Genomic DNA, 56,451 nt, shown 5'->3' on the forward strand with positions numbered 1-56,451 from the left:
GTTTTAAAATTATTCATTTTTTATTTATCAGCCCTAAAAATAGTGAACCCAAAAAATTCGGTTGGTAAGATAACGTTCAAATTATCTTATCAACCGAATTTTATTATAGAACCTTTTTATAGATTAAATGAAGAAACCAGCAATTGCTGCAGAAATGAATGATACAAGTGTAGCGCCAAATAATAATTTTAAACCAAAACGGGCTACCATATCACCTTTTTTATCATTAAGTGATTTAATTGCACCAGAGATGATACCGATAGAACTGAAGTTTGCAAAAGATACTAAAAATACAGATGTAACACCTTTAGCATGTTCAGTAATACCATCTAATTTGCCAAGTGCCTGCATAGCAACAAATTCATTAGAAAGTAATTTAGTAGCCATGACAGATCCTGCTTGTACAGCTTCGTTCCATGGAACACCAACTAAAAATGCAAATGGAGCAAAGACAAAACCAATTAATGTTTGGAAATCCCAAGAAATTTGACCACCAGATGCTAGGCTAAATATACCACTAACGATTCCGTTTAATAATGCAATAATAGCAATATAACCAATTAACATGGCACCAACAATCACTGCAACTTTAAATCCATCTAAAATATATTCTCCCAACATTTCGAAGAAGGATTGATTTTTAGTTTCTCCTTCATCTACTAACAACTTATCATCTTCTTCATTAACTCTATATGGATTGATAATTGAAGCGACGACAAAACCACCAAATAAGTTAAGTACGACTGCAGTTACAACATATTTGGGTTCAATTAAAGTGAAATAAGCACCAATAATTGAAGCAGATACTGTAGACATAGCAGAAGCAGTTAATGTGTATAAACGTTGCTTAGGTATGTATGGTAATTGTTTTTTTAATGAAATAAATACTTCTGATTGACCTAAAATAGCTGCGGCTACAGCATTATATGATTCTAAACGGCCCATACCATTTATTTTAGAAATTAAAAATCCTAATACATTAATTATCAATGGTAGAATTCTTGTATATTGCAAAATACCTATAATTGCCGAAATAAATACAATTGGCATTAGAACACTTAAGAAAAACGGAGGTTGATCTGCTTTGACAAATTTAAATCCACCAAAAACAAAATTAACACCATCTGCAGCTTTTAATAACAAGTAATTAAACCCGCTAGAAATACCACCAATAACCGAAATACCAATAGTAGTCTTCAATAATAAAAAGGCAAAAACAAGTTGTATAACTAGTAAAATACCAACATATTGCCAGCGAATATTCTTTTTATCTGAGCTAAATAAAAACGCAAGTGCTAAAAAGAAAATAATCCCTATAATTCCAATTAGAATATGCATATAATCCCCATTCCTTTAATTTTTTCTACAATCTATCATACAATAAATTGTAAAGGCTAACACCATAAATTTTTGAAAATATATAAACAAATTGGTTGAAAAAGGTCAAAGTAGGTCATATAATATAGTCAAAGAAGGTCAAAAAGGGGTGATATACATGCACAATATGTCGGACATCATAGAACAATACATCAAACACTTATTTGAAGAGTCAAATGAAGATGTCGTTGAGATTCAAAGAGCGCATATTGCTCAACGGTTCGATTGTGTCCCTTCACAATTAAACTATGTCATTAAAACGAGATTTACGAATGAACATGGTTATGAGATAGAAAGTAAACGTGGTGGCGGTGGATATATTCGAATCACAAAAATTGAAAATAAAGATGCAACAGGTTATATTAATCATTTATTACAATTAATAGGACCTTCTATATCACAGCAACAATCATACTATATAATAGATGGTTTATTGGATAAAGCTTTAATTAATGAACGAGAAGCTAAAATGATTCAAGCCGTTATTGATCGCGAAACATTAGCGATGGATATGGTTTCAAGAGATATTATTAGAGCAAATATTTTAAAAAGATTACTGCCAGTAATTAATTATTATTAATATTTATATAAATGAGGTGTTTATGTGCTTTGTGAAAATTGCCAACTGAATGAAGCGGAAATTAAATTAAAAGTAACAAGTAAACACGGCACCGAAGAAAAATGGGTTTGTCAAACATGTGCACAGGGTAATCATCCTTGGAATTCATCTCAAGATCATTCATTAGATCAAGAACACCAAGATGATATTGAAGAAGCATTTGTTGTAAAACAAATTTTGCAACATTTAGCTACAAAACACGGCATTGATTTTCAAGAAATAGCGTTTAGAGAAGAAAAGCGGTGTCCAAGTTGCCAAATGACATTGAAAGATATTGCACATGTAGGTAAATTTGGTTGTTCAGAGTGCTTTACAACTTTTAAAGATGATATTTATGATATTGTACGTAGAGTTCAAGGTGGTCAATTTGAGCACGTTGGAAAAACACCACAATCATCATATAAAAAATTAGCATTGAAAAGAAAAATAGAAGAAAAAAATCAATATTTATCAACATTGATTGAAGAACAAAACTTTGAGGAAGCAGCGATTGTAAGAGATGAAATTAAAGCCCTTAAAGATGAGAGTGAGGTTTAACTAGATGGCTAATGATATTCATGAAAATATTAGTGAATGGATGAAAAGTAACCAAGAAAATCCCATCATTATGTCATCAAGAATACGACTAGCACGAAATTTAGATAATCATGTACATCCACTAATGTATAAAAATGAACAGGATGGCTTTAGAGTAATAAACGAAGTTCAAGATGCTTTGCCAAAATTTGATTTACTACGTTTAGATCAACTTGATCAACAAAGTAAAATGAAAATGGTAGCTAAACATCTTGTTAGTCCTGAATTGATTAAACAGCCAGCTGCTGCAGTATTAGTGAACAACGATGAATCTTTAAGTGTCATGTTAAATGAAGAAGACCATATTCGTATTCAATCAATGGGAACAGATATTGCGTTACAAGAGCTTTATAAAAAAGCATCAGAGATAGATGATGAATTAGATAAACAACTTGACATAAGTTTTGATGAACAATTAGGCTACTTAACGACATGTCCTACAAATATTGGTACAGGTATGAGAGCTAGTGTGATGCTACACTTACCTGGATTATCAATAATGAAAAGAATGTCTAGAATAGCACAAACCATTAACCGTTTTGGTTATACAATTAGAGGTATATATGGTGAAGGGTCTCAAGTATATGGCCATATGTATCAAGTTTCAAATCAACTTACACTTGGTAAATCTGAAACTGAAATTATTGAAACACTTACTGAAATTGTTAATCAAATTATTCAAGAAGAAAAGCAAATTCGTCAAAGATTAGATATATATAATAAACTAGAAACAGAAGATAGAGTACATCGTTCTTTAGGAATTTTACAAAATTGTAGAATGATATCGATGGAAGAAGCTTCATATAGATTAAGTGAAGTTAAATTAGGTATAGATTTAAGTTATATCAAATTACAAAATTTCAAATTTAATGAATTAATGGTTGGCATTCAATCTCCATTTTTATTAGATGAAGAAGAAGAAATAGATATAAAAGTTAAAAGAGCAGAATTATTGAGAAAACATATAAAATAGGAGGTTTTTATATATGCTATTTGGTAGATTAACAGAGCGTGCACAGCGTGTATTAGCACACGCACAAGAAGAAGCAATCCGCTTGAATCATTCTAATATAGGAACAGAACATTTATTGTTAGGTTTAATGAAAGAACCAGAAGGTATAGCTGCTAAAGTATTAGAAAGTTTTGATATTACAGAAGATAAAGTAATCGAAGAAGTTGAAAAATTAATTGGTCATGGTCAAGATCATGTGGGTACATTACATTATACACCTAGAGCTAAAAAAGTGATTGAATTATCAATGGATGAAGCAAGAAAATTACATCACAATTTTGTAGGAACAGAGCATATCTTGCTTGGTTTAATTCGTGAAAATGAAGGTGTTGCAGCAAGAGTATTTGCTAATCTTGATTTAAATATTACCAAAGCACGTGCACAAGTAGTTAAAGCACTAGGTAATCCAGAAATGAATAACAAAAATGCCCAAACTAGCAAAGCTAATAATACGCCGACATTAGATAGTTTAGCACGAGACTTAACAGTTATTGCAAAAGATGGAACACTGGATCCTGTTATTGGAAGAGATAAAGAAATTACTAGAGTAATTGAAGTATTAAGTCGTCGTACTAAAAACAACCCAGTATTAATTGGTGAACCGGGAGTAGGTAAAACTGCAATAGCAGAAGGTCTTGCTCAGGCAATAGTCAAAAATGAAGTTCCAGAAACTTTAAAAGATAAACGTGTCATGTCACTAGATATGGGAACTGTAGTTGCAGGTACTAAATATCGTGGTGAATTTGAAGAACGTTTGAAAAAGGTTATGGAAGAAATTCAACAAGCAGGTAATGTCATTTTATTCATCGATGAATTACACACACTTGTTGGTGCAGGTGGTGCAGAAGGTGCAATAGATGCATCTAACATCTTAAAACCAGCATTGGCTCGTGGAGAGCTACAATGTATAGGTGCAACAACATTAGATGAATATCGTAAAAATATTGAAAAAGATGCTGCACTAGAAAGACGTTTCCAACCAGTTCAAGTTGATGAACCAACAGTTGAAGATACAGTAGAAATACTTAAAGGATTACGTGATAGATACGAAGCGCATCATCGTATTAATATTTCTGATGAAGCATTAGAAGCGGCAGTAAGATTAAGTAATCGATATGTTTCAGACAGATTTTTACCAGACAAAGCAATTGATTTAATCGATGAAGCATCTTCAAAAGTAAGATTGAAAAGTCATACTACACCAACTAATTTAAAAGAAATAGAACAAGAAATTGAAAAAGTTAAAAACGAAAAAGATGCAGCAGTACATGCACAAGAATTTGAAAATGCTGCAAACTTACGTGATAAACAAACTAAACTTGAAAAGCAATATGAAGAAGCAAAAAATGAATGGAAAAATACTCAGAATGGTATGAGTACTTCATTATCAGAAGAAGATATAGCTGAAGTTATTGCTGGATGGACAGGTATTCCATTAACTAAAATTAATGAAACAGAATCCGAAAAATTACTAGGATTAGAAGATACGTTACACGAAAGAGTTATTGGCCAAAAAGATGCCGTTAATTCAATCAGTAAAGCAGTAAGACGTGCCCGTGCCGGATTAAAAGATCCTAAACGTCCAATTGGTAGCTTTATTTTCTTAGGACCAACAGGGGTAGGTAAAACTGAATTAGCACGTGCATTAGCGGAATCAATGTTTGGCGATGATGATGCAATGATTCGTGTTGATATGAGTGAATTTATGGAGAAACATGCAGTGAGTAGATTAGTTGGAGCACCTCCAGGATATGTTGGTCATGACGATGGTGGTCAACTTACTGAAAAAGTAAGACGTAAACCATATTCAGTGATTCTATTTGATGAAATTGAAAAAGCGCATCCTGATGTCTTTAATATTCTTTTACAAGTATTAGATGATGGACATTTAACTGATACAAAAGGGCGTACAGTAGATTTCAGAAATACAATCATTATTATGACTTCAAATGTCGGTGCTCAAGAATTACAAGATCAACGTTTTGCAGGATTTGGTGGTGCAAGTGAAGGTCAAGATTATGAAACAATCCGTAAAACAATGATGAAAGAATTGAAAAATGCATTCCGTCCAGAATTCTTGAACCGTGTAGATGATATTATTGTCTTCCATAAACTTTCTAAAGATGAATTAAAAGAAATAGTTACAATGATGGTTAAAAAATTAACTGATAGATTATCTGAACAAAATATTAATATTAAAGTAACAGATAAAGCGAAAGATAAAATTGCTGAAGAAGGATACGATCCAGAATATGGTGCAAGACCATTAATTAGAGCAATTCAAAAAACAATTGAAGATAATCTAAGTGAATTAATATTAGATGGTAATAAAATAGAAGGTAAAGAAGTTACTGTTGATCATGATGGTAAAGAATTCAAATATGATATTCAAGAACCATCAATGAAAGAAGAAGTAACAGAATAGAAATAAGGCATAAATTAATACACACATGCTCAATATAAATAATGTTGACACCTTTCCACGGAGGAAAGGTGTTTTTTTACGAATTTTTACTAATAATTAAAAAAGGAGAATTGTAATAACATAAGTAACTATTAGTAAAAATGAATGATTGATGAATACAACAAAATGTAGGGGCTTTTTGTATTCATTGATAAACAACACAAACATTTAATCAGATAAAGTTGCATTTTTATTATATGGTTGTGATTATCAAAAATATAAAGATAATTAATAAGTGAACTAACTATTAATATTACAATTGAGCGATATCGTTTTAAAAATTTTTAATCAAGAATAAAGATATTAGATTTGTCAGAATGACATTGTACGTATAAAATAGATGTGTTCAAAAGAAAGTGGAGGTGCAATATTGGCCAAGAAAAAAGTGATTTTCGAATGTATGGCTTGCGGATACCAATCACCAAAATGGATGGGTAAATGTCCAAACTGTGGTGGTTGGAATCAAATGGAAGAAATTGTTGAAAAAGCATCTAGTCCAAAACACGGTGTGAAAACAAAAGAAGTTGCAAGTAAAGTACAAAAGTTAAATAGCATTCATCATGAATCAACACCTAGAATATTAACTGAATCAGCAGAATTCAATCGCGTGCTAGGTGGAGGAATTGTTAATGGTTCTCTAGTTTTAATCGGAGGAGATCCTGGTATTGGGAAATCAACCCTATTACTTCAAATTTGTGCATCATTATCACAAAAGAAAAAAGTGTTATATATAACAGGTGAAGAATCATTAAATCAAACTAAATTACGGGCTGATCGTTTAGATGAAGATTCAAGTGAATTGCAAGTTTTAGCTGAAACAGACTTAGAAGTTATTTATCAAACAGTGAAAGAAGAACAACCAGATTTATTAGTTGTAGACTCTATTCAAACTATTTATCATCCGGAAATATCATCAGCGCCTGGTTCAGTTTCACAAGTGAGAGAGAGTACACAAAGTTTAATGAATATTGCAAAACAAATGAATATTGCAACATTCATTGTTGGTCATGTTACGAAAGAAGGACAAATTGCTGGTCCGCGTTTATTAGAACATATGGTTGATACTGTTTTATATTTTGAAGGTGATGAACATCATGCGTATAGAATTCTACGAGCAGTAAAAAATCGTTTTGGTTCAACGAATGAAATGGGTATTTTTGAAATGAAACAAAGTGGTTTGAAAGGTGTCAATAACCCATCTGAGATGTTTTTAGAAGAACGTTCAGCTAATGTACCAGGATCTACAATAGTAGCAACAATGGAAGGTACAAGACCATTACTTATTGAAGTTCAAGCTTTAGTTACACCAACGACTTTTAATAATCCGAGAAGAATGGCAACAGGAATAGATCATAATAGGCTTAGCTTATTAATGGCAGTACTTGAAAAAAAGGAAAACTACTTATTACAACAACAAGACGCTTATATTAAAGTTGCCGGTGGAGTTAAATTGACAGAACCTGCTGTTGACTTAAGTGTAATTGTTGCGACAGCATCTAGTTTTAAAGATAAAGCTGTAGATGGTTTAGACTGTTATATAGGAGAAGTTGGTTTGACTGGAGAAGTTAGAAGAGTTTCACGTATAGAACAACGTGTACAAGAAGCAGCGAAGCTTGGATTTAAGAGAGTAATTATACCTAAAAATAATATCGGAGGCTGGTCATTTCCAGAAGGTATACAGGTTATTGGTGTAACATCGGTTCATGAAGCATTATCATTTGCCCTACATTCATAGTACAACTGGAAAGGAGTTTCTGACGTGAATTTTATACGCTTGATGGTCATTGCGATTTATATCGTAATCGGTAGTACTTTAGGAATTATTATTATACCAGGCATAGTTAAAGATATTGGTTTATCTGGCATGCATATTTTTAAAAATCACTACATTGATGGCATGATAGGTATCATTATCATGTTCTTACTATTTGGACTCTTTATTAAACGTATCGCTGGTGCTATTAAAGAACTAGAACAATTTATCTTACGTAGAAGTGCAGTTGAAATACTTTTTGCGACAGTAGGTCTTATTTTCGGATTATTAATATCGGTAATGGTATCATTTATTTTTGAGTTAATTGGTGATTCAATTTTTAATCACTTTGTACCAATTATCATTACTTTTATACTTTGTTATTTAGGTTTTCAATTTGGCTTGAAAAAAAGAGACGAAATGTTAATGTTCTTGCCGGAAAACATCGCACAATCCATGTCACAACATACTAGAAGCGCTAGTCCCAAAATTATAGATACCAGTGCTATTATCGATGGGAGAATTTTAGATGTACTAAAATGTGGCTTTATGGATGGAACTATTTTAATTCCACAAGGTGTTATAAATGAATTACAAATTGTTGCCGATTCTACAGACAGTGTTAAAAGAGAAAAAGGACAAAGAGGCTTAGATATTTTAAATCAATTATATGATTTAGAACATCCGTCAAAGGTTGTTAATCCAACAAAGTCACACAGTGATATTGATACAATGTTAATCAAATTAGCTAAAAATTATCATGCAAGTATCATTACAACGGATTTTAATTTAAATAAAGTTTGTCATGTCAACGGAATTACGGCATTAAATGTTAACGATTTATCGGAAGCAATTAAACCAAATGTCCATCAAGGTGATCAACTCCATTTATTACTAACAAAAATGGGTAAGGAAGCGGGACAAGCTGTAGGCTATTTAGATGATGGAACAATGGTAGTTGTCGATCATGCAAAAGAATTAATTGGTCAACATGTACAATTAGAAGTTGTTAGTCTATTACAAACATCCTCAGGAAGAATTGTCTTTGCTAAAAGAACTGATTAGAAATGACAATGTTAATCATTAAGAAATAAAGTAACTTATTACTATTAGCAACATAAACACATGACTTATCAAACATAAAATATAGTGCTAAAATATATTTTAGTTATGTTAATAAAAAAGGGATTAAGTAAAGACAAAATTTGTATTTAAAAAATAAATAATTCTAGAAAATTTTGATCTTTATTGATAAATAGTGAATGATTGGCATCACTTAACAAAAGTTAATTAAATTATTTGAGATAGCAATCAAGTAATTATGTTATGATAAATCAATGTAATTAATAAAAGTGGCGTCATTTTTGATGAATGTTGTCGATGCAATTGGCATACAAAAATGGTAGTATACACAACTTAAAATTAATATTAGATAAGAAGAATTTAGGAGTGAACATGATGAGCGAACGAATTAGAGTAAGATATGCACCTAGCCCAACTGGATATTTGCATATTGGTAACGCGAGAACAGCTTTATTCAATTATTTATTTGCTAAACATTATAATGGCGATTTTGTTATCCGTATTGAAGATACAGATAAGAAACGAAATTTAACAGATGGTGAGTCTTCACAATTTGATAATTTAAAATGGTTAGGCCTAGATTGGGATGAATCAATGGATAAAGATAAAGGTTATGGTCCTTATCGCCAATCTGAACGTCAACATATTTATGAACCATTAATTGAACAATTATTAGCTGAAGATAAGGCTTATAAGTGTTATATGACTGAAGAAGAGTTAGAAGAAGAACGTGAAGCTCAAATTGCACGTGGTGAAATGCCACGTTATGGTGGACAACATGCTCATTTAACTGAAGAGCAACGTCAACAATTTGAAGAAGAAGGGCGTCAGCCAGCAATTCGTTTCCGCGTACCTCAAAATAAAACGTATAGTTTTAATGATATGGTTAAAGGAGAAATATCATTCGATTCAAACGGTATTGGTGATTGGGTTATTGTAAAAAAAGATGGTGTACCTACTTATAATTTTGCTGTAGCTATCGATGACCATTTTATGGAAATTAGTGATGTAATTCGCGGAGATGATCATATATCTAATACACCTAAACAATTAATGATTTATGAAGCATTCGGCTGGGAAGCACCACGTTTTGGACATATGTCACTTATTGTCAATGAAGAACGTAAAAAGTTAAGTAAACGTGATGGTCAAATTTTACAATTTATTGAGCAATATCGTGATTTAGGATATTTACCAGAAGCGTTATTTAACTTCATTGCATTATTAGGTTGGTCACCAGAAGGTGAAGAAGAACTGTTCAGTAAAGAAGAATTTATAAAGATTTTTGATGAAAAACGTCTATCAAAATCACCAGCATTCTTCGATAAACAAAAATTAGAATGGGTTAACAATCAATATATGAAACAAAAAGACCCAGAAACAGTATTCCAAATGGCGTTACCACATCTTATTAAAGCAAATTTAATTCCTGAAAATCCATCTGAAGAGGATTTAGCTTGGGGACGTAAATTAATTGCACTTTATCAAAAAGAAATGAGTTATGCGGGCGAAATCGTTCCATTATCAGAAATTTTCTTCCAAGAAATGCCAGAACTTGGTGAAGAAGAACAACAAGTGATGAACGGGGAACAAGTACCAGAACTAATGTCTCATTTATATGGTAAATTAGAAGTTTTAGAACCTTTTGAAGCGGCTGATATTAAGAAAACAATTAAAGAAGTTCAAAAGGAAACTGGTATTAAAGGTAAACAATTGTTTATGCCAATTCGTGTAGCAGTAACTGGTCAAATGCATGGGCCAGAATTACCTAATACGATTGAAGTGTTAGGCAAAGAAAAAGTATTGCAACGATTAAAAAAATACGTATAATTAAAGAACATATAAATTGGGAGTGGGACAGAAATAATTATGTCAAAACAAATTATTTCGTAGATGCCCGTCTTGCACATTAATGTAAAATCCACACATGGATTTTTGATGACGGGTCCCTTCCACCCCGGCAAAACTGACTAGGTTTGTAAAATGTTGATAAATCAACATTTTACAAATTAGACAGTTACTGCCAAATGCTTAATATTAAGTATAAATGCTTTATGTCCCAGGCTCTTGAAAAAATGAAAGTAACAAATTAAGATGAAATTGTGTAATTTAAGTCGTCTTTGTAAAAGTAATATAAATCAAAGGATTAGTAATTAATCATGTATGTTTCAGAGAATGTACGGTTGCTGCGAGTACAACTTACTGATTAATGAATGCACCTTTGAAATAACATTTTAATACTTAAAAATGAGAATAAAAGAAGATACTGTGTATAATATAGAATTGTTAATCATGATAAGTGTGTGGCTAATTCTAGTATAAGCATGTAATTTTTCTTTTATTGAATTCAGAGTGGAACCGTGCGGAAGCGCCTCTAACATTAATTTAATATGTTAGAGGCGTTTTTGTCATAGTAAAAACTTTAGGTTCTCTCCCAAATTGGACTGATACATAATTATTTTTTAAGCCTCGCTATGCCCAACCTGCATTGCATGATAAAACTGGATAACCAGTTTTTCTGTGTTGGGTCCCTTCCTAGGGTGCTGTCTCAGCCTGTAGTCTTCGACTAGCACTGCTCCCTCAGGAGTCTCGGCTTCAAAACAGTTTATATATTAAATTATTCATTTTTTTATTTATCAGTCCTGAAAAATAGAGAACCAAACTTTATGACTGTTCAATATGAGTTTAACGAAATATAAAGAGTTAGCACTACTATGACACGAGATGAGCAATGTTTTAAGTATTTTAAAGTAGTTTAAGTATTATTAATAGAAATTATGACTTATCAAGGTTTAAAAGTAACAAGATATATGTTTGAAGACTAACATCATAAATTAACTAAACAGGTCAATTGATAGTATGTCGGGGGAGGTAAACATCTTGCTAAAAAGAATGAGAGACGATATTAAAATGGTGTTTGAACAAGACCCAGCAGCACGTTCAACATTAGAAGTTATAACTACATATGCTGGTTTACATGCAGTTTGGAGTCACCTAATTGCGCATAAACTTTACAATAAAAAGAAATATGTAACAGCACGATTGATTTCCCAGATTTCACGATTTTTTACAGGAATTGAAATACACCCAGGTGCTAAAATTGGTAAACGTCTGTTTATTGATCATGGTATGGGCGTAGTTATAGGAGAGACATGTACAATAGGTGATAACGTGACAATCTATCAAGGTGTCACATTAGGTGGAACAGGAAAAGAAAAAGGTAAACGTCATCCAGATATTGGTGACAATGTCTTAATTGCAGCAGGATCTAAAGTGCTAGGTAACATAAAAATTCATTCAAATGTTAACATTGGTGCAAATTCAGTTGTATTGCAGTCTGTGCCTAGTTATTCCACAGTTGTTGGTATACCAGGACATATAGTCAAACAAGATGGCATACGTATTGGTAAAACGTTTGATCATCGTAATTTACCAGATCCTATTTATGAACAAATTAAACATTTAGAACGACAACTTGAAAAAACGAAGAACGGAGAGATTCAAGATGATTACATTATATAATACATTGACACGTCAAAAAGAAGTATTTAAACCGATAGAACCAGGGAAAGTTAAAATGTATGTTTGTGGACCTACAGTATATAATTATATTCATATTGGAAATGCAAGACCAGCAATCAATTATGATGTTGTAAGACGTTATTTTGAATACCAAGGATATGACGTAGACTATGTTTCAAACTTTACAGATGTAGACGATAAACTTATTAATCGCTCAAAAGAACTAAATCAAAGTGTTCCAGAAATTGCAGACAGATATATTGAAGCATTTTATGAAGATGTAGGTGCTTTAAATGTTAAAAAAGCTACTTCTAACCCGCGTGTCATGGACCATATGGACGATATTATTCAATTTATCAAAGATTTGGTTGATCAAGGATATGCATATGAAAGTGGTGGAGATGTATACTTCCGAACTCGTAAATTTGATGGATATGGTAAATTAAGTCATCAATCTATCGATGATTTAAAGGTTGGTGCTCGTATAGATGCAGGAGAACAAAAAGAAGATGCCCTAGATTTTACATTGTGGAAGAAAGCTAAACCAGGTGAAATCAGTTGGGATAGTCCTTTTGGAGAGGGACGACCAGGTTGGCATATTGAATGTTCAGTTATGGCATTTCATGAATTAGGAGCAACGATCGATATCCATGCTGGAGGATCAGATTTACAATTCCCACATCATGAAAACGAAATTGCTCAGTCAGAAGCACATAATCATGCGCCATTTGCTAATTATTGGATGCATAATGGATTTATTAATATTGATAATGAAAAAATGAGTAAATCATTAGGAAATTTCATTTTAGTTCATGACATTATTAAAGAAGTAGATCCAGATGTATTACGCTTTTTCATGATTAGTGTACATTATAGAAGCCCTATTAATTATAATTTAGAACTAGTTGAAGCGGCACGCAGTGGTCTAGAAAGAATTAGAAATAGTTATCAATTAATTGAAGAGCGACAAGAAATTGCGACTGATATTGAAGAACAAAATGATTATATTAAACAAATACAAGCCATTTTAGATAGATTCGAAACAGTGATGAACGATGATTTTAACACAGCAAATGCTATTACAGCTTGGTATGATTTAGCAAAATTAGCAAACAAATATGTATTAGAAAATACGACATCATCAAAAGTAATTGCTAAATTTAAAGAGGTTTATCAAATTTTCAGCGATGTATTAGGTATTCCTTTAAAAGATTCAAAAGTAGCATTATTACTAGATGAAGATATAGAAAAGTTAATTGAAGAACGTAATCTAGCTAGAAAAAATAAAGATTTTGCACGTGCTGATGAAATTAGAGATATGTTGAAAGAACAAAACATTATCTTAGAAGATACACCACAAGGGGTTAGATTTAAACGTGGATAACCAACAAGTGAATCATATTAAATTATTAAACCCATTAACTTTAGCCTATATGGGAGATGCAGTGTTGGACCAATATGTTCGTTCTTATATCGTTTTGAAACTAAAAAGTAAACCCAATAGATTACATCAGGTGGCGAAACGGTACGTATCTGCTAAAAGCCAAGCACAAACGTTAGAATTATTAATTGAAGAACAATGGTTTACAGACGAAGAAATGGACATTTTAAAAAGAGGACGTAATGCCAAAAGTTATACCAAAGCTAAAAATACAGATATCCAAACGTATAGAAAGAGCTCTGCTCTAGAAGCCGTACTTGGTTATTTATATTTAACAAAGCAAGAAGAAAGACTAGAACAATTATTAACAAAAATAATCAACATTGTTAACGAAAGGTAGTGACTTTATGGAAGATGAAGTTATTGTCGGTAGACATGCAGTGAGAGAAGCGATTATCTCAGGACATCCAATCAATAAAATATTGATCCAAGATGGCATAAAAAAACAACAAATTAATGAAATTTTAAAAAATGCAAAAGAGCAAAAAATAATAGTTCAAACTGTGCCAAAATCAAAATTAGATTTTTTAGCAAATGCACCACATCAGGGTGTTGCTGCTTTGATTGCACCATATGAATATGCTGATTTTAATCAATTTTTAAAAGAGCAAAATGATAAAGAGGGATTATCTACAGTATTAATATTAGATGGTTTAGAAGATCCACATAATTTAGGGTCTATTCTTAGAACAGCTGATGCTACAGGAGTAGATGGCGTTATCATCCCTAAACGTCGTTCAGTCACATTAACACAAACAGTTGCTAAAGCATCTACTGGAGCGATTCAACACGTTCCAGTAATTAGAGTAACCAATTTAGCTAATACAATTGATGAATTAAAAAATAATGGTTTTTGGGTTGCAGGTGCGGAAGCACACAATGCAACAGATTATCGTAATTTAGAGGCGGATATGTCATTAGCAATTGTTATTGGAAGTGAAGGGCAAGGTATGAGTCGTCTTGTAAGTGATAAGTGTGATTTTTATATCAAAATTCCAATGGTTGGACATGTTAATAGTTTAAATGCATCTGTAGCAGCTAGTTTAATGATGTATGAAGTTTACAGAAAAAGAAATGATATTGAGGCAACATAATGAAAAAACGTTATTTGATAATAGACGGTTATAATATGATAGGACAATCGAGTAAACTTAGTGCCATTGCAAAAGAAAATTTGGAAGAAGCACGTCAACAACTATTAGATACGATTGCCAACTATAGTGCTGTAATTACAGATGAAGTTATTTGCGTCTTTGATGCCTATGAACAATCAGGTATTGAAAGAGAATATATCTATCATGGAGTGAAAACAATTTTCACTAAAGAAAAAGAAACTGCTGATAGTTTTATAGAACGCTATGTATATGAGCTTTATGATAAACATACAAAACATATTACTGTAGTAACGAGTGATATGAGTGAACAACATGCAATTTTTGGTTCGGGAGCATACAGAATTTCTTCCAGAGAAATGTGGAGAGACTTAAAAGAAAGTGCGATAGATGTTAGTAAATCACTAGAAGATATTAGTGAAAATAAACCAAGAACTCGAATTCAGTTGTCTTCAGACATACTTGCCAAATTTGAAGAAATTCGCAGAGGAGATAATAATAAGTAGATTTTTTGTCATCTTGAAATTTTTATATGTCTACGTATAAACTAACCTTAATTTAACTTGAAAGGTAAGAAAGCGTGACAAATCAATATTTAAATATCTCTAATGATAAACAGCAACTAGATACATCCACACACTTTAACAACTTATTACAACAATTGCATCCGACAATTATGAGTAGGATCATGAAGATGAGAATTAGTGATTGTGATAAAGAAGATTTATATCAAGAAGTAATTATTAGAATCTATAAAGCAACAAAGACATTTGATTTTAATGGTAAACAACCATTTAAACATTATGTACAATGTGTTATAAGTTCAGTGAAATATGATTATTTACGTAAATATTTAGCAATCAATAGAAGGACTGAAAGCTTAATTAACGAATATAAAGTGAAGTATAGTAATCATTCGCTATATAAAGAAACAGAATTATGTTGTCTTTACAAAATGCAATTAACAGAACTGCAAGGACAATTTAAATATTTAAGTATATTTGAAAAGGAAGTAATGACGCTAGTATGTCAATATTATAGCCCTAAAGAAATTGCTACAATACTCAATGTTAGTGATAAAAAAGTATACAATGCAATACAGAGAAGTAAACAAAAAATTAAAGTATATTGTTAAAATGGTTATTATAAATAGGATAGCGATAAAGAGAAGACATATTGTTTAGCTAGTTTGACATTTGTCATAAATTTTATGTATAGTATACTGGTATTATAATGAACAAAGGTGAATTATAGTGAGAAAAATACCGTTAAATTGTGAAGTTTGTGGTAGTAGAAACTATCACGTTCCCAAGCAGGGAGACGCATCAGTTAGATTAAGTATAAAGAAATATTGTCCTAAATGTAATGCGCATACAATTCATAAAGAGTCGAAATAAATGTATTCATTATGACAAGGTTATATGTTTGAAAGATTTGGAGGTAGTACAAATGGCTAAAAAAGAAAGTTTCTTTAAAGGCGTTAAGTCTGAAATGGAAAAAACAAGTTGGCCGACAAAAGAAGAGTTGTTTAAGTATACTGTTATAGTTGTATCAACTGTGATATTCTTCTTAGTCTTTTTCTATGCCTTAGATATTGGAATTACTGCATTGAAAAATTTATTATTTGGTTAGAGGAGTGAAGACATGTCTGAAGAAGTTGGCGCAAAGCGTTGGTATGCCGTGCATACATATTCAGGATATGAAAATAAAGTTAAAAAGAATTTAGAAAAAAGAGTAGAATCTATGAATATGACTGAACAGATTTTTAGAGTAGTCATACCAGAAGAAGAGGAAACTCAAGTAAAAGATGGTAAAGCTAAAACGACAGTTAAAAAAACGTTCCCTGGTTATGTACTAGTTGAGTTAGTTATGACTGATGAATCTTGGTATGTAGTAAGAAACACCCCAGGAGTAACAGGATTTGTAGGATCTGCAGGCGCAGGATCTAAACCTAATCCATTATTACCTGAAGAAGTTCGTTTTATATTAAAACAAATGGGACTAAAAGAAAAAACGATCGATGTAGAATTAGACATTGGAGAACAAGTTCGTATCAAGTCTGGTCCGTTCGCAAATCAAGTAGGAGAAGTTCAAGAAGTTGAAGCGGACAAATTTAAATTGACAGTTTTAGTAGATATGTTTGGTCGTGAAACACCAGTAGAAGTTGAATTTGATCAAGTAGAAAAGCTGTAAAAATTAGCAGCATAATAATAATAACCATCAAAAATAATATTAGTATTGATTTTATAAATAAAAAAGTGTTAAAATAATGTGGTCGCGCTTTTAGGAGCGTCCATTTCGTCACGAAATGTTAGAGTGGGAGGGCAAAACTGAGCCCTGTGACCACATCACGATATCAAGGAGGTGCACATCGTGGCTAAAAAAGTAGAAAAAGTAGTTAAATTACAAATTCCTGCAGGTAAAGCAAATCCAGCACCACCAGTTGGTCCAGCATTAGGTCAAGCAGGTGTGAACATTATGGGATTCTGTAAAGAATTCAACGCACGTACGCAAGATCAAGCAGGTTTAATCATTCCGGTAGAAATCAGTGTTTATGAAGATCGTTCATTTACATTCATTACAAAAACTCCACCGGCTCCAGTACTACTTAAAAAAGCAGCTGGTATTGAAAAAGGTTCTGGTGAACCTAACAAAACTAAAGTTGCTACAGTAACTAAAGATCAAGTACGTGAAATTGCTAATAGTAAAATGCAAGATTTAAATGCTGCAGACGAAGAAGCAGCTATGCGTATTATCGAAGGTACTGCTCGTAGTATGGGAATCACTGTTGAATAATAAATCAAATTTTAAAATTTGATCACAAAGATTTAAAAGATGAAGCAGATAACAGAATTCATAATTTTAAATTATATATAACCAATGATATTAACATTTAGAGTTTAATATTGGTTATATATTCTGTTGTCTGCTCTCGACTTGCATGATTGCAAGGAATGTGGGAGGAAATTCCGCTAAAACCACTAAAGGAGGAACAATTAATGGCTAAAAAAGGTAAAAAGTATCAAGAAGCAGCTAGTAAAGTTGATCGTACTCAACACTACAGTGTTGAAGAAGCAATTAAATTAGCTAAAGAAACAAGTATTGCTAACTTTGACGCATCAGTTGAAGTTGCTTTCCGTTTAGGAATTGATACACGTAAGAATGACCAACAAATCCGTGGTGCAGTAGTGTTACCAAACGGTACTGGTAAATCACAAAGTGTATTAGTTTTTGCTAAAGGCGATAAAATTGCTGAAGCAGAAGCAGCAGGTGCTGATTATGTAGGTGAAGCAGAATACGTTCAAAAAATCCAACAAGGTTGGTTTGACTTTGATGTAGTTGTTGCTACACCAGACATGATGGGCGAAGTTGGTAAATTAGGTCGAGTATTAGGGCCAAAAGGTTTAATGCCTAACCCTAAAACTGGAACTGTAACTATGGACGTTAAAAAAGCTGTTGAAGAAATCAAAGCTGGTAAAGTAGAATATCGTGCTGAAAAAGCTGGTATTGTACATGCGTCAATCGGTAAAGTTTCATTCACTGATGAACAACTTATTGAAAACTTTAAAGCATTACAAGATGTGTTAGCTAAAGCTAAACCATCATCTGCTAAAGGTACTTACTTCAAATCTGTTGCTGTAACTACAACAATGGGTCCTGGCGTTAAAGTAGATACTACTTCTTTCAAACTATAATATAGATGAACATAAGACTGAGAGATATTTTCTCTCAGTCTTTAAAAATATGTTGACAATATGTAGATAACGAGTTATATTACATATTGTGATTATTTTACCTAAGACAGTAGGAGTTATTTGTAACTTAAAATTTATCCTACCGAGGCTAAAATTGACTTGAACGTGATGATCTATGATCTTTCAAGCACTTTTTGCCGTGGGTAGAAAGTGCTTTTTTTTAATTTTAAAAAAAGCACCCAAAAATATTAAATGGAGGTGTCTGAATGTCTGCTATCATTGAAGCTAAAAAACAACTAGTTGATGAAATTGCTGACGTATTATCAAATTCAGTTTCAACAGTTATCGTTGACTATCGTGGTTTAACAGTTGCTGAAGTTACTGAACTACGTTCACAATTACGTGAAGCTGGTGTTGAGTATAAAGTATACAAAAACACTATGGTACGTCGTGCAGCTGAAAAAGCTGGTATCGAAGGTTTGAATGATTTCTTAACAGGTCCTACAGCTATTGCAACTTCTAAAGAAGATGTAGTAGCACCAGCAAAAGTACTTGCAGGATTTGCTAAAGAACATGAAGCGTTAGAAATTAAATCAGGCGTTATGGAAGGAAATGTTATTACAGCAGAAGAAGTTAAAACTGTTGGTTCATTACCTTCACACGATGGTCTTGTATCTATGCTTTTATCAGTATTACAAGCTCCAGTACGCAACTTCGCTTATGCGGTTAAAGCTGTTGGAGAACAAAAAGAAGAAAGCGCTGAATAATTTTTAGCGTAACTAAATTTAAAAATAACGGAGGAATTATAAATGGCTAATCAAGAACAAATCATTGAAGCAATTAAAGAAATGTCAGTGTTAGAATTAAACGACTTAGTAAAAGCAATCGAAGAAGAATTTGGTGTAACTGCAGCAGCTCCAGTAGCAGCAGCAGGTGCAGCAGGTGGCGGAGACGCAGCTGCTGAAAAAACTGAATTTGATGTTGAATTAACTTCAGCTGGTTCATCTAAAATCAAAGTTGTTAAAGCAGTTAAAGAAGCAACTGGCTTAGGCTTAAAAGATGCTAAAGACTTAGTAGATGGAGCTCCTAAAGTAATCAAAGAAGCTTTACCTAAAGAAGAAGCTGAAAAACTTAAAGAACAATTAGAAGAAGTTGGAGCTACTGTAGAATTAAAATAATTCTAGTATCTTAACTTAATATGAATTTCAATATTGTTATTTGACATATCGAATAGCAAAGATATTGATAATATTCTTTGAGAAGTTAAAACCCCGTTATTTCGATAACGGGGTTTTAACTCATTTATAGGTTGTTTTAATGTTATAATATGTCAATAAGAACTATGAATGAGGTGGATTAATGAGCCATTACTATGATGAAAATCCTGATGTGGAAAGTGATGAACAACATATTAAATACACTTTTGATAATGAACAATTAGATTTAATAACTGATAACGGTGTTTTTTCGAAAGACAAAGTGGATTATGGTAGTGATGTGTTAATTCATACTTTCATGAAAATGTATCCACCTGGACCAAGCAAAACAATTGCTGATGTTGGATGTGGATATGGACCTATCGGATTAACAATAGCTAAAAAGTCACCACATCATAAAATTTATATGCTTGATGTAAATCGTCGAGCTCTAACTTTAGCTCAAAAGAATAAAAAGAAAAATAACATCGAAAATGTTGTGATTAAAGAAAGTGACGCGTTGAATGCTGTTGAAGATAATAGTTTTGATTTTATTTTAACTAATCCCCCAATAAGAGCGGGTAAAGAAGTTGTTCATCGTATTTTCGAGGAATCTATAAACAAGCTAAAGCAAGAAGGACAACTGTTTGTTGTTATACAAAAGAAACAAGGCATGCCTTCTGCTAAGAAAAAGATGCAACAATTATTTGGCAATGTCGAAGTAGTAAATAAAGATAAAGGATATTATATTTTGAGAAGTACAAAGTCTTGAAATGAATGTGATATTCTGTTATAGTTATATAATGTAAAAATTTATGTTCAATAAGTGTGTACTTTTACGTTAAATAAATAAGTGAATCAAGAATAAACATATGAATCGAAAATGGTGTCATCATTAGTGTTGCCGTTTTCTTTTTGTCTTTATATATTGCTGATCTTATGATGTTTAGGTAAAAGCGGATCACACAATTTTTGAGGGGTGAATCTGTTTGGCAGGTCAAGTTGTCCAATATGGAAGACATCGTAAACGTAGAAACTACGCTAGAATTTCAGAAGTATTAGAATTACCAAACTTAATAGAAATTCAAACAAAATCTTACGAATGGTTCCTTAACGAAGGTTTAATTGAAATGTTTAGAGACATTTCTCCGATAGAAGATTTTACTGGTAATTTATCATTAGAATTTGTTGATTACCGTTTAGGTGAACCAAAATATGACTTAGAAGAATCTAAAAACCGTGACGCAACATATGCAGCACCTCTTCGTGTTAAAGTTCGTCTAATCATTAAAGAAACTGGTGAAGTTAAAGAGCAAGAAGTATTTATGGGTGATTTCCCATTAATGACTGATACTGGTACGTTCGTTATTAATGGTGCTGAACGTGTAATCGTATCACAATTAGTACGTTCACCATCCGTTTACTTTAATGAAAAATTAGATAAAAATGGTCGAGAAAACTATGACGCTACAATCATTCCAAACCGTGGTGCATGGTTAGAGTTTGAAACTGATGCAAAAGACGTTGTTTACGTGCGTATTGATAGAACACGTAAATTACCATTAACTGTATTATTACGTGCTTTAGGTTTCTCAAGCGACCAAGAAATTGTTGACTTATTAGGAGACAATGAATATTTACGTAATACGCTTGAAAAAGATAGTACGGAGAACACTGAACAAGCATTATTAGAAATCTATGAACGCTTGCGTCCAGGTGAACCACCAACTGTTGAAAATGCTAAGAGTTTACTATACTCACGTTTCTTCGATCCAAAACGTTATGATTTAGCGAGTGTGGGTCGATACAAAACAAACAAAAAATTACATTTAAAACATCGTTTGTTCAATCAAAAACTTGCTGAACCAATCGTTGATAGCGAAACTGGGGAAATTGTAGTTGAAGCAGGAACTGTACTTGATCGTCGTAAATTAGATGAAATCATGGACGTTTTAGAATCAAATGCAAATAGTGAAGTGTTTGAATTACACGGTAGTGTTATAGATGAACCTGTTGAAATTCAATCAATTAAAGTATATGTACCAAATGATGAAGAAGGACGTACTACTACTGTAATTGGTAATGCTTTCCCAGATTCAGAAGTTAAATGTATTACACCAGCTGATATTATTGCTTCAATGAGTTATTTCTTTAACTTATTAAGTGGTATTGGTTATACAGATGATATTGACCATTTAGGTAATCGTCGTTTACGTTCTGTAGGCGAATTATTACAAAACCAATTCAGAATTGGTTTATCTAGAATGGAAAGAGTTGTACGTGAAAGAATGTCTATTCAAGACACTGATTCTGTCACACCACAACAATTAATCAATATTCGTCCAGTAATTGCATCTATTAAAGAATTCTTTGGTAGCTCTCAATTATCTCAATTCATGGACCAAGCTAATCCATTAGCTGAATTAACACATAAACGTCGTTTATCAGCATTAGGACCTGGTGGTTTAACTCGTGAACGTGCTCAAATGGAAGTACGTGACGTTCACTATTCTCACTATGGCCGTATGTGTCCAATTGAAACACCTGAGGGACCAAATATCGGATTAATTAACTCATTATCAAGCTATGCTCGAGTTAACGAATTCGGATTTATTGAAACACCTTATCGTAAAGTAGACATAGATACGCATGCTATTACTGATCAAATTGACTATTTAACAGCTGATGAAGAAGATAGTTATGTTGTTGCCCAAGCCAACTCTAAATTAGATGAAAATGGTCGTTTTATCGAGGACGAAGTTGTTTGTCGTTTCCGTGGTAATAACACAGTTATGGCCAAAGAAAAAATGGACTACATGGATGTATCTCCTAAACAAGTTGTTTCTGCAGCAACAGCATGTATCCCATTCTTAGAAAACGATGACTCAAACCGTGCGTTAATGGGTGCAAACATGCAACGACAAGCAGTACCATTGATGAACCCAGAAGCACCATTTGTTGGTACAGGTATGGAACACGTAGCAGCACGTGACTCTGGTGCGGCGATTACAGCTAAACATAGAGGACGTGTAGAACATGTTGAATCTAATGAAATCTTAGTTAGACGCTTAGTTGAAGAAAATGGTGTTGAACACGAAGGTGAATTAGATCGTTATCCATTAGCTAAATTCAAACGTTCAAACTCAGGTACTTGTTACAATCAACGTCCAATCGTTGCTGTTGGAGATGTAGTTGAATACAACGAGATTTTAGCTGACGGTCCTTCTATGGAATTAGGAGAAATGGCACTTGGTAGAAACGTCGTTGTTGGTTTCATGACATGGGACGGTTATAACTACGAAGATGCTGTTATCATGAGCGAAAGATTAGTAAAAGATGATGTATATACGTCAATTCATATTGAAGAGTATGAATCAGAAGCGCGTGATACTAAACTTGGACCTGAAGAAATTACTCGTGATATTCCAAACGTTTCTGAAAGTGCACTTAAAAACTTAGATGATCGTGGTATTGTTTATGTGGGTGCTGAAGTTAAAGATGGAGACATCTTAGTTGGTAAAGTTACGCCTAAAGGTGTTACTGAACTTACTGCAGAAGAAAGACTGTTGCATGCTATCTTTGGTGAAAAAGCACGTGAAGTTAGAGACACTTCATTACGTGTACCACATGGTGCAGGCGGTATTGTGTTAGATGTTAAAGTCTTCAATCGTGAAGAGGGAGATGATACGTTATCTCCTGGTGTAAACCAATTAGTACGTGTATATATCGTGCAAAAACGTAAAATTCACGTAGGAGATAAAATGTGTGGTCGTCACGGTAACAAAGGTGTTATCTCTAAAATTGTTCCAGAAGAAGATATGCCTTACTTACCAGATGGAACACCAATCGATATCATGTTAAACCCACTAGGTGTACCTTCACGTATGAATATCGGACAAGTATTAGAGCTACATTTAGGTATGGCTGCTAAAAACTTAGGTATTCATGTTGCATCACCAGTATTTGATGGTGCTAACGATGACGATGTATGGTCTACTATCGAAGAAGCTGGTATGGCTCGCGATGGTAAAACTGTATTGTATGATGGACGTACTGGTGAACCATTCGATAATCGTATTTCTGTTGGTGTTATGTATATGCTTAAATTAGCACACATGGTAGATGATAAATTACATGCGCGTTCAACTGGACCATATTCATTAGTAACTCAACAACCATTAGGTGGTAAAGCACAATTTGGTGGTCAACGTTTTGGTGAAATGGAAGTATGGGCACTTGAAGCTTATGGTGCAGCATATACATTACAAGAGATACTAACTTATAAATCTGATGATACTGTAGGTCGTGTAAAAACTTACGAAGCTATTGTAAAAGGTGAAAATATCTCTAGACCAAGTGTTCCTGAATCATTCCGTGTATTGATGAAAGAATTACAAAGTTTAGGCCTAGACGTTAAAGTGATGGATGAACAAGATAATGAAATCGAAATGGCTGACGTTGATGACGAAGATGTTGTTGAACGTAAAGTAGACTTACAGCAAAAAGATGCTCCAGAATCACAAAAAGAAGTAACTGATTAATACGCAATTTAAATAAAATAGGGCAGTAAGTGTACAAACTGAGTAGTGAATATATTCAGTTTGTCACTTTTGACCTAATAAAATAAATGCAAATCAATCAAATAGCACAGCTAATCTAAATTGAAGGAGGTAGGCTCCTTGATTGATGTAAATAATTTCCATTATATGAAAATTGGGTTAGCTTCACCTGAAAAAATCCGTTCTTGGTCATTTGGTGAAGTTAAAAAACCTGAAACAATCAACTACCGTACATTAAAACCTGAAAAAGATGGTCTATTCTGCGAAAGAATTTTTGGACCTACAAAAGACTGGGAATGTAGTTGTGGTAAATACAAACGTGTTCGCTACAAAGGCATGGTCTGTGATAGATGTGGTGTAGAAGTAACAAAATCTAAAGTACGTCGTGAAAGAATGGGACACATTGAACTAGCTGCTCCTGTTTCACATATTTGGTATTTTAAAGGAATTCCAAGTCGTATGGGATTATTACTTGATATGTCACCTAGAGCATTAGAAGAAGTCATTTACTTTGCTTCTTATGTTGTAGTAGATCCAGGTCCAACTGGTCTAGAAAAGAAAACATTATTATCTGAAGCTGAATTCAGAGATTACTATGATAAATACCCAGGTCAATTCGTTGCTAAAATGGGTGCTGAAGGTATTAAAGATCTACTTGAAGAAATTGATTTAGATGAAGAACTTAAACAATTACGTGATGAGTTAGAGTCAGCAACTGGACAAAGACTTACTCGTGCAATTAAACGTTTAGAAGTTGTTGAATCATTCCGTAACTCAGGTAATAATCCTGCATGGATGATATTAGATGTTCTTCCTATCATTCCACCAGAAATTCGTCCAATGGTTCAATTAGATGGTGGACGTTTTGCAACAAGTGATTTAAATGATTTATATCGTCGTGTTATCAATCGTAATAATCGTTTAAAACGTTTATTAGATTTAGGTGCACCTGGTATTATTGTGCAAAACGAAAAACGTATGTTACAAGAAGCTGTCGATGCATTGATTGACAATGGTCGTCGTGGTCGTCCAGTAACTGGACCAGGTAACCGCCCATTAAAATCTTTATCACACATGCTTAAAGGTAAACAAGGTCGTTTCCGTCAAAACTTACTTGGTAAACGTGTTGACTATTCTGGTCGTTCAGTAATTGCAGTTGGACCAAGTCTTAAAATGTACCAATGTGGTCTTCCAAAAGAAATGGCATTAGAATTGTTCAAACCTTTTGTTATGAAAGAATTAGTACAACGTGAGATTGCTACTAACATCAAAAATGCTAAGAGTAAAATCGAGCGTATGGATGATGAAGTTTGGGATGTATTAGAAGATGTTATTAGAGAACATCCAGTATTACTTAACCGTGCACCAACATTGCATAGATTAGGTATTCAAGCATTTGAACCAACATTAGTAGAAGGTAGAGCTATTCGTTTACATCCACTTGTAACGACTGCGTATAATGCCGATTTTGATGGTGACCAAATGGCTGTTCACGTACCTTTATCTAAAGAAGCACAAGCTGAAGCAAGAATGTTAATGTTAGCTGCTCAAAATATCTTAAACCCTAAAGATGGTAAACCAGTTGTAACACCATCTCAAGATATGGTATTAGGTAACTATTATTTAACATTAGAAAGAAAAGATGCAGTGAATACAGGTGCAATCTTTAATGACACAAATGAAGTGTTAAAAGCTTATGCAAACGGATTTGTACATTTACACACTCGTATTGGTGTACACGCAAGTTCATTTAATAATCCAACATTTACTGATGAACAAAATAAAAAAATTCTTGTAACTTCTGTAGGTAAAATTATTTTCAATGAAATCATTCCGGATTCATTTGCGTATATTAACGAGCCTACACAAGAGAATCTAGAACGTAAAACTCCAGATAGATACTTCATTGATCCGACAACATTAGGTGAAGGTGGCTTAAAAGCTTACTTTGAAAATGAAGAATTAATAGAACCATTCAACAAAAAATTCTTAGGAAACATCATTGCAGAAGTGTTTAATAGATTCAGTATTACTGATACATCTATGATGCTTGATAGAATGAAAGATCTAGGATTTAAATTCTCATCTAAAGCTGGTATCACAGTTGGTGTCGCTGATATCGTGGTATTACCAGATAAACAACAAATTTTAGATGAACATGAAAAATTAGTTGATAGAATTACTAAACAATTTAACCGTGGTTTAATCACTGAAGAAGAAAGATATAATGCAGTTGTTGAAATTTGGACAGATGCAAAAGATCAAATTCAAGGTGAATTAATGCAATCACTTGAAAAAACAAACCCAATCTTTATGATGAGTGATTCAGGTGCCCGTGGTAACGCATCTAACTTTACACAATTAGCTGGTATGCGTGGTTTAATGGCTGCACCATCTGGTAAGATTATTGAATTACCAATCACTTCATCATTCCGTGAAGGTTTAACAGTACTTGAGTACTTCATCTCAACACACGGTGCTCGTAAAGGTCTTGCTGATACAGCCCTTAAAACAGCTGACTCAGGTTACCTTACTCGTCGTCTTGTTGACGTTGCTCAAGATGTTATCGTTCGTGAAGAAGATTGTGGTACGGACAGAGGTTTATTAGTTTCTGATATTAAAGAAGGTACAGAAATGATTGAACCATTTATTGAACGTATCGAAGGACGTTATTCAAAAGAAACAATTCGTCATCCACAAACAGACGAAATTATTATTCGTCCTGATGAATTAATAACACCTGAAATTGCTAAGAAAATTACTGATGCAGGTATTGAACAAATGTATATCCGCTCAGCATTTACTTGTAATGCTAGACACGGTGTTTGTGAAAAATGTTATGGTAAAAACCTTGCTACTGGTGAAAAAGTTGAAGTTGGTGAAGCAGTTGGTACAATTGCTGCCCAATCAATTGGTGAACCAGGTACACAGCTTACTATGCGTACATTCCATACAGGTGGGGTAGCTGGTAGTGATATTACACAAGGTCTTCCACGTATTCAAGAAATTTTCGAAGCACGTAATCCAAAAGGTCAAGCGGTGATTACTGAAATCGAAGGTGTTGTTGAAGACATTAAATTAGCTAAAGATAGACAACAAGAAATAGTTGTTAAAGGTGCAAACGAAACTAGATCTTATCTAGCTTCTGGTACTTCAAGACTTAAAGTAGAAATTGGTCAACCAGTACAACGTGGTGAAGTATTAACAGAAGGTTCTATTGAGCCTAAGAACTACTTAGCAGTTGCTGGTTTAAATGCTACTGAAAGTTACTTATTAAAAGAAGTACAAAAAGTTTACCGTATGCAAGGTGTTGAAATCGATGATAAACACGTTGAAGTAATGGTAAGACAAATGTTACGTAAAGTTCGTATCATTGAAGCTGGTGATACTAAATTATTACCAGGTTCATTAGTTGATATCCATAACTTCACAGATGCTAATAGAGAAGCATTTAAACATCGTAAACGCCCAGCAACAGCTAAACCAGTGTTACTAGGTATTACGAAAGCATCACTTGAAACAGAAAGTTTCTTATCTGCAGCATCATTCCAAGAAACTACAAGAGTTCTTACAGATGCAGCTATTAAAGGTAAACGTGATGATTTATTAGGTCTTAAAGAAAATGTAATTATCGGTAAATTGATTCCAGCTGGTACTGGTATGAGACGTTATAGTGACGTTAAATATGAAAAAACAGCTGCACCTATTGCTGAAGTAGAGGCACAAGAAGAAATTATCGAACAATAATAACTAACAGAGGCTATTAATTTAGCCTCTTGTTATTTTTATAGTGAATACATGTTGACTTTGTAGCTTAATCAATGTTAATATATTAAAGGTTGATGCAAGCAGAACTTTGGAGGATAAGTTATTGTCTAAGGAAAAAGTTGCACGCTTTAACAAACAACAATTTGTAGTTGGTCTTAAAGAAACGCTTAAAGCGTTGAATAAAGATCAAGTTACATCTTTGATTATTGCTCAAGACGTTGAAGTTCATTTAATGGCTCGCGTGTTAAGCCAAATCAATCAACAAAATATTCCTGTATCATTTTTCGAGAGCAAACGTGCTTTAGGAAAATATGTAGGTATTAATGTTAATGCTACAATTGTCGCATTACTTAAATGAGAATTAGTAAGTATCAATGCTTACTAAATTTTATTTAACTTAAAAATGAACCACCTGGATGTGTGGGATTAAAAAATGGAAGAGAGGAGGACATATCACATGCCAACTATTAACCAATTAGTACGTAAACCAAGACAAAGTAAAGTTAGAAAATCAGACTCTCCAGCTTTAAATAAAGGTTTTAACAGTAAAAAGAAAAAATTTACTGATTTAAACTCACCACAAAAACGTGGAGTTTGTACTCGTGTAGGTACTATGACACCTAAAAAACCTAACTCAGCGTTACGTAAATATGCTCGTGTGCGTTTATCAAACAACATTGAAATTAACGCATACATTCCTGGTATCGGCCATAACTTACAAGAACACAGTGTTGTACTTGTACGTGGTGGACGTGTAAAAGACTTACCTGGTGTTCGTTACCACATCGTACGTGGTGCACTTGATACTTCAGGTGTTGACGGACGTAGACAAGGTCGTTCATTATACGGAACTAAAAAACCTAAAAACTAATAATTAAATTTATGTTTTTACATGTGATTTAATTACATTACAATTATTAAGGAAGGGAGGATTTACATTATGCCTCGTAAAGGATCAGTACCTAAAAGAGACGTATTACCAGATCCAATTCATAACTCTAAGTTAGTAACAAAGTTAATTAACAAAATTATGTTAGATGGTAAACGCGGAACAGCACAAAGAATTCTTTATTCAGCATTCGACCTAGTTGAACAACGTAGTGGTCGTGATGCATTAGAAGTATTCGAAGAAGCAATCAACAATATTATGCCAGTATTAGAAGTTAAAGCACGTCGTGTTGGTGGTTCTAACTATCAAGTACCTGTAGAAGTTCGTCCAGAACGTCGTACTACTTTAGGATTACGTTGGTTAGTTAACTATGCACGTCTTCGTGGTGAAAAAACGATGGAAGACCGTTTAGCTAACGAAATTTTAGATGCAGCAAATAATACAGGTGGTGCCGTTAAGAAACGTGAGGATACTCACAAAATGGCTGAAGCGAACAAAGCATTCGCTCACTACCGTTGGTAAGATAAAAGCTTTTACCCTGAGTGTGTTAATTGTTAGTGACCCATCATTAGCAATTCATACTTAGGGCATCGCCATATCTATCGTATTTATTCAGTAATTAACTGGAAGGAGAAAAAATACATGGCTAGAGAATTTTCACTAGAAAAAACTCGTAATATCGGTATCATGGCTCACATCGATGCTGGTAAAACGACTACGACTGAACGTATTCTTTATTACACTGGCCGTATCCACAAAATTGGTGAAACACACGAAGGTGCTTCACAAATGGACTGGATGGAACAAGAACAAGATCGTGGTATTACAATCACATCTGCAGCAACAACTGCAGCTTGGGACGGTCACCGTGTGAATATTATCGATACACCTGGACACGTAGACTTCACTGTTGAAGTTGAACGTTCATTACGTGTACTTGACGGAGCAGTTACAGTACTTGATGCACAATCAGGTGTTGAACCTCAAACTGAAACAGTTTGGCGTCAGGCTACAACATATGGTGTTCCTCGTATCGTATTTGTAAACAAAATGGATAAATTAGGTGCTAACTTCGAATATTCTGTAAGTACTTTACATGATCGTTTAGATGCTAATGCAGCTCCAATCCAATTACCAATTGGTGCAGAGGACGAATTCGAAGCAATCATTGACTTAGTTGAAATGAAATGTTTCAAATATACAAATGATTTAGGTACTGAAATTGAAGAAATTGAAATTCCTGAAGATCATAAAGAAAGAGCTGAAGAAGCTCGTTCTGCATTAATCGAAGCAGTTGCTGAAACTAGCGACGAATTAATGGAGAAATATCTTGGTGACGAAGAAATTACAATTGCTGAATTGAAAAATGCTATCCGTGAAGCTACTACTAATGTAGAATTCTACCCAGTACTTTGTGGAACAGCTTTCAAAAACAAAGGTGTTCAATTAATGCTTAATGCTGTAATTGATTACTTACCTTCACCACTAGACGTTAAACCAATTATTGGTCACCGTGCTAGTAACCCAGAAGAAGAAGTAATTGCAAGAGCTGACGACTCAGCTGAGTTCGCTGCTTTAGCATTTAAAGTTATGACTGACCCTTATGTTGGTAAATTAACATTCTTCCGTGTGTACTCAGGTACAATGACATCTGGTTCATACATTAAGAACTCAACTAAAGATAAACGTGAACGTGTAGGTCGTTTATTACAAATGCACGCTAACTCACGTCAAGAAATCGACACTGTATATTCAGGAGATATCGCAGCTGCGGTAGGTCTTAAAGATACAGGAACTGGTGATACTTTATGTGGTGAGAAAAATGACATTATCTTGGAATCAATGGAATTCCCAGAACCTGTTATCCACTTATCAGTTGAACCAAAATCTAAAGCTGACCAAGATAAAATGACTCAAGCTTTAGTTAAATTGCAAGAAGAAGATCCAACATTCCATGCGCATACTGATGAAGAAACTGGACAAGTTATCATTGGTGGTATGGGTGAACTTCACTTAGATATCTTAGTAGACCGTATGAAGAAAGAATTTAACGTTGAATGTAACGTAGGTGCTCCAATGGTTTCATATCGTGAAACTTTCAAATCATCTGCACAAGTTCAAGGTAAATTCTCTCGTCAATCTGGTGGTCGTGGTCAATACGGTGATGTTCACATCGAATTTACACCTAATGAAACTGGTGGCGGTTTTGAATTCGAAAACGCTATCGTTGGTGGTGTAGTTCCTCGTGAATATATTCCATCAGTTGAAGCTGGTCTTAAAGATGCTATGGAAAATGGTGTCTTAGCAGGTTATCCATTAATTGATGTTAAAGCTAAATTATATGATGGTTCATACCATGATGTCGATTCATCAGAAATGGCCTTCAAAATTGCTGCATCATTAGCACTTAAAGAAGCTGCTAAAAAATGTGATCCTGTTATTTTAGAACCAATGATGAAAGTTACTATCGAAATGCCTGAAGAATACATGGGTGATATCATGGGTGACGTAACATCTCGTCGTGGACGTGTTGATGGTATGGAACCTCGTGGTAATGCACAAGTTGTTAATGCTTATGTACCACTTTCAGAAATGTTCGGTTACGCAACTTCATTACGTTCAAATACACAAGGTCGCGGAACTTACACAATGTACTTTGATCATTATGCCGAAGTTCCAAAATCAATTGCAGAAGAAATTATCAAGAAAAATAAAGGTGAATAATATAACTTGTTTTGACTAGCTATGCTAGGTTAGAATAATAACTGAGCTTATTGTAAGCTATCATCTTTAAAGTTTGATTTTTTCGGATATATGCATTATAAAGGAATTATGAATTTCTTTTTTGCAAACACTGTAAATCATCTTCTCATGATGGTGAGAAACTGTCATGAGAGATAAAATTTAAATTAATTTTCAATAAGAATAGGAGAGATTTTATAATGGCTAAAGAAAAATTCGATCGTTCAAAAGAACATGCCAATATTGGTACTATCGGTCACGTTGACCATGGTAAAACTACTTTAACAGCTGCTATCGCAACTGTATTAGCAAAAAATGGTGACTCAGTTGCACAATCATATGACATGATTGACAATGCTCCAGAAGAAAAAGAACGTGGTATCACAATCAATACTTCTCACATTGAGTATCAAACTGACAAACGTCACTATGCTCACGTTGACTGCCCAGGACACGCTGACTATGTTAAAAACATGATCACTGGTGCTGCTCAAATGGACGGCGGTATCTTAGTAGTATCTGCTGCTGATGGTCCAATGCCACAAACTCGTGAACACATCTTATTATCACGTAACGTTGGTGTTCCAGCATTAGTAGTATTCTTAAACAAAGTTGACATGGTTGACGATGAAGAATTATTAGAATTAGTTGAAATGGAAGTTCGTGACTTATTAAGCGAATATGACTTCCCAGGTGATGATGTACCTGTAATCGCTGGTTCAGCTTTAAAAGCTTTAGAAGGCGACGAAAAATACGAACAAAAAATCTTAGACTTAATGCAAGCTGTAGATGACTACATCCCAACTCCAGAACGTGATTCTGACAAACCATTCATGATGCCAGTTGAGGACGTATTCTCAATCACTGGTCGTGGTACTGTTGCAACAGGCCGTGTTGAACGTGGTCAAATCAAAGTTGGTGAAGAAGTTGAAATCATCGGATTACACGAAACTTCTAAAACAACTGTTACTGGTGTAGAAATGTTCCGTAAATTATTGGACTACGCTGAAGCTGGTGACAACATTGGTGCATTATTACGTGGTGTTGCTCGTGAAGACGTACAACGTGGTCAAGTATTAGCTGCTCCTGGTTCAATCACACCACACACTAACTTCAAAGCTGAAGTTTATGTATTATCAAAAGACGAAGGTGGACGTCATACTCCATTCTTCTCAAACTATCGTCCACAATTCTATTTCCGTACTACTGACGTAACTGGTGTTGTTAATTTACCAGAAGGTACTGAAATGGTAATGCCTGGTGATAACGTTGAAATGACAGTAGAATTAATCGCTCCTATCGCGATTGAAGACGGTACTCGTTTCTCAATCCGTGAAGGTGGACGTACTGTAGGATCAGGCGTTGTTACTGAAATCATTAAATAATATCTAATTCATTTTGGATATTATATAAAAGACCCCATGATGGGGTCTTTTTTTTGCTTATATTTCATGTCACATCGTTAAATTACAATTTTAAGACAATGATAATCGACAATTTATAGTTCGAAAATGACTTTTAAGTCGTTTTACAGACAATGTATTAATATCAAACGAATGATAGCGTAAAATAATCCAAAATAAACCTCGAGCTTCTTCTTTTGACTATAGCTCGAGGTTTTATTCATTTTTTCAATGGATTAAAATACGTTTTCTATATCTAAGATTTTCAAGAAGACACTGACTGCATATTTTAATGAATACTCATCGATATCAAAATGAGGATTGTGGTGAGGTGCAGTAATACCTTTAGTATCATTACCACATCCTGTTAAGAAAAAGGCGCCTGGACGAACTTTTAAATAGTGGGAAAAGTCTTCACCAATCATCATTAAATCAGCTTCATTAAAGCGTAAATTTAATTCATTAGTAGCTTGTTTCACCACTTTATAAGCTTGTTCATTATTGTGGACGGGTAAGTATCCTTTGATATAATTTAAGTCGTAATCTATATCATTGGCGATAGACAAGCCTTGTAATAGTTTATCCATTTTAAACTTAATATGGTCTTGGATAGCTGTATCAAAAGTTCTTACTGTACCTTTACAGAAAGCTTGATCTGGAATAACACTATCTGAAGTACCAGCTTGAATCATACCAAAAGTAAGGACAGCTTGTTTCACTGGATCAATAGTTCTTGAAATGATTTTTTGTGCACTTAATATAAATTCAGCCATAATAACAATAGGATCGATGGTTTCATGAGGTTTCGCACCATGTCCACCTTTACCTTTAATGGTAACGCTAAATTCATCTGGAGAAGCCATAATTGCACCAGGACGTGAATAGATTGTCCCTGTTGGATAACCGCTCCATAAATGTGTACCAAAAATTTTGTCAACATCATCTAGACAGCCGGCATCAATCATTTCTTGTGATCCACCAGGCATTATTTCTTCGCCATATTGGAAGATTAATACAACATTACCTTGTAAAAGGTGTTTATGTTCTTCAATAATTTCTGCAACAGTAAGTAAAATAGCGGTATGTCCATCATGACCACAAGCGTGCATACAACCTGTATTTTTAGATTTATAAGGGACATCATTTAACTCGTCAATAGGTAGCGCATCAAAATCAGCTCTTAATGCAATTGTTGGACCACTACCATTACCTTTGAAAGTAGCTTTAATACCATTGCGACCAACTGGTGTTTCAATGTCACAAGAATATTGACTCAATTGACTTATAATATAGTCATGTGTTTGAAATTCTTCAAAAGATAACTCTGGATATTGATGTAAGTAACGACGATATTGAATTGTCTTATGTTCTTTACTACTTGCTAATTGAAACCAATCTAACACATTAATCACTACTTCCTAACAATTATTAATATTTATTCATTTTATCATAAATAAATTGAGTTATTACAATTTATTGCATGAAATGATAAGGCTTTCATGTTCTATAGTTTTAAGGTATGATATAGATATTAATAAACACTCAAGGAGGATATTTATAGTGGTTCAATCATTACATGATTTTTTAGATGAAAATATAAATTATTTAAAAGATAATGGACTATACAACGAAATCGATACAATTGAAGGAGCAAATGGTCCGGAAATTAACATTAATGGGAAATCGTATGTAAACTTATCTTCAAATAACTATTTAGGACTAGCAACAGATGAAGATTTGAAGCAGGCAGCTAAAGGAGCAATTGATACGCATGGTGTGGGTGCTGGTGCTGTTAGATCAATTAATGGGACGTTAGATTTACATGATGAATTAGAAGAGACATTAGCGAAATTTAAAGGAACTGAAGCAGCTATTGCTTATCAATCAGGATTTAATTGTAATATGGCTGCAATTTCAGCAGTAATGAATAAAAATGACGCTATTTTATCGGATGAATTAAATCATGCCTCTATTATTGATGGTTGCCGTTTATCAAAAGCTAAAATCATTCGAGTTAATCATTCTGATATGGAAGATTTACGTGCTAAAGCGAAAGAAGCAGTAGAGTCTGGTCAATATAATAAGGTGATGTATATTACCGATGGCGTCTTTAGTATGGATGGCGATGTAGCTAAATTACCAGAAATTGTAGAAATTGCTGAAGAATTTGGGTTGTTGACTTATGTTGATGATGCCCACGGTTCAGGTGTTATGGGTAAAGGTACAGGTACAGTTAAACATTTTGGCCTACAAGATAAGATTGATTTCCAAATTGGTACATTATCTAAAGCTATCGGAGTAGTGGGTGGTTATGTAGCTGGAACTAAAGAACTTATTGATTGGTTAAAAGCACAATCACGTCCATTCTTGTTCTCAACTTCATTAGCGCCAGGTGATACAAAGGCTATCACAGAAGCAGTTAAAAAATTAATGGCTTCTACAGAGTTACATGATAAGTTATGGGATAACGCTCAATATTTAAAAGATGGCTTATCAAAATTAGGATTCAATACAGGAGAATCTGAAACACCAATTACACCAGTCATCATTGGTGATGAAAAGACAACACAACAATTTAGTAAGCTTCTAAAAGATGAAGGTATTTACGTTAAATCAATTGTCTTCCCAACAGTACCAAGAGGCACAGGTCGTGTAAGAAATATGCCTACAGCCGCACATAGTAAAGCAATGTTAGATAAAGCTATTGCAGCTTATGAAAAAGTTGGTAAAGAAATGAATTTAATTTAATAATGTGACATGAATTGCCTAGGACTATTGTTAATCATCATTATATTTGAATAACTATAAATTCAACTATATAGATGATTAGCATATAAGTTTTAGGCTTTTTTGATTATTGCTGAACTAAGAACAAATATTGCTAAGGAGGATAGTGTATATTGTATTTGCGAGAATTAAAACAGGAAGATGACAAAAGCTACAAAGATTATATAACTAAGTAGCAACAAAGCAAGGAACATATTGTCCCCCCAAGCATTACCAATATCGCTAAGTATGATTCTTTTGCATCTTTAGTTAAACGTTTAAATGAGGCGCAGACATCGAATCATACATGAGTACTTCAACCACATTATTTTGTTTTGATGAATATATAGATAACATTTTAGGAGCTATCAATATTAGGCATCATTTAAATGAACAATTACAACAAATTGGTGGCCATATTGGTTATGGTGTAAGTCCAGGATATAGAGCATTAGGCATAGCGAAATTTATGGTTACAGTAGCATTAGAAATTTTAACAGAAATGAATATAACGCAAGTACTTATCACATATGACGATAATAATATTGCGTCACAAAAAGTCATCAATCATTTCAAAGCCAAAGAAATCATGTCTTATCTTAAACAAGAAGGTAAGAAAGTTAGACGCTATATTATTGATTTATCATAGAGGTGTGTTACATGAAAGAATTAAAAGTAGTATATGCATTAATTACCAATAGTCATGATGAAGTATTACTAGTGTTGAATCGTGATAATAATGAATGGTCATTACCTGGAGGCAAAGTTGAACGACAAGAAACACTAGAATGTGCGTTGAAACGAGAAGTATATGAAGAAACTGGATTATCATGTGAAGTTGGAGATGTAGTCAGTATTAATGAAGCACAGTCTTCGCACTATCAATTGCATACATTGTTTATTATGTTTAAAGCAACAATCAATAATACTGAAATCAAGACACAAATGATGGAAGAAATAAAGGATGTACAATGGTTTACTATTAAGCAAGCAGATCAATTATTAACATATTATGAGCATAGTTTATATCAATTTTTAACTAACCATGCAACATACTATGATGAAGGTATTTTAGAATAATTAATAATAACGTTAAAACATATCATTGGCATTAAATGTTTTAGCAGAGTAATATTTGTCTATAGTATTACAAATAGAGAGAAAGAAGGAATTTAATAATGACTCAAGATGTAAATCAATTAAGTAAGCAACCTACACCAGACCAAGCAGAAGATAATGCGTATTTTCCATCACCATACTCATTAAGTCAATATACGGCACCTAAAACAGACTTTGATGGTGTTGAACATAAAGGTGCCTATCAAGGCGGCAAATGGAAAGTATTGATGATTGCTGCAGAAGAACGTTATGTATTATTACAAAATGGTAAAATGTTCTCAACTGGTAACCACCCAGTAGAAATGTTATTACCGTTACATCATCTTATGGAAGCAGGATTCGATGTTGATATTGCAACTTTAACAGGTTATCCAGTTAAATTAGAACTATGGGCAATGCCAACTGAAGATGAAGCGGTATTAGGCACATATGAAAAATTAAAAGCTAAATTGAAACAACCTAAAAAATTATCAGATGTCATCAAAAATGACTTAGGTCCAGATTCAGAATATCTTTCTGTATTTATTCCAGGTGGACATGCTGCAGTTGTAGGTATTTCAGAAAGTGAAGATGTACAAACAACTTTAGACTGGGCTTTAGAAAATGATAAATTTATTATCACTTTATGTCATGGACCAGCTGCATTATTATCAGCAGGTTTAAATAGAGACAAATCTCCATTTGAAGGCTATAAAGTATGTGTCTTCCCAGATGCATTAGATGAAGGTGCAAACCTAGATATAGGTTATTTACCAGGACGCTTAAAATGGTTAGTAGCAGATTTATTAACGAAACAAGGTTTAGAAGTTGTTAATGAAGATATGACTGGTCGTACATTAAAAGATCGTAAATTATTAACTGGTGATAGCCCATTAGCATCAAATGACTTAGGTAAATTAGCAGTCAATGAAATGTTAAAAGAAATAGAAGCATAATAAATAAGTGTGTCCGTTTTTATATAATTGGGCACACTTTTTTAGCATGGACAGTTTTTTATCTAAAAATTAATCGTCAATTAAACTAGATTCTTAAATAATTGACGATAATAAATGAATATATCCAAATATGTAAAAACTTATAAAGAATTCCAAAATACGCATCAAAAATAAAAGACGTATAACAGCAATATAGACAAGGTATATCAATTCATAAAAATAACAGTAAATCAAAATAACGGGGTGTCGTAAATGACTAATAAAAATATTTTAATTATTGGAGCAAGTGGTCAAATATCACAACAACTTGTCCAACAGTTGTTAGAACAAACAACGGATAACTTAACTTTGTTTTTAAGAAATGCTAATAAACTATCATCAACTCAAATTAATCATCCTCGAGTTAATGTTATTGAAGGTGATGCTACCAACCAAAATCATATAGAAGATGCCTTATCTAATATTGATATCGTATTCGCAAGTTTAGCTGGTGACATAGATCAACAAGCACAGGTAATTGTAACAAGTATGCAACATCAACAAGTAGAAAGACTTATCTTTGTAACAGCATTAGGTATTTATGATGAAGTTCCTGGAGAGTTTGGCTTTTGGAATGATAAAAATATTGGAGCATACTTACCACCATATAGAAAAGCAGCAGATATTATTGAAGCATCATCATTAAACTATACTATCTTAAGACCTGCGTGGTTAACAAACAATGATGAAATTGATTATGAACCTACTCCAAAAGGTGAGCCGTTCAAAGGTACAGAGGTATCAAGAAAAAGTGTGGCAGCATTAGGAGCAACGATTATAGAAAATCCAGAATTATATAAATACGCCAATATAGGTGTTAATAAGCCTAATACTGATGGTGTAAAACCTTCTTGGTTATAAATAAAAAAGGTGGTAGAATTTATGAAACATGTAACATTTAAAAATAATCAATTAACTATAGTAGGAAATATGTATTTTCCACAAGATTTTAATGAATCTTTAACTTACCCAGCAATTGTAGTTGGACATCCTGCTGGTGGCGTCAAAGAACAAACAGCAGGTCTATATGCAGAGCGTTTAGCTCAATTAGGTTATGTCACATTAGCATACGATGCTAGTTATCAAGGAGAAAGTGAAGGACAACCTAGACAACTCGAAGATCCACATGCACGCGTTGAAGATATAAGAGCAGCAGTGGATTATTTTACTACACTATCTTATATAGATAACGATAGAATTGGTTTACTAGGAATTTGTGCTAGTGGTGCTTATGTTATTAAAGCGGCACAAACTGATAAACGTGTAAAAGCAGTTGCAGGTATAAGTGCATCAGATATTGGACAAATTTTCAGATATGGTTGGACTGGAGACCAGTCACTTCAAGATACGTTAAATACTTTAGCGCAAGTATCAAGTGAACGCACTGCAGAAGCAAACGGACAAGAAATGCAAACAATAGGTTTTGTACCAGAAGCAGACGAAATTACTGAAGAGACACCACAAGAAATGAAAGATGGTCATGAATATTATCGAACACCGCGTGCCAATCATCCGAGAGCTAATAATAAAATACCATTCATTAGTTTCGATAGAATCATTGAATTTACTGCATTTGATCTTGTTAGTGAATTATTAACTCAACCATTACTAGTTATTGCTGGTAGTGAAGCTGGTACACGTTGGCTAACAGAACAAGTTTATGACAAAGCTAATGAACCTAAAGAGGTATTGTATGTCGAAGGTGCCAATCATTTTGATATGTATGATAAAGAACCATATGTTACAGAAGCGGTCGATAAAATGGAAACATTCTTCAAACAATATTTATAAAATTAAGAGCTAAATACCTACCAATAGATTGAAAAAACCCTAAACTGTATTGCGACACAGTTTGGGGTTTTTAACGTTTCATTGACAACATGACTAATTTATATAGATGATTAAATACGCTTCATACAATAATCACGCTAAAAATGATTGTTCACAAATCATATAATATCATCAATTTAATGATAGCTTAACTTAATTAAAAGTAACCTCCTATTTTATCTAATATGTAATCATTTCTGAGATGTATCTACAGCTATGACGTTAGGAATAACATTTCTATAAGCTGATAAATCTTGATAATCATCAGTGATTAACGTATGAATTTTAGTCGGTGGACATACTTGATAAAAAGCCACTTTATCTAGTTTAGAACTATCAGTAAGTAAATATACTTCTTTCGCCTGTTCAATCATTTGTCGTTTAGCAGGAACAAAATCTTCACTAAAATGAGTGATACCATTGATTGCATCAACAGCAGGTGTAGCTATAAAGGCTTTTAAAGCATTCATTGATTTAAGCGTATCAGTAGTTAAAAAGCCATTTAAAACATAATTATTTGTATATAACACGCCACCAGTAACTATAACTTTGTGGTTTGATGAGCGTAAAATAGATGCCATATGGATATCATTAGTAATTATTGTTAAATGCTGTTTATTTAATAATTCTTTAGCAAATAATAGCGTTGTCGAGCCAGAATCAATAATAATCGTATCATAATCATTAACAAATTCTGCTGCTTTTTTACCAATTAATAATTTTTCATCTAAAAAGGTCGTTGCACGATCGTCAAAATTTAATTCATCATAGACATCATTATTATTAAGTATGACACCACCATGCGTACGTTTAATCTGGTTAAATTTTTCAAGTTTATTTAAATCACGTCTTATAGTTGCATCGTGGACATTAAATTCTTGTGCTAATGTATGTACGGTTGCTGTTTTATATTGTTGTAAATAGGATATAATTTTTTGTTCTCTTTCTGCTGGTAACATGTCACACTCTCCATTAAAAAATTAGTTAATATATCGTGTATTATTGCAATAGTATAACAAATATTGTGTTGCAGGTGAATTAAATACAATTTGTATAAACTTACAAGATAGCTAACTAAATAAAAGAGGACAATACGTGTGTTTGTACACAACATATTGTCCAACTATATTAAACGTTATTCTATTTCTCCATATTGTTGGCTTTTAGACATTTTTATAAAGAACGTTAGGATTGAACTAATAAAGTATAAACCACCTAAGATCCAAATAATACCTAATTCACCAAAAGGTTTTAAAGCAAAATGTACAATCATTGGACCAACGAATACTGGTAGTCCAGCACCTAAATTTAAAATGGCTAAAGTGGCACCTTTATCTTTTTTAACTAATGATGGTACAAGTGCAGATAGGGGAACATATGCTGCAATAAAGATACCCCATAGTAGACCAACAAATGTAAGTAAATAAATATTGCCATCTGTCCATAATGGCACATAACCCATTAGTAGACAAGATATACCACTACCAATACCACCAAAGATCATAACAGTATTACGCCAACCTATTTTATCACCAACAATGCCCCAGAATAAATTGAAGACAATGTTACCAAAGAAGATGGCAGACCAAACTGCTAGCCACTTAGATGTTGGAATACCGAAAGATTCTAAATAAAGTGGTAAAAAGACTGGAAAAGCAAATTGTGCTGTTGTATTAATAACACGGACAATACCACCTAGTAATACTTTAGGTTCTTCAATAATAATAGTAAATCCTTTTGTCATTTCTAATAATTTTGCTTTAGCATTACTCTTATCAGTAGGTAATGTGTCTTTATTAATAACAATAGCGAAGACACCACCTATAACTACCCAGATTAATGAACTCCATAATGTACCGATATGGCCAAACCATTCAATCGCTACGATAGAATACAATGCACCAAGTACATTTAGGCCACCGGTAAATACTAACCAGAACCAACCAACTGCAGCACCTAACGTACGTTGTTCAGAACGATAAGAAATCCATACTAAGAATGAATAAGCAAATAATGGATAACCTAGTCCTCTCAGTGCATATGCCGGATACATAATTGCTAAGTTTTCAGAAGGTAATGCTATACCTACGAAACATACAGTACCAATGATATATAAAATAAGACCTAACATCATTGTACGTTTACCACCAAGTGCTTCTGCAAGGACACCACTAAACCAACTTGCAATTGTTACAGTGATACCATAGCAAGAAAATAGTGTACTTACTTCCCCGCTAGCAAAACCGTTATGCTGTAAATATGGACTTAACCAACCAATTTCTAAGCCGTCGCCCATCATGAAAATCAAGATTCCTATATAACCCCAGACGATTTGACGAGGCATACCTAAAAAAGTTGAATGATTATTCATCGTATTCTCTCCTTATATATGAACAATTAAGCCCAGTGATATCTTAAATAAGTTTTTTTCCATCCTTTGTGTGCAGCAGTATCATCCATTGCTTTATTTAAATCTTCTTTACTATAAATATCATAGTATTTTTCAGGAATTAATTTTTGTAAAGCTTGACGATATTCTTCATTTTCAAATGTTTGAATTAACTGTTCGAATTCTATTTTAGTACTTCTAGAGCTGCCAGATAATGTTAATCCTTTCTCTAAAACATCACGAGTATTGATGCCAACTAAATCTTCTGTAACACCCATTAAAACTAATTGTCCTTGTCTATCAATTAAATCGATAGCTTGATTAATTGCTGATTCAGAGAATTTACCGCCACAACATTCAAATACTGTATGCACGCCTTTATGACTACTAAAATCATAGTCGAATACAAGATGAGTTGTAGCAAAGTTGTCGAATTCTTGTAATTTTTCTTCAACAGCACCAAAAACAAGTAAATTTTCTTTAGCAACGCCGTATATATAATGAAGTGCAGTAGCTGCTAAATAACCAACAGGACCATCACCAAAAACTGCAACTTGTGGTGAAGAAGCTGTTGTAAGTTCTTTAAGTTGGTTGATAGGGAATAATGATACTGAACATAGTTCTGATAATAATGCGACATCTTCATCTAAATGTTCTGGTATTTTAACGATGTTTTCTCCAGGAACAACCATTCTATCTTGGCAAATTCCATCATAGCCACTACCCATGAACACAGCATTTTCATCATAGTTATCCATTAAATCAGTTTTTTCAAAATCACCATGACGTAAGCGTGATGGAATATTTGGAACGATGACAACTTTATCTCCTTGAGTAAAATTAGGATGTTTAGAATCTTCAATAATTCCTATACCTTCATGGAATAAAGCCATTGGCAATTTTTTATCTAATGCTTCTTGACGACGATTACCAGTATAGTAACGTAGGTCAGCATGACATACACTTGCTTTTGTAGGATTTACAATTACATCACCCTCATTAAAGTCATGTTCGATCGTCGTATATTCGAATTCACCTGGTTTGATTAAACGATATACATTTGATTTTATGCTCATTTATGTTCATCTCCTATTAATTTGTGTTTATTTTGTGTACAACAACAATAGTAAACGCTTACACTTACATAAGTCAATAGTTTTATGCGTGATTTTGCTCATAATTTTATTTTTAAGTTTAAAAGCATTGATTTTTTGTTCGTTTATGCTTATTATTTAAGAAAACGCTTTCTAAAAATGAAAAGTGGTTTACTTAATGGGGGTATTATAATGACTTATAGTATAGGAATTGATTTTGGTACTGGTTCAGGTCGTGCTTTTTTAATAGATACAGATAATGGTCAAGTGGTAGCAAAATATATTAAACCTTATACACACGGCACTATAGAACGTGCTTTACATGGTAAGAAAATTCCACATTCATTTGCATTACAAAACGGAAATGACTATATGGAAGTGATTGAAGAAGGAATTCCTAATATCATGGAACAAGCTCAAGTTGCTCCAGATGAAGTTGTAGGTATAGGTATTGATTTTACGTCATCAACAGTTATTTTTACAGATGATCAATTGACACCAATTCATAATTTACCTGGATTTGAAGATAATCCGCATGCCTATGTTAAATTATGGAAACATCATGGGGCGCATAAAGAAGCAGACCTATTATTCCAAACTGCATTAGCAAATAAAAATCGTTGGTTAGGTTACTATGGATATAATGTAAGTAGTGAGTGGATGATTCCAAAAATTATGGAAGTCATGAACCAAGCACCAGAAGTTATGGAAGTAACTGACAATATTATGGAAGCAGGAGACTGGATAGTTAATAAGCTAACAGGTGACAATGTCCGCTCTAATTGTGGGTTAGGATTTAAATCATTTTGGGAAGAAGAATCTGGGTTCCACTATGATTTATTCGATAAAGTAGATGAAAATTTATCACAAGTGGTTAAAAACAAAGTTGATGCACCGATTGTAAAAATTGGTGAAACAGTTGGTACACTTGATCCTGCAATGGCAGAAAAATTAGGGTTATCTCCAAATACTAAAGTAAGTCCATTTATTATAGATGCACATTCAAGTTTATTGGGTATTGGTTCAGAGCAAGATAAACAAATGACCATGGTCATTGGAACAAGTACATGCCATTTGATGTTAAATGAAAAGCAACATGAAGTACCTGGGATTTCTGGTTCAGTCAAAGGTGCAATTATCCCAGAATTATATGCCTATGAAGCAGGACAATCCGCAGTTGGTGATTTATTTGAATATGTTGTCAAACAGACACCTAAAGAATATATGGATGAGGCGGAACAACAAGGAATTTCAATTTTTGAATTATTGAATAATAAAGTAAAAGATCAATTACCAGGTGAAAGTGGCTTGATTGCTTTAGATTGGCATAATGGTAACAGAAGTGTCTTAAGTGATAGTAATTTAACAGGTTGTTTATTTGGTTTAACGTTACAAACTAAACATGAAGAAATTTATCGTGCTTATTTAGAAGCAACGGCTTTTGGTACTAAGATGATTATGCAACAATATCAAAGTTGGAATATGGATGTAGAGACTGTCTTTGCTTGTGGTGGTATTCCTAAAAAGAATCCATTAATGATGGACATTTATGCTAATGTGTTAAATAAAAAAGTAACTGTCATTGATAGTGAATTTGCTCCAGCGATTGGGGCAGCAATTTTAGGTGCTGTTTGCGGTGGTGCGCATCAATCATTAAATGAAGCTATCAATGCCATGAAAGAACCTGTGTTATATGAAATTACACCAGAAGAACAAAAAGTTAAACGTTATAAAAAATTATTTAGTGCGTATAAAGAATTACATGATATTCACGGATATAAAAAAGCTAGAATTATGCGTAACGTTAATAAATTAAAAGAAAGTTAACAAGACATAATCAATTATAATGCACCTGTCAGTCATTAAAGATTGGCAGGTGTTTTATTGTGCGCTGACAATATGCAGTTATAATAATCGGTTCTCTATTTCCTACGATTAGTCAAGTGCTTATAAATAAAATAAGAATAATTTAAAACGCAAATTATTTTGAAGCCGAGACTCCTGAGGGAGCAGTGCTAGTCGAAGACTACAGGCTGAGACAGCACCCTAGGAAGGGACCCAACACAGAAAAACTGGTTATCCAGTTTTTTCATGCAATGCAGGTTGGGCATAGCGAGGCTAAAAAAATAATTATGTATCAGTCCTATTTGGGAGAGAACCTAACAATCATCTATACATCGTCAAATTCAACTCGCCATTACATATTTTTGTCTGTTCACAATAAAATTATTGGATTCATATATGTTAACTATTATTAGTTTACTTATATTATCATCATCAAAAAAATAATGCTATGAGCAAAATAAATAGCGGTTTAGTTATATACATAGAAAGACTTAAGCTACCTTATTGTGACAATGACTATAAAGTATTCGCTTTTTTGTAAACATTATCTAATATAAGGTCGTTTTTACAGTTTTAATGACTAATGGATGTATTCACGGAGTATACAAGTAAGCGCTTTTATATTATAATAAAGACGAAAATGAATATTGTGTGCACATCAAAAGGACATAAACTTTTCAAAAGAGACAAAGGAGATAATTTCTATGAAAAAAATTATGATTACAGGTGCATTAGGACAAATTGGGACGGAATTAGTAGTTAAATGCAGAGAAATTTATGGAACAGATAATGTATTAGCTACAGATATTAGAGAGCCTGAAGCAGATTCCCCAGTGCAGGATGGACCATTTGAAATTTTAGATGTTACAGATCGAGATCATATGTTTGAATTAGTTGAAAATTTTGGTGCAGATAGCTTGATGCATATGGCTGCACTGTTATCTGCAACAGCAGAAAAGAACCCACTTTTGGCATGGGACTTGAATATGGGTGGATTAATGAATGCATTAGAAGCGGCTAGAACCTATCATCTACATTTCTTCACACCAAGTTCTATTGGTGCATTTGGAGATTCTACACCAAAAGTAAATACACCACAAGTGACTATTCAACAGCCAACAACTATGTATGGCGTAAACAAAGTTGCAGGAGAATTACTATGCCAATATTACTTTATTAAATTTGGTGTAGATACTAGAAGTGTGAGATTCCCTGGTTTGATTTCACACGTTAAAGAACCTGGCGGAGGCACTACTGATTATGCTGTTGAAATTTTCTTTGATGCAGTGAGAAAAGGGCATTACACAAGCTTTATTGATAAAGGTACATATATGGATATGATGTATATGGATGATGCCATTGATGCTATTATCAAATTAATGGAAGCTGATGGAGCAAAATTAGAAACAAGAAATGGTTATAATTTAAGTGCGATGAGTTTTGATCCAGAAATGGTAACAGCTGCGATTCAAGAACATTATCCAGAATTTACAATCGATTATGACGTTGATCCAGTACGTCAAAGTATTGCCAATAGTTGGCCTGATTCAATTGATACAAGTTGTTCACGTGGTGAATGGGGATTTAATCCTAAATATGACTTAGAGGGTATGACTAAATTAATGTTAGATGCTATTGAACAAAAAGAAGCAATTACTAAATAATTAGCCATCATCTTAAAAGACAATTCATAAATGAAAGATAAGATAAACAGCCAAAGTAATGTGTACTTTGGTTGTTTCAATTTTAATGAAATGACGTTAGGAGATAACTAACATAAATGGGATGATAATACTCTAAAAAGTTGATGACAGACATTGTCAGTTATTAATACCAGAAACAGACTACTTGTCAATAAGAAAAAAGGACATATATACTTAAATATATGCTAAAGTGGTAATTAATTTTGAATTTTTAGAAAATTAATTGCTAAGTAATATCACGATTGCTATAATTTAAATTAAATTATTTGAACAATATTGTTATTAGGAGGCAATAATCATGTCACAAAATGTTAAAGTTGAACAACGTCAATCATTAAAAGAAAAACCTGATACTTCTAGTCTAGGTTTCGGTAAATATTTTACAGATTACATGTTGAGTTACGATTATGATGCAGATAAAGGATGGCATGATTTGAAGATTGTGCCTTATGGACCAATTGAAATATCTCCAGCTGCACAAGGTATCCATTATGGTCAATCAGTATTTGAAGGGTTAAAAGCCTATAAACGTAATGGAGAAGTTGTGTTATTCCGTCCTGAAGAGAACTTTAAACGTATTAATAATTCTTTAGCACGTTTAGAAATGCCACAAGTTGATGAAGCAACATTACTCGAAGGATTAAAACAATTAGTAGATTTAGAAAGAGACTGGGTACCTGAAGGTGAAGGTCAATCTTTATACATTAGACCGTTTGTGTTCGCAACAGCTGGTGAATTAGGCGTAGGTGCATCTCATCAATATAAATTATTAATTATTTTATCACCATCAGGTGCATATTATGGTGGAGACACTTTAAAACCAACTAAAATTTATGTAGAAGATGAATATGTACGTGCCGTACGAGGTGGCGTAGGATTTGCCAAAGTAGCAGGTAACTATGCAGCTAGTTTATTAGCACAAACAAATGCTAATAATTTAGGATATGACCAAGTATTATGGCTAGATGGTGTTGAACAAAAATATGTTGAAGAAGTAGGAAGCATGAATATCTTCTTTGTTGAAAATGGTAAAGTGGTAACGCCTGAATTAAATGGAAGTATTTTACCTGGTATTACACGTAAATCTATTATCGAACTAGCGAAAGATTTAGGCTATGAAGTTGAAGAACGTCGCGTTTCAATTGATGAATTGTTCGAAGCATATGATAAAGGTGAATTAACAGAGGTGTTTGGAAGTGGTACCGCTGCTGTTATCTCACCAGTAGGAACATTACGTTATGAAGATAGAGAAATTGTTATCAATAATAATGAAACTGGCGAAGTTACACAAAAACTATATGATGTTTATACTGGAATCCAAAATGGAACATTAGAAGATAAATATGGCTGGAGAGTAGTCGTACCTAATTATTAATATCTATGAAGTAACAAGCTACAAATGTTGATATTTAACATTTAGTAGCTTGTTTATTTTTATTATTCTTAGTATAGTCATTTCGCATATTTGTGTAATAAACATTATTATAATACGATTAAATAGAAAAAGAGAAATAGGAGTATTGATACTAATGGAATGGATATTATTTGATAAAGATGGTACGTTAATAGAATTTGATCATAGTTGGGAAAAAATTGGAGTAAGATTTGTTGAACAATTATTAGAAACATTTCCAGTATATGACAAAGAAGCAGCACTAAGACAGTTAGGCGTCATTAATAACAAAATAAATCCACAATCAGTGATGGGGTCAGGCTCGTTAACACAAATTATAGAAGCTTTTAATGATGTAACGCATAGTGATACTACTGATTGGGCTAAATCAACAAGTCAACAATTAGTTGATAACAGAGAACCAGAAATTAATTGGGTTCCAGGTGTTAAGGATGCTATATTAAATTTGAAACAACAGGGCTATAAAGTAGGTATTGTAACAAGTGATACTAAAAAAGGTGTAGATCAATTTTTAGAGTATACGAATAGTGAAAATTTATTTGATTTAATCATTTCCACAGAAGCTCATGCCTATGAAAAACCTGATGCACGAGTATTAGCACCTTTATTTGATCATTATCAAATTGATCCACAACAAGTTGCCATAGTTGGAGATACCAATAATGATATGCAAACAGCAGTTAATGCTAAACTTGGTCTTGCCGTAGGTGTCTTAACAGGTATAGCAACAAGAGAAGAATTAGAACAAGCAGATGTAATTATTGATAGTGCCAAAGACATTTTGGATGCTATTAAATAAAATTATAGCCATGAATTAATAAAGTATCATAGCATTATTTATTCATGCCATCTAATCAAATAAAAACTTAAGTCCCATTAATGTTAAGCTCATACTAAACACTAATGGGACTTATATTATAGGTATTAAATAAATAACAATACTGACAAAGGTATAAAATTTTATTTCCTTTGTCTAAAAATTAGCGTAATATACGCTCTTAATACGCACATCATTAATTATTTTTACGAATCATCAAGTCGTTATTGTCGCTGATCAATCGCACGGTGCGTATTAATGATATGGGCAATTTTATCAATAATAGGATCTAAAGAATTTGGATTAGAATGAATATCATAGTCATTGATATTTACTCTAACTACTGGACATGCATTGAATTGATTAATCCAATCATCATAGCGTTTAAATAATTTTTTCCAGTAATCAGGATCTGTATTAATTTCCATTTCACGTCCACGTTCTTTAATACGTTCAATGACCTCATCGTAATCGCATTCTAAATAGATAAGGACATCTGGTTTTGGAAAATAAGGTGTCATGACCATAGCATTAAATAAATCAGAATACGTTTGGAAATCTTCTTCTGTCATCGTACCTTGTTCTTCGTGCATTTTAGCAAAAATATCGACATCTTCATAAATAGAACGATCTTGTATAAATCCACCGCCATATTCAAACATACGTTTTTGTTCTTTAAAACGTTCTGCTAAGAAATAAATTTGTAAATGAAAACTCCAGCGCTGAAAATCACTATAAAACTTATCCAAATAAGGATTATGATCAACATTTTCGAAAGAAGTTTTGAAATTAAGTTTATCTGCAAGTGCCTGTGTCAAAGTAGATTTACCTACACCTACAGTTCCTGCTATCGTAATAATAGCATTTTGAGGTATATCAAAATTAGTCATGAGTTAAATCTCCTATCATCGGTTGAATTAGTTGTAAGATGTACTGATAATCTTCAGCATTCTGTATAAAATCAAGATGGCTTGTATCAATTAACACGACATGTTCACCATTATTTTTAAGTGATTCATAATATTCACGATAATCTTTTTTGAGCGCTAATAAATAATCATCTTCAATTTGATGTTCAAAAGAACGATTACGTTTAGCGATTCTAGCTTTTAAAATATCTAAATCTGCATCTAAAAAGATAATCATATTCGGCATAATCATATCTTCAGTCAAAATATCGTATATTTTACTAAATTTATGATATTCAGTGGGGTTAAGTGTATTCTTAGCGAATATTTTATTTTTATGAATATGATAATCACTCACAACACCTTGATTGAGTTCAGCAACATCCTTAAATTGCTTATATCTATTACATAAAAAGAACATCTCTGTTTGAAAACTCCATTTTGAAATATCTTCATAAAAATCTGATAAAAAAGGATTTTCGCCAATAATTTCTTTTTCTTCAAAAAAGTCGAGTGTCTGGCTTAATTTATGTGCTAGTGACGATTTGCCAACACCAATAGGTCCTTCAATTGCTATAAAAGGTTTATTCATATTCACAACTCCAAATGTTAAAATAGACAATGAGTATTGTAACATAAGTGAGGGATATGAACATAAATGACAACTGATGAATATTTTATGACATTAGCAATACAAGAAGCTCAAAAGGCAGAACGAATGGGTGAAGTACCCATAGGTGCAATTATTACTAAAAATGGTGAAGTTATTGCCAGAGCACATAATTTAAGAGAAACATTACAACAGCCAACTGCACATGCTGAACATCTTGCTATAGAACGTGCAGCAAAGGTGATTGGTAGTTGGCGATTAGAAGCGTGTACATTGTATGTCACTTTAGAACCATGTGTCATGTGTGCTGGTGCAATTGTTATGAGTCGTATCCCACGAGTTGTCTATGGTGCGGATGACCCGAAAGGTGGTTGTAGTGGCAGTTTAATGAATTTATTACAATATAATGATTTTAACCATCGTGCCATTGTTGAAAAGGGGATACTGCAAGATAACTGTAGTCAATTATTAACAAACTTTTTTAAACAATTAAGACATAATAAGAAATCCACCAAGTAGGGGATAGTACATCAATGCCATGTTTTGGTAAAATAAGCAATATAACAATAAATCATATAAATTTTGATAATGCTATTTTGTAATGAAACAATATAGATAGAAAGAGGGAACAACATGATTAAATTAATAGCAACAGATATGGATGGTACATTGCTTAATGCAGCACATGAAATATCGCAAACTAATATAGATGCCATAAAATATGCACAACAGCAAGGTATTACAGTAGTTATCGCTACTGGTAGAGCATTTTATGAAGCACAAACACCAGTGGCAGATACTGATTTAATCGTGCCATATATCTGTTTGAATGGTGCGGAAGTGCGCGATGAAACCTTTAATGTGATGAGTACATCTCATTTAAATAAGGAACTTGTACATAAAATTACTAACGTTTTAAATGATGCAGGAATATATTATCAAGTATATACAAACCGTGCTATTTATACTGAAAATCCACAACGAGATTTAGATATCTATATTGATATTGCAGAACGTGCTGGTCAACATGCTAACGTTGATAAAATTAAAAATGGCATTCAACGACGCATTGATAATGGTACTTTAAAAGTAGTAGATAATTATTCAGCCATCGAAGATATTCCAGGAGAATTAATCATGAAAATATTAGCTTTTGATGGAGATTTAGACAAAATTGACCAAGCAGGTCAAATATTAGCAGCATCTCCTAATTTAGCAATTTCTTCATCATCACGAGGTAACTTAGAAATTACTCATTCAGATGCACAAAAAGGAATAGCATTGGAAACTATTGCTGAACGATTAGGTATTAGTATGGAAGATGTTATGGCTGTAGGGGATAACTTAAACGATGTATCAATGCTAGAGCGTGTAGGTTATCCGGTAGCAATGGCCAATGCAACTGACAAAGTAAAAGAAGTCGCACAATTTGTTACAGATAGTAATGAAAATAGTGGTGTTGGTAAAGCCATAATGAAATTATTAACAGAGAATAATAACTAATTTTTAAATTGAGGGGTCAAATGATGAAAGGATTAATTATTATAGGTAGTGCACAAACAAATTCACATACAAGTGCATTAGGAAGATATCTTATTGAACATTTTAAAACTCATGATATAGATGTAGACATCTTTGATTTAGCACAAAAACCATTAAATCAATTAGATTTTTCAGGTACAACACCTTCAATAGATCAAATTAAACAACATGCAGCTGAATTAGAATCAAAAGCTATGGAAGCGGATTTTTTAGTGTTAGGGACACCAAATTATCATGGCTCATACTCAGGCATACTAAAAAATGCGTTAGACCATTTAAATATGGATTATTTTAAGATGAAACCAGTAGGCTTAATTGGTAATAGTGGTGGTATAGTTAGTGCCGAACCATTATCTCATTTAAGAGTCATTGTCCGTAGTTTATTAGGTATAGCAGTACCTACTCAAATAGCAACTCATGATTCAGATTATGCTAAAGATGATGATGGCATATATTATTTAAATGACAGTGAATTCCAATTACGTGCAAGACTTTTTGTAGATCAAATTGTCTCATTTGCACACAACAGTCCTTATGAACATTTAAAATAATAATTAACTAGAGTAAAGAAGTAGTCCAATTTTTAGGATTACTTCTTTTTATTATTGAAATTTTATTATTGAAAAAATTTGATATTGGAAAATTTGATATTGGAAATTTTATTATTGAAAAAAGTTAGTTATTGAATGATAGCAGAAGTAGTTAAATTACCTTGACTTTAAATACTTTATTAAATTTCAAAAAGATATAATTATTCAAAATTTTATCATGTGTTATACTTATAACAAAAATTCGATAAAGTGGTGTATGGTATGTATTATTTTGTAGTAAATAATTTAGGGAAAAGTATAACAGGTATTGAAAAAGCGGTCATCAATCGTTTGTCTTTATTTAAAGAAATCAATCAACCAGCGAAGTGTATTTTTTTAGCGTGGAATAGATTTCAAGCACGTCATGCAAGTAAATTTTTAAAATCAGATGAATATATTAACATGTATGACTATCTACAAGAAGCACATTATATTAGCAATGTAGTGACTACAAACTGGATAAAATATTGGCAAGAAGAATGTCATTATACGTTAAAATTTGTGGATAACAGTAATGATGTGCGTATATATGATAAAGATACATTTATTATGTATGTGCATTTTTTAGATAGCGGATTACAAGTTTTAGATTATATTAATCATTTTGATAGTCATCGTAAGAAAATTCGTAGAGATTTTTATGATGTTAGAGGCTTTTTAAGCTGCTCTAGATTTCTAGAAAATAGCCAAACTACATTATGTGAATTTTACTATTCGCCACATGGTAACATTAAATTGGAAAAGTATTTCACACAACATGAAGACAAGCAACAATTAAAGAAAATAATATATCATAATGGTAATGATGATTATTTTTTTAACAATGATACTGAACTAGGCGCCTATTTTATTGAACAACTATATCATAAAGGTGATGTCTTCTTTAGCGATAAAAATCTCTATACAGCACCAATATTTAATTTAACAGATCGTCGTATACCAGTAGTTGGTGTGTTACATAGTACTCATATTAAAAATATAGAGCAACTGGAAACGTCACGTTATAAAAATGTGTATAAAGCTTTATTCGACAATTTAGATCGTTACGCAGCAATCGTTGTATCTACAAAAGCACAAAAAGTAGATGTTACAAACCGTATCCAACATGATATTCCAGTCATTAATATACCTGTTGGCTATAGTGAAGCGGTTGACTTCGACTTTAATCAACCAAGTCTAGATCCTATCAAATTAATATCAGTCGCTCGTTATTCGCCTGAAAAGCAATTACATCAACAAATCGAATTAATCAAAAAACTTAAATCGTTTTATCCTAATATTCAATTACATATGTATGGTTTTGGTTCAGAACATGATAAATTAAAGTCTTTAATTGCCGAGTATAATTTAGAGCAAAATATTTTGTTGCGAGGTTTCTTACCTAACTTAGAGAATGAGTATCGCCAAGCTTACGCGAGTTTAATTACAAGTAATATGGAAGGTTTTTCACTAGCATTACTTGAATCATTGTCACATGGTGTTCCTACAATTAGTTATGACATTAAATATGGTCCAAGTGAACTTATTGACGACCACATTAATGGTGTATTAGTACCTAAAAATGATGAAGAACAACTTTTTAGTAGTGTGAAATATTTATTAGATAATCCAAGTTTACAAAGATATTATTCAGAAGAAAGTTTAATAAAAGCAAGTACATATTCTAAAGATTTAATATGTAATACGTGGGATAATTTCTTACGTATGCTACCGTCAAAATAGTTAAAATAAAGCATTTTTCTATGCATTAACCATTTAAAAGGTTAGTTAATTAGAAAAATGCTTTTTATATTACAATGAAAAGTTATTGTGTGATAGTTTGCCATTTCTTAATTATCACATCATCATAAAAGCTTTCAGCTGTTTGTATACTATTTAAGGAGAATTGTGTTAATTTCTGACGGTCACTTAATAATAAATCGATCTTGTCAACCAAACTATTTATATCATTTGGTTGAATAAGGAAACCGTTATAATTAGATTCTATCATCTCAGCAGGACCGTATTTATTATCGTAACTTATTACTGGCGTACCAACTGCAATAGATTCTAAAATAACTAAACCAACCCCCTCCATCATACTTGTGAAAATCATCATATCTGCAGTTGCTATTTCATGCTCAATGTTTGTTGAAAAATCATGAATTGTAATATTTGATGATAGGTTATTTTCGACGATCAGTTGTTGATATTCTTCAGCGCCGTTACCGTGACCAAAGATATCTAATTTTAGTGAAGGATATTTAGTAACTAGCCTTTTTACTGCTTCTATTTGATGTTTAATTTGCTTACCAGGCACTAACCTAGCAACTGAAATCAATCTATTGTTTACTTTTTTATCGAAGTCAATGTCATGTTTGACTGAACTAGCAGAACCAGGAGGAATAACATGAACAGGAATCTGTTGATTAATATAATCAACGACATCTAATTGCTGTTGAATCGTTGACACAACAATAGCTTGATATCTATCTATGTTATCGAATATAGGCTTGTAATAACTTTTAATCTGATTATCACCGACAATTTGAGTACTATGTAACACAGCTATGACAGGTATTGTTGGAAGTTGGTTAATGATTTGACCTAATTCATGAGGTCTATCTAGAATAAATTGGTCGCCATGTTGATAAAGACATTGATAAAAATAAATGATTAAATCACGTTCGTTATTAAAATAATGAGTAGAATTCGATTCATATAATATTATTTTAGTTAATTCATTGTTATTGTTAGTTAAATTAAAATATTTTTGAATCTTTAAGTCACCATGAGGGGAGAAATAATTTTCTAGTACGACACGTTGATGATCTCCAAGAATACGTGAACAACTTAAAAAACCTCTATAATCATACATTTCTCGCTTGATCTTTTTATTATTAATATCAAAATAATTAATGTAATTAAGCTTATTATGATGTCTATCAAAAAAATGTGCATACATTGTAAACACGCCGTTATGATAGATTCTGACATCATTTGAATTTGGCACAAATTTTAGTTCATAACGACATTCATCTTCCCAAAATTGTATCCAGTTTTTAGCAATAGACATCCTTTCGTTAATACTTTGTTGAAAATAATCGTACATAGTAAAAACATCATCTACGACATTAAATTTTTCAGCGTTAGCGTATAGATACGGATTCCAACTAGTGTAAATACAAGTTGCTGGCATATTAAATTGTTTGAATAGTTGTAATCTATTGAGTTGTGCTTTTTCTACTCCTGTAATTTTACCTTCCAGAATAGTCCCTAAAAAATAATTCATTATAACCTCCATCTATTGAGTTTAAATATCTGTAATAACAACTTAAAATTTAGACTCATTTTCTTAATATAACAATACTTCTCTTGATATAAGATGTCCAATAAATTTATTTATTTGTAATAATTATATTTTATATAACATTAAATTAATTCGATAGTGTATTAAATTAACTATTGAAAATTTTAGCCAATTGAATTGAAGGTGATTATAGAAACAATATCAAACAATTTTAAAAATTAGATAAAAAAATAATGGTAAATAAAATAATTATATGAATATAACTGTTTATTGTTTTACCAAAATGAAAATAAAAACATAAATGAAAAGTTTTAATCAATTGAACTTCATTCAAAAATGTAATATTATAT

The 56,451-nt window shown here is 32.9% G+C and carries 50 protein-coding genes and 1 other annotated feature; of the genes, 42 read left to right on the forward strand and 8 right to left on the reverse strand.

Translation table 11 applies throughout. The features are described 5' to 3' along the window. Nucleotides 1-123 precede the first annotated feature (123 nt). Complete coding sequence (locus tag CD113_RS10630; protein WP_095092574.1) at nucleotides 124-1,338, reverse strand: NupC/NupG family nucleoside CNT transporter; 1,215 nt, start codon at nucleotides 1,336-1,338, stop codon at nucleotides 124-126. 157 nt (nucleotides 1,339-1,495) lie between these two features. Here CD113_RS10630 and CD113_RS10635 point away from each other — a divergent pair, with 157 nt between their 5' ends. The 28 genes from CD113_RS10635 (at nucleotide 1,496) to tuf (ending at nucleotide 33,193) form a co-directional block, all read left to right on the forward strand. Further along, a complete protein-coding gene (locus CD113_RS10635) occupies nucleotides 1,496-1,957 on the forward strand; it encodes a CtsR family transcriptional regulator (RefSeq protein ID WP_002462528.1) in 462 nt (153 codons plus the stop codon). A 24-nt stretch (nucleotides 1,958-1,981) separates the two neighbouring features. After that, the gene (locus CD113_RS10640) at nucleotides 1,982-2,533 is read left to right on the forward strand and encodes a UvrB/UvrC motif-containing protein (RefSeq protein ID WP_002462527.1); all 552 of its coding nucleotides are present in this window, start codon (nucleotides 1,982-1,984) and stop codon (nucleotides 2,531-2,533) included. Nucleotides 2,534-2,537: 4 nt separating this feature from the next. Then, entirely contained in the window at nucleotides 2,538-3,545 is a 1,008-nt protein-coding gene (locus CD113_RS10645) for a protein arginine kinase (protein WP_002462526.1), read from the forward strand. A gap of 13 nt (nucleotides 3,546-3,558) precedes the next feature. Beyond that, on the forward strand, nucleotides 3,559-6,009 hold the full coding sequence (locus CD113_RS10650; RefSeq protein WP_002462525.1) for an ATP-dependent Clp protease ATP-binding subunit: 2,451 nt from the start codon (nucleotides 3,559-3,561) through the stop codon (nucleotides 6,007-6,009). Between the two features lie 409 nt (nucleotides 6,010-6,418). After that, nucleotides 6,419-7,783 carry a DNA repair protein RadA gene (gene radA / locus CD113_RS10655; protein WP_002462524.1) on the forward strand — a complete coding sequence of 455 codons (1,365 nt, stop codon included), beginning with the start codon at nucleotides 6,419-6,421 and terminating at the stop codon, nucleotides 7,781-7,783. A gap of 24 nt (nucleotides 7,784-7,807) precedes the next feature. After that, nucleotides 7,808-8,866, forward strand: a complete 1,059-nt coding sequence (locus CD113_RS10660; RefSeq protein ID WP_002462523.1) for a PIN/TRAM domain-containing protein — start codon at nucleotides 7,808-7,810, stop codon at nucleotides 8,864-8,866. Nucleotides 8,867-9,259: 393 nt separating this feature from the next. After that, nucleotides 9,260-10,714, forward strand: coding sequence for a glutamate--tRNA ligase (gltX, locus tag CD113_RS10665; protein WP_002462522.1), 1,455 nt, complete (start codon nucleotides 9,260-9,262; stop codon nucleotides 10,712-10,714). A 1,029-nt stretch (nucleotides 10,715-11,743) separates the two neighbouring features. Continuing rightward, nucleotides 11,744-12,406 (forward strand): serine O-acetyltransferase, encoded by a 663-nt coding sequence (cysE, locus tag CD113_RS10670; protein ID WP_197697105.1) that lies wholly within the window; start codon nucleotides 11,744-11,746, stop codon nucleotides 12,404-12,406. Beyond that, nucleotides 12,390-13,790 carry a cysteine--tRNA ligase gene (gene cysS / locus CD113_RS10675; RefSeq protein ID WP_002465115.1) on the forward strand — a complete coding sequence of 467 codons (1,401 nt, stop codon included), beginning with the start codon at nucleotides 12,390-12,392 and terminating at the stop codon, nucleotides 13,788-13,790. The genes cysE and cysS overlap by 17 nt, the downstream gene beginning before the upstream one ends. Then, nucleotides 13,783-14,187 (forward strand): Mini-ribonuclease 3, encoded by a 405-nt coding sequence (locus CD113_RS10680; RefSeq protein WP_002465114.1) that lies wholly within the window; start codon nucleotides 13,783-13,785, stop codon nucleotides 14,185-14,187. Before cysS ends, CD113_RS10680 begins: the two co-directional genes overlap by 8 nt. 7 nt (nucleotides 14,188-14,194) lie before the next feature. Then, nucleotides 14,195-14,941: a 23S rRNA (guanosine(2251)-2'-O)-methyltransferase RlmB gene (gene rlmB, locus CD113_RS10685; RefSeq protein ID WP_002465113.1), complete on the forward strand. Its 747-nt coding sequence runs from the start codon at nucleotides 14,195-14,197 to the stop codon at nucleotides 14,939-14,941. Next, on the forward strand, nucleotides 14,941-15,465 hold the full coding sequence (locus tag CD113_RS10690) for an NYN domain-containing protein (RefSeq protein ID WP_002465112.1): 525 nt from the start codon (nucleotides 14,941-14,943) through the stop codon (nucleotides 15,463-15,465). The genes rlmB and CD113_RS10690 overlap by 1 nt, the downstream gene beginning before the upstream one ends. Nucleotides 15,466-15,539: 74 nt before the next feature. Further along, a complete protein-coding gene (locus tag CD113_RS10695; protein WP_002465111.1) occupies nucleotides 15,540-16,094 on the forward strand; it encodes a sigma-70 family RNA polymerase sigma factor in 555 nt (184 codons plus the stop codon). A 118-nt stretch (nucleotides 16,095-16,212) separates the two neighbouring features. Next, nucleotides 16,213-16,356, forward strand: a complete 144-nt coding sequence (gene rpmG / locus CD113_RS10700; protein ID WP_002465110.1) for a 50S ribosomal protein L33 — start codon at nucleotides 16,213-16,215, stop codon at nucleotides 16,354-16,356. A gap of 52 nt (nucleotides 16,357-16,408) precedes the next feature. Further along, on the forward strand, nucleotides 16,409-16,591 hold the full coding sequence (gene secE / locus CD113_RS10705) for a preprotein translocase subunit SecE (protein WP_002465109.1): 183 nt from the start codon (nucleotides 16,409-16,411) through the stop codon (nucleotides 16,589-16,591). 12 nt (nucleotides 16,592-16,603) lie between these two features. Beyond that, complete coding sequence (gene nusG / locus CD113_RS10710; RefSeq protein WP_002465108.1) at nucleotides 16,604-17,152, forward strand: transcription termination/antitermination protein NusG; 549 nt, start codon at nucleotides 16,604-16,606, stop codon at nucleotides 17,150-17,152. A gap of 180 nt (nucleotides 17,153-17,332) precedes the next feature. Next, nucleotides 17,333-17,755: a 50S ribosomal protein L11 gene (gene rplK / locus CD113_RS10715; RefSeq protein ID WP_002465107.1), complete on the forward strand. Its 423-nt coding sequence runs from the start codon at nucleotides 17,333-17,335 to the stop codon at nucleotides 17,753-17,755. A 203-nt stretch (nucleotides 17,756-17,958) separates the two neighbouring features. Beyond that, nucleotides 17,959-18,654, forward strand: a complete 696-nt coding sequence (rplA, locus tag CD113_RS10720; RefSeq protein WP_002465106.1) for a 50S ribosomal protein L1 — start codon at nucleotides 17,959-17,961, stop codon at nucleotides 18,652-18,654. 82 nt (nucleotides 18,655-18,736) lie between these two features. After that, nucleotides 18,737-18,883: a sequence feature (ribosomal protein L10 leader region), on the forward strand. A gap of 37 nt (nucleotides 18,884-18,920) precedes the next feature. Beyond that, complete coding sequence (gene rplJ, locus CD113_RS10730; RefSeq protein ID WP_002465105.1) at nucleotides 18,921-19,421, forward strand: 50S ribosomal protein L10; 501 nt, start codon at nucleotides 18,921-18,923, stop codon at nucleotides 19,419-19,421. 42 nt (nucleotides 19,422-19,463) lie between these two features. Continuing rightward, complete coding sequence (gene rplL, locus CD113_RS10735) at nucleotides 19,464-19,832, forward strand: 50S ribosomal protein L7/L12 (RefSeq protein ID WP_002465104.1); 369 nt, start codon at nucleotides 19,464-19,466, stop codon at nucleotides 19,830-19,832. A gap of 181 nt (nucleotides 19,833-20,013) precedes the next feature. Continuing rightward, a complete protein-coding gene (locus tag CD113_RS10740) occupies nucleotides 20,014-20,622 on the forward strand; it encodes a class I SAM-dependent methyltransferase (protein WP_002465103.1) in 609 nt (202 codons plus the stop codon). A 217-nt stretch (nucleotides 20,623-20,839) separates the two neighbouring features. Further along, nucleotides 20,840-24,391, forward strand: a complete 3,552-nt coding sequence (rpoB, locus tag CD113_RS10745) for a DNA-directed RNA polymerase subunit beta (protein WP_095092576.1) — start codon at nucleotides 20,840-20,842, stop codon at nucleotides 24,389-24,391. A 165-nt stretch (nucleotides 24,392-24,556) separates the two neighbouring features. Then, a complete protein-coding gene (gene rpoC / locus CD113_RS10750; protein ID WP_088177521.1) occupies nucleotides 24,557-28,156 on the forward strand; it encodes a DNA-directed RNA polymerase subunit beta' in 3,600 nt (1,199 codons plus the stop codon). Between the two features lie 124 nt (nucleotides 28,157-28,280). Beyond that, complete coding sequence (locus CD113_RS10755) at nucleotides 28,281-28,535, forward strand: ribosomal L7Ae/L30e/S12e/Gadd45 family protein (protein WP_002465101.1); 255 nt, start codon at nucleotides 28,281-28,283, stop codon at nucleotides 28,533-28,535. A 99-nt stretch (nucleotides 28,536-28,634) separates the two neighbouring features. Next, nucleotides 28,635-29,048 (forward strand): 30S ribosomal protein S12, encoded by a 414-nt coding sequence (gene rpsL, locus CD113_RS10760; RefSeq protein ID WP_002465100.1) that lies wholly within the window; start codon nucleotides 28,635-28,637, stop codon nucleotides 29,046-29,048. A gap of 69 nt (nucleotides 29,049-29,117) precedes the next feature. Beyond that, nucleotides 29,118-29,588, forward strand: coding sequence for a 30S ribosomal protein S7 (gene rpsG, locus CD113_RS10765; RefSeq protein ID WP_001137495.1), 471 nt, complete (start codon nucleotides 29,118-29,120; stop codon nucleotides 29,586-29,588). Nucleotides 29,589-29,708: 120 nt separating this feature from the next. Then, nucleotides 29,709-31,790 carry an elongation factor G gene (gene fusA, locus CD113_RS10770; RefSeq protein ID WP_002465099.1) on the forward strand — a complete coding sequence of 694 codons (2,082 nt, stop codon included), beginning with the start codon at nucleotides 29,709-29,711 and terminating at the stop codon, nucleotides 31,788-31,790. Nucleotides 31,791-32,008: 218 nt separating this feature from the next. Next, the gene (gene tuf, locus CD113_RS10775) at nucleotides 32,009-33,193 is read left to right on the forward strand and encodes an elongation factor Tu (protein WP_002465098.1); all 1,185 of its coding nucleotides are present in this window, start codon (nucleotides 32,009-32,011) and stop codon (nucleotides 33,191-33,193) included. 254 nt (nucleotides 33,194-33,447) lie between these two features. On the opposite strand, the gene CD113_RS10780 is transcribed toward tuf, so the two are convergent. After that, complete coding sequence (locus tag CD113_RS10780) at nucleotides 33,448-34,614, reverse strand: M20 family metallopeptidase (RefSeq protein ID WP_002465097.1); 1,167 nt, start codon at nucleotides 34,612-34,614, stop codon at nucleotides 33,448-33,450. A 157-nt stretch (nucleotides 34,615-34,771) separates the two neighbouring features. Here CD113_RS10780 and CD113_RS10785 point away from each other — a divergent pair, with 157 nt between their 5' ends. From CD113_RS10785 to CD113_RS10810, 6 genes are all read left to right on the forward strand, one after another. After that, entirely contained in the window at nucleotides 34,772-35,959 is a 1,188-nt protein-coding gene (locus CD113_RS10785) for a glycine C-acetyltransferase (protein ID WP_002465096.1), read from the forward strand. Nucleotides 35,960-36,284: 325 nt separating this feature from the next. Further along, a complete protein-coding gene (locus tag CD113_RS10790) occupies nucleotides 36,285-36,626 on the forward strand; it encodes a GNAT family N-acetyltransferase (RefSeq protein ID WP_002465095.1) in 342 nt (113 codons plus the stop codon). A gap of 11 nt (nucleotides 36,627-36,637) precedes the next feature. Next, nucleotides 36,638-37,057 carry an NUDIX hydrolase gene (locus CD113_RS10795; protein ID WP_002465094.1) on the forward strand — a complete coding sequence of 140 codons (420 nt, stop codon included), beginning with the start codon at nucleotides 36,638-36,640 and terminating at the stop codon, nucleotides 37,055-37,057. 98 nt (nucleotides 37,058-37,155) lie between these two features. Further along, nucleotides 37,156-38,031: a glyoxalase III HchA gene (gene hchA, locus CD113_RS10800; RefSeq protein ID WP_002465093.1), complete on the forward strand. Its 876-nt coding sequence runs from the start codon at nucleotides 37,156-37,158 to the stop codon at nucleotides 38,029-38,031. Between the two features lie 252 nt (nucleotides 38,032-38,283). After that, nucleotides 38,284-38,931: an SDR family oxidoreductase gene (locus tag CD113_RS10805; RefSeq protein ID WP_002465092.1), complete on the forward strand. Its 648-nt coding sequence runs from the start codon at nucleotides 38,284-38,286 to the stop codon at nucleotides 38,929-38,931. A 21-nt stretch (nucleotides 38,932-38,952) separates the two neighbouring features. Then, nucleotides 38,953-39,861 carry an alpha/beta hydrolase gene (locus tag CD113_RS10810; protein WP_002465091.1) on the forward strand — a complete coding sequence of 303 codons (909 nt, stop codon included), beginning with the start codon at nucleotides 38,953-38,955 and terminating at the stop codon, nucleotides 39,859-39,861. Nucleotides 39,862-40,091: 230 nt separating this feature from the next. Here CD113_RS10810 and CD113_RS10815 read toward each other — a convergent pair whose 3' ends face one another. The 3 genes from CD113_RS10815 to CD113_RS10825 all read right to left on the reverse strand — a co-directional run bounded on the left by CD113_RS10815 (nucleotide 40,092) and on the right by CD113_RS10825 (nucleotide 43,365). Beyond that, complete coding sequence (locus CD113_RS10815; protein ID WP_002465090.1) at nucleotides 40,092-40,859, reverse strand: DeoR/GlpR family DNA-binding transcription regulator; 768 nt, start codon at nucleotides 40,857-40,859, stop codon at nucleotides 40,092-40,094. Between the two features lie 176 nt (nucleotides 40,860-41,035). Continuing rightward, entirely contained in the window at nucleotides 41,036-42,271 is a 1,236-nt protein-coding gene (locus CD113_RS10820) for an MFS transporter (RefSeq protein ID WP_002465089.1), read from the reverse strand. A 26-nt stretch (nucleotides 42,272-42,297) separates the two neighbouring features. Then, entirely contained in the window at nucleotides 42,298-43,365 is a 1,068-nt protein-coding gene (locus CD113_RS10825) for an alcohol dehydrogenase catalytic domain-containing protein (RefSeq protein ID WP_002465088.1), read from the reverse strand. Nucleotides 43,366-43,575: 210 nt separating this feature from the next. Here CD113_RS10825 and CD113_RS10830 point away from each other — a divergent pair, with 210 nt between their 5' ends. From CD113_RS10830 to CD113_RS10845, 4 genes are all read left to right on the forward strand, one after another. Beyond that, nucleotides 43,576-45,210 carry a ribulokinase gene (locus tag CD113_RS10830; protein ID WP_002465087.1) on the forward strand — a complete coding sequence of 545 codons (1,635 nt, stop codon included), beginning with the start codon at nucleotides 43,576-43,578 and terminating at the stop codon, nucleotides 45,208-45,210. 722 nt (nucleotides 45,211-45,932) lie between these two features. Continuing rightward, entirely contained in the window at nucleotides 45,933-46,892 is a 960-nt protein-coding gene (locus tag CD113_RS10835) for an L-threonine 3-dehydrogenase (RefSeq protein WP_002464129.1), read from the forward strand. Nucleotides 46,893-47,229: 337 nt separating this feature from the next. Continuing rightward, on the forward strand, nucleotides 47,230-48,306 hold the full coding sequence (locus tag CD113_RS10840) for a branched-chain amino acid aminotransferase (RefSeq protein ID WP_002464127.1): 1,077 nt from the start codon (nucleotides 47,230-47,232) through the stop codon (nucleotides 48,304-48,306). 154 nt (nucleotides 48,307-48,460) lie between these two features. Beyond that, entirely contained in the window at nucleotides 48,461-49,144 is a 684-nt protein-coding gene (locus CD113_RS10845) for an HAD family hydrolase (RefSeq protein ID WP_002464124.1), read from the forward strand. 242 nt (nucleotides 49,145-49,386) lie between these two features. Here CD113_RS10845 and CD113_RS10850 read toward each other — a convergent pair whose 3' ends face one another. After that, nucleotides 49,387-50,052 carry a deoxynucleoside kinase gene (locus CD113_RS10850; protein WP_002464122.1) on the reverse strand — a complete coding sequence of 222 codons (666 nt, stop codon included), beginning with the start codon at nucleotides 50,050-50,052 and terminating at the stop codon, nucleotides 49,387-49,389. Beyond that, nucleotides 50,045-50,662 carry a deoxynucleoside kinase gene (locus CD113_RS10855; RefSeq protein WP_002464120.1) on the reverse strand — a complete coding sequence of 206 codons (618 nt, stop codon included), beginning with the start codon at nucleotides 50,660-50,662 and terminating at the stop codon, nucleotides 50,045-50,047. The genes CD113_RS10850 and CD113_RS10855 overlap by 8 nt, the downstream gene beginning before the upstream one ends. Before the next feature lie 66 nt (nucleotides 50,663-50,728). Here CD113_RS10855 and tadA point away from each other — a divergent pair, with 66 nt between their 5' ends. From tadA to sdgB, 4 genes are all read left to right on the forward strand, one after another. After that, the gene (gene tadA, locus CD113_RS10860; protein WP_002464118.1) at nucleotides 50,729-51,199 is read left to right on the forward strand and encodes a tRNA adenosine(34) deaminase TadA; all 471 of its coding nucleotides are present in this window, start codon (nucleotides 50,729-50,731) and stop codon (nucleotides 51,197-51,199) included. A gap of 114 nt (nucleotides 51,200-51,313) precedes the next feature. Further along, nucleotides 51,314-52,183 carry a Cof-type HAD-IIB family hydrolase gene (locus CD113_RS10865; RefSeq protein WP_002464117.1) on the forward strand — a complete coding sequence of 290 codons (870 nt, stop codon included), beginning with the start codon at nucleotides 51,314-51,316 and terminating at the stop codon, nucleotides 52,181-52,183. A 23-nt stretch (nucleotides 52,184-52,206) separates the two neighbouring features. Next, the gene (locus CD113_RS10870) at nucleotides 52,207-52,773 is read left to right on the forward strand and encodes an NADPH-dependent FMN reductase (RefSeq protein WP_002464116.1); all 567 of its coding nucleotides are present in this window, start codon (nucleotides 52,207-52,209) and stop codon (nucleotides 52,771-52,773) included. A gap of 261 nt (nucleotides 52,774-53,034) precedes the next feature. Then, a complete protein-coding gene (sdgB, locus tag CD113_RS10875) occupies nucleotides 53,035-54,534 on the forward strand; it encodes a serine-aspartate repeat adhesin O-glycosyltransferase SdgB (RefSeq protein ID WP_002464115.1) in 1,500 nt (499 codons plus the stop codon). Nucleotides 54,535-54,616: 82 nt separating this feature from the next. On the opposite strand, the gene sdgA is transcribed toward sdgB, so the two are convergent. After that, entirely contained in the window at nucleotides 54,617-56,083 is a 1,467-nt protein-coding gene (gene sdgA / locus CD113_RS10880; RefSeq protein ID WP_002464114.1) for a serine-aspartate repeat adhesin O-glycosyltransferase SdgA, read from the reverse strand. Nucleotides 56,084-56,451 lie beyond the last annotated feature (368 nt).

The sequence above is a fragment of the Staphylococcus simiae genome (genome assembly GCF_002902085.1).
GTDB lineage: Bacteria > Bacillota > Bacilli > Staphylococcales > Staphylococcaceae > Staphylococcus > Staphylococcus simiae.

What these genes read in the sequence shown, in the direction of transcription:
- CD113_RS10650 (WP_002462525.1), top strand. Translation starts at nt 3,559, where the DNA reads ATGCTATTTGGTAGATTAACAGAGCGTGCACAGCGTGTATTAGCACAC.
- CD113_RS10830 (WP_002465087.1), top strand. Translation starts at nt 43,576, where the DNA reads ATGACTTATAGTATAGGAATTGATTTTGGTACTGGTTCAGGTCGTGCT.
- CD113_RS10855 (WP_002464120.1), bottom strand. Translation starts at nt 50,662, where the DNA reads ATGAATAAACCTTTTATAGCAATTGAAGGACCTATTGGTGTTGGCAAA.
- CD113_RS10635 (WP_002462528.1), top strand. Translation starts at nt 1,496, where the DNA reads ATGCACAATATGTCGGACATCATAGAACAATACATCAAACACTTATTT.
- CD113_RS10630 (WP_095092574.1), bottom strand. Translation starts at nt 1,338, where the DNA reads ATGCATATTCTAATTGGAATTATAGGGATTATTTTCTTTTTAGCACTT.
- CD113_RS10825 (WP_002465088.1), bottom strand. Translation starts at nt 43,365, where the DNA reads ATGAGCATAAAATCAAATGTATATCGTTTAATCAAACCAGGTGAATTC.
- CD113_RS10820 (WP_002465089.1), bottom strand. Translation starts at nt 42,271, where the DNA reads ATGAATAATCATTCAACTTTTTTAGGTATGCCTCGTCAAATCGTCTGG.
- CD113_RS10690 (WP_002465112.1), top strand. Translation starts at nt 14,941, where the DNA reads ATGAAAAAACGTTATTTGATAATAGACGGTTATAATATGATAGGACAA.
- CD113_RS10865 (WP_002464117.1), top strand. Translation starts at nt 51,314, where the DNA reads ATGATTAAATTAATAGCAACAGATATGGATGGTACATTGCTTAATGCA.
- tuf (WP_002465098.1), top strand. Translation starts at nt 32,009, where the DNA reads ATGGCTAAAGAAAAATTCGATCGTTCAAAAGAACATGCCAATATTGGT.
- sdgB (WP_002464115.1), top strand. Translation starts at nt 53,035, where the DNA reads ATGTATTATTTTGTAGTAAATAATTTAGGGAAAAGTATAACAGGTATT.
- gltX (WP_002462522.1), top strand. Translation starts at nt 9,260, where the DNA reads ATGAGCGAACGAATTAGAGTAAGATATGCACCTAGCCCAACTGGATAT.
- nusG (WP_002465108.1), top strand. Translation starts at nt 16,604, where the DNA reads ATGTCTGAAGAAGTTGGCGCAAAGCGTTGGTATGCCGTGCATACATAT.
- sdgA (WP_002464114.1), bottom strand. Translation starts at nt 56,083, where the DNA reads ATGAATTATTTTTTAGGGACTATTCTGGAAGGTAAAATTACAGGAGTA.
- CD113_RS10850 (WP_002464122.1), bottom strand. Translation starts at nt 50,052, where the DNA reads ATGACTAATTTTGATATACCTCAAAATGCTATTATTACGATAGCAGGA.
- CD113_RS10805 (WP_002465092.1), top strand. Translation starts at nt 38,284, where the DNA reads ATGACTAATAAAAATATTTTAATTATTGGAGCAAGTGGTCAAATATCA.
- CD113_RS10790 (WP_002465095.1), top strand. Translation starts at nt 36,285, where the DNA reads ATGAGTACTTCAACCACATTATTTTGTTTTGATGAATATATAGATAAC.
- secE (WP_002465109.1), top strand. Translation starts at nt 16,409, where the DNA reads ATGGCTAAAAAAGAAAGTTTCTTTAAAGGCGTTAAGTCTGAAATGGAA.
- CD113_RS10645 (WP_002462526.1), top strand. Translation starts at nt 2,538, where the DNA reads ATGGCTAATGATATTCATGAAAATATTAGTGAATGGATGAAAAGTAAC.
- hchA (WP_002465093.1), top strand. Translation starts at nt 37,156, where the DNA reads ATGACTCAAGATGTAAATCAATTAAGTAAGCAACCTACACCAGACCAA.
- CD113_RS10845 (WP_002464124.1), top strand. Translation starts at nt 48,461, where the DNA reads ATGGAATGGATATTATTTGATAAAGATGGTACGTTAATAGAATTTGAT.
- rplJ (WP_002465105.1), top strand. Translation starts at nt 18,921, where the DNA reads ATGTCTGCTATCATTGAAGCTAAAAAACAACTAGTTGATGAAATTGCT.
- tadA (WP_002464118.1), top strand. Translation starts at nt 50,729, where the DNA reads ATGACAACTGATGAATATTTTATGACATTAGCAATACAAGAAGCTCAA.
- CD113_RS10810 (WP_002465091.1), top strand. Translation starts at nt 38,953, where the DNA reads ATGAAACATGTAACATTTAAAAATAATCAATTAACTATAGTAGGAAAT.
- rpsG (WP_001137495.1), top strand. Translation starts at nt 29,118, where the DNA reads ATGCCTCGTAAAGGATCAGTACCTAAAAGAGACGTATTACCAGATCCA.
- cysE (WP_197697105.1), top strand. Translation starts at nt 11,744, where the DNA reads ATGTCGGGGGAGGTAAACATCTTGCTAAAAAGAATGAGAGACGATATT.
- rlmB (WP_002465113.1), top strand. Translation starts at nt 14,195, where the DNA reads ATGGAAGATGAAGTTATTGTCGGTAGACATGCAGTGAGAGAAGCGATT.
- rpsL (WP_002465100.1), top strand. Translation starts at nt 28,635, where the DNA reads ATGCCAACTATTAACCAATTAGTACGTAAACCAAGACAAAGTAAAGTT.
- CD113_RS10740 (WP_002465103.1), top strand. Translation starts at nt 20,014, where the DNA reads ATGAGCCATTACTATGATGAAAATCCTGATGTGGAAAGTGATGAACAA.
- cysS (WP_002465115.1), top strand. Translation starts at nt 12,390, where the DNA reads ATGATTACATTATATAATACATTGACACGTCAAAAAGAAGTATTTAAA.
- rplL (WP_002465104.1), top strand. Translation starts at nt 19,464, where the DNA reads ATGGCTAATCAAGAACAAATCATTGAAGCAATTAAAGAAATGTCAGTG.
- rpoC (WP_088177521.1), top strand. Translation starts at nt 24,557, where the DNA reads ATGAAAATTGGGTTAGCTTCACCTGAAAAAATCCGTTCTTGGTCATTT.
- CD113_RS10870 (WP_002464116.1), top strand. Translation starts at nt 52,207, where the DNA reads ATGAAAGGATTAATTATTATAGGTAGTGCACAAACAAATTCACATACA.
- CD113_RS10815 (WP_002465090.1), bottom strand. Translation starts at nt 40,859, where the DNA reads ATGTTACCAGCAGAAAGAGAACAAAAAATTATATCCTATTTACAACAA.
- rplA (WP_002465106.1), top strand. Translation starts at nt 17,959, where the DNA reads ATGGCTAAAAAAGGTAAAAAGTATCAAGAAGCAGCTAGTAAAGTTGAT.
- CD113_RS10840 (WP_002464127.1), top strand. Translation starts at nt 47,230, where the DNA reads ATGTCACAAAATGTTAAAGTTGAACAACGTCAATCATTAAAAGAAAAA.
- CD113_RS10795 (WP_002465094.1), top strand. Translation starts at nt 36,638, where the DNA reads ATGAAAGAATTAAAAGTAGTATATGCATTAATTACCAATAGTCATGAT.
- fusA (WP_002465099.1), top strand. Translation starts at nt 29,709, where the DNA reads ATGGCTAGAGAATTTTCACTAGAAAAAACTCGTAATATCGGTATCATG.
- CD113_RS10835 (WP_002464129.1), top strand. Translation starts at nt 45,933, where the DNA reads ATGAAAAAAATTATGATTACAGGTGCATTAGGACAAATTGGGACGGAA.